At 45.3% G+C, this 57,671-nt stretch carries 52 protein-coding genes and 1 tRNA gene (1 of these 53 running past the window's edge); 21 read left to right on the top strand and 32 right to left on the bottom strand.

Translation table 11 applies throughout. The features are described from left to right. The 7 genes from NDI34_RS08575 to NDI34_RS08605 all read right to left on the bottom strand — a co-directional run. The coding region (locus tag NDI34_RS08575) for an IS630 transposase-related protein (RefSeq protein WP_348232470.1) at nt 1-135 on the bottom strand (135 nt) is incomplete at its 3' end. Between the two features lie 84 nt (nt 136-219). Continuing rightward, the gene (locus NDI34_RS08580; protein ID WP_348232421.1) at nt 220-1,203 is read right to left on the bottom strand and encodes an alpha/beta fold hydrolase; all 984 of its coding nucleotides are present in this window, start codon (nt 1,201-1,203) and stop codon (nt 220-222) included. Nucleotides 1,204-1,333: 130 nt separating this feature from the next. Continuing rightward, nucleotides 1,334-1,918, bottom strand: coding sequence for a low molecular weight protein arginine phosphatase (locus NDI34_RS08585; protein ID WP_348232422.1), 585 nt, complete (start codon nt 1,916-1,918; stop codon nt 1,334-1,336). A 591-nt stretch (nt 1,919-2,509) separates the two neighbouring features. Further along, a complete protein-coding gene (locus tag NDI34_RS08590) occupies nt 2,510-3,193 on the bottom strand; it encodes a response regulator transcription factor (RefSeq protein ID WP_190414852.1) in 684 nt (227 codons plus the stop codon). A 514-nt stretch (nt 3,194-3,707) separates the two neighbouring features. After that, nucleotides 3,708-4,412: a L,D-transpeptidase gene (locus NDI34_RS08595; protein ID WP_348232423.1), complete on the bottom strand. Its 705-nt coding sequence runs from the start codon at nt 4,410-4,412 to the stop codon at nt 3,708-3,710. Nucleotides 4,413-4,504: 92 nt separating this feature from the next. Further along, nucleotides 4,505-5,617, bottom strand: coding sequence for a phospho-N-acetylmuramoyl-pentapeptide-transferase (gene mraY, locus NDI34_RS08600; RefSeq protein WP_190415028.1), 1,113 nt, complete (start codon nt 5,615-5,617; stop codon nt 4,505-4,507). A gap of 90 nt (nt 5,618-5,707) precedes the next feature. After that, nucleotides 5,708-5,947 (bottom strand): DUF3134 domain-containing protein, encoded by a 240-nt coding sequence (locus NDI34_RS08605; protein WP_190414854.1) that lies wholly within the window; start codon nt 5,945-5,947, stop codon nt 5,708-5,710. A 207-nt stretch (nt 5,948-6,154) separates the two neighbouring features. On the opposite strand from NDI34_RS08605, the gene NDI34_RS08610 reads away from it, so the two are divergent. The 4 genes from NDI34_RS08610 to NDI34_RS08625 all read left to right on the top strand — a co-directional run bounded on the left by NDI34_RS08610 (nt 6,155) and on the right by NDI34_RS08625 (nt 11,231). After that, nucleotides 6,155-6,736, top strand: coding sequence for a PAP/fibrillin family protein (locus NDI34_RS08610; protein ID WP_190438285.1), 582 nt, complete (start codon nt 6,155-6,157; stop codon nt 6,734-6,736). Nucleotides 6,737-6,947: 211 nt separating this feature from the next. After that, nucleotides 6,948-7,772: a PD-(D/E)XK nuclease family protein gene (locus tag NDI34_RS08615; RefSeq protein WP_190414857.1), complete on the top strand. Its 825-nt coding sequence runs from the start codon at nt 6,948-6,950 to the stop codon at nt 7,770-7,772. 20 nt (nt 7,773-7,792) lie between these two features. Further along, nucleotides 7,793-8,467 carry a GNAT family N-acetyltransferase gene (locus NDI34_RS08620; RefSeq protein WP_190414858.1) on the top strand — a complete coding sequence of 225 codons (675 nt, stop codon included), beginning with the start codon at nt 7,793-7,795 and terminating at the stop codon, nt 8,465-8,467. Between the two features lie 211 nt (nt 8,468-8,678). Next, nucleotides 8,679-11,231, top strand: a complete 2,553-nt coding sequence (locus tag NDI34_RS08625; RefSeq protein ID WP_348232424.1) for a sigma 54-interacting transcriptional regulator — start codon at nt 8,679-8,681, stop codon at nt 11,229-11,231. 144 nt (nt 11,232-11,375) lie between these two features. On the opposite strand, the gene NDI34_RS08630 is transcribed toward NDI34_RS08625, so the two are convergent. The 16 genes from NDI34_RS08630 to NDI34_RS08705 all read right to left on the bottom strand — a co-directional run bounded on the left by NDI34_RS08630 (nt 11,376) and on the right by NDI34_RS08705 (nt 34,573). Continuing rightward, a complete protein-coding gene (locus tag NDI34_RS08630; protein ID WP_348232425.1) occupies nt 11,376-12,836 on the bottom strand; it encodes a serine/threonine-protein kinase in 1,461 nt (486 codons plus the stop codon). Between the two features lie 143 nt (nt 12,837-12,979). Then, entirely contained in the window at nt 12,980-13,489 is a 510-nt protein-coding gene (locus NDI34_RS08635; protein WP_348232426.1) for a hypothetical protein, read from the bottom strand. A 392-nt stretch (nt 13,490-13,881) separates the two neighbouring features. Then, nucleotides 13,882-14,112 carry a hypothetical protein gene (locus NDI34_RS08640; protein WP_190414862.1) on the bottom strand — a complete coding sequence of 77 codons (231 nt, stop codon included), beginning with the start codon at nt 14,110-14,112 and terminating at the stop codon, nt 13,882-13,884. A gap of 175 nt (nt 14,113-14,287) precedes the next feature. Beyond that, nucleotides 14,288-15,688: a serine/threonine-protein kinase gene (locus NDI34_RS08645; protein WP_348232427.1), complete on the bottom strand. Its 1,401-nt coding sequence runs from the start codon at nt 15,686-15,688 to the stop codon at nt 14,288-14,290. A gap of 119 nt (nt 15,689-15,807) precedes the next feature. Next, nucleotides 15,808-17,193, bottom strand: coding sequence for a serine/threonine-protein kinase (locus tag NDI34_RS08650; protein ID WP_348232428.1), 1,386 nt, complete (start codon nt 17,191-17,193; stop codon nt 15,808-15,810). Nucleotides 17,194-17,453: 260 nt separating this feature from the next. Next, a complete protein-coding gene (locus NDI34_RS08655) occupies nt 17,454-20,144 on the bottom strand; it encodes a tetratricopeptide repeat protein (protein WP_348232429.1) in 2,691 nt (896 codons plus the stop codon). Nucleotides 20,145-20,354: 210 nt separating this feature from the next. Then, the gene (locus tag NDI34_RS08660; RefSeq protein WP_348232430.1) at nt 20,355-22,544 is read right to left on the bottom strand and encodes a caspase family protein; all 2,190 of its coding nucleotides are present in this window, start codon (nt 22,542-22,544) and stop codon (nt 20,355-20,357) included. A 113-nt stretch (nt 22,545-22,657) separates the two neighbouring features. After that, on the bottom strand, nt 22,658-25,207 hold the full coding sequence (locus NDI34_RS08665; RefSeq protein WP_348232431.1) for a CHAT domain-containing tetratricopeptide repeat protein: 2,550 nt from the start codon (nt 25,205-25,207) through the stop codon (nt 22,658-22,660). Nucleotides 25,208-25,323: 116 nt separating this feature from the next. Next, complete coding sequence (locus NDI34_RS08670; protein ID WP_348232432.1) at nt 25,324-26,085, bottom strand: hypothetical protein; 762 nt, start codon at nt 26,083-26,085, stop codon at nt 25,324-25,326. Next, nucleotides 26,078-28,543 carry a CHASE2 domain-containing protein gene (locus NDI34_RS08675; protein ID WP_348232433.1) on the bottom strand — a complete coding sequence of 822 codons (2,466 nt, stop codon included), beginning with the start codon at nt 28,541-28,543 and terminating at the stop codon, nt 26,078-26,080. The genes NDI34_RS08670 and NDI34_RS08675 overlap by 8 nt, the downstream gene beginning before the upstream one ends. Nucleotides 28,544-28,607: 64 nt before the next feature. Beyond that, entirely contained in the window at nt 28,608-29,963 is a 1,356-nt protein-coding gene (locus NDI34_RS08680) for a DUF1822 family protein (protein WP_348232434.1), read from the bottom strand. Then, entirely contained in the window at nt 29,960-31,354 is a 1,395-nt protein-coding gene (locus tag NDI34_RS08685) for a hypothetical protein (RefSeq protein WP_348232435.1), read from the bottom strand. The genes NDI34_RS08680 and NDI34_RS08685 overlap by 4 nt, the downstream gene beginning before the upstream one ends. A gap of 184 nt (nt 31,355-31,538) precedes the next feature. Beyond that, complete coding sequence (locus tag NDI34_RS08690; protein WP_348232436.1) at nt 31,539-32,519, bottom strand: HetZ-related protein 2; 981 nt, start codon at nt 32,517-32,519, stop codon at nt 31,539-31,541. A gap of 401 nt (nt 32,520-32,920) precedes the next feature. Beyond that, a complete protein-coding gene (locus NDI34_RS08695; RefSeq protein ID WP_190414872.1) occupies nt 32,921-33,517 on the bottom strand; it encodes a DUF6658 family protein in 597 nt (198 codons plus the stop codon). Nucleotides 33,518-33,617: 100 nt separating this feature from the next. Then, on the bottom strand, nt 33,618-34,172 hold the full coding sequence (locus NDI34_RS08700; RefSeq protein ID WP_190414873.1) for a DUF6658 family protein: 555 nt from the start codon (nt 34,170-34,172) through the stop codon (nt 33,618-33,620). Nucleotides 34,173-34,396: 224 nt separating this feature from the next. After that, the gene (locus tag NDI34_RS08705; protein ID WP_348232437.1) at nt 34,397-34,573 is read right to left on the bottom strand and encodes a hypothetical protein; all 177 of its coding nucleotides are present in this window, start codon (nt 34,571-34,573) and stop codon (nt 34,397-34,399) included. Nucleotides 34,574-34,663: 90 nt separating this feature from the next. Here NDI34_RS08705 and NDI34_RS08710 point away from each other — a divergent pair, with 90 nt between their 5' ends. Further along, nucleotides 34,664-35,668, top strand: coding sequence for a lysylphosphatidylglycerol synthase domain-containing protein (locus tag NDI34_RS08710; RefSeq protein WP_348232438.1), 1,005 nt, complete (start codon nt 34,664-34,666; stop codon nt 35,666-35,668). 123 nt (nt 35,669-35,791) lie between these two features. Here the strand turns inward: NDI34_RS08710 and NDI34_RS08715 are convergent, their stop codons facing one another. From NDI34_RS08715 to NDI34_RS08725, 3 genes are all read right to left on the bottom strand, one after another. Next, nucleotides 35,792-37,078: a hypothetical protein gene (locus NDI34_RS08715; protein WP_348232439.1), complete on the bottom strand. Its 1,287-nt coding sequence runs from the start codon at nt 37,076-37,078 to the stop codon at nt 35,792-35,794. A gap of 227 nt (nt 37,079-37,305) precedes the next feature. Beyond that, nucleotides 37,306-38,280 (bottom strand): M48 family metallopeptidase, encoded by a 975-nt coding sequence (locus tag NDI34_RS08720; protein WP_190415030.1) that lies wholly within the window; start codon nt 38,278-38,280, stop codon nt 37,306-37,308. Nucleotides 38,281-38,474: 194 nt separating this feature from the next. After that, complete coding sequence (locus NDI34_RS08725; protein ID WP_242047523.1) at nt 38,475-38,810, bottom strand: (2Fe-2S) ferredoxin domain-containing protein; 336 nt, start codon at nt 38,808-38,810, stop codon at nt 38,475-38,477. A gap of 191 nt (nt 38,811-39,001) precedes the next feature. Between NDI34_RS08725 and arsM the strand changes: the two genes are divergently transcribed. The 9 genes from arsM to NDI34_RS08770 all read left to right on the top strand — a co-directional run bounded on the left by arsM (nt 39,002) and on the right by NDI34_RS08770 (nt 45,737). Then, entirely contained in the window at nt 39,002-39,970 is a 969-nt protein-coding gene (gene arsM, locus NDI34_RS08730; RefSeq protein ID WP_348232440.1) for an arsenosugar biosynthesis arsenite methyltransferase ArsM, read from the top strand. Nucleotides 39,971-40,029: 59 nt separating this feature from the next. Next, the gene (locus NDI34_RS08735) at nt 40,030-40,353 is read left to right on the top strand and encodes a metalloregulator ArsR/SmtB family transcription factor (RefSeq protein WP_190414878.1); all 324 of its coding nucleotides are present in this window, start codon (nt 40,030-40,032) and stop codon (nt 40,351-40,353) included. Between the two features lie 87 nt (nt 40,354-40,440). Then, a complete protein-coding gene (locus NDI34_RS08740; RefSeq protein ID WP_242031449.1) occupies nt 40,441-41,157 on the top strand; it encodes an MIP/aquaporin family protein in 717 nt (238 codons plus the stop codon). 13 nt (nt 41,158-41,170) lie between these two features. Further along, a complete protein-coding gene (arsC, locus tag NDI34_RS08745; RefSeq protein WP_190414880.1) occupies nt 41,171-41,584 on the top strand; it encodes an arsenate reductase, glutathione/glutaredoxin type in 414 nt (137 codons plus the stop codon). Between the two features lie 72 nt (nt 41,585-41,656). Further along, entirely contained in the window at nt 41,657-42,283 is a 627-nt protein-coding gene (arsH, locus tag NDI34_RS08750) for an arsenical resistance protein ArsH (RefSeq protein WP_190531959.1), read from the top strand. Nucleotides 42,284-43,042: 759 nt separating this feature from the next. Then, nucleotides 43,043-44,044: an arsenosugar biosynthesis radical SAM (seleno)protein ArsS gene (gene arsS, locus NDI34_RS08755; RefSeq protein WP_190986644.1), complete on the top strand. Its 1,002-nt coding sequence runs from the start codon at nt 43,043-43,045 to the stop codon at nt 44,042-44,044. A gap of 85 nt (nt 44,045-44,129) precedes the next feature. Continuing rightward, entirely contained in the window at nt 44,130-44,849 is a 720-nt protein-coding gene (locus tag NDI34_RS08760) for a TVP38/TMEM64 family protein (RefSeq protein WP_242047522.1), read from the top strand. Between the two features lie 20 nt (nt 44,850-44,869). After that, nucleotides 44,870-44,998, top strand: coding sequence for a hypothetical protein (locus NDI34_RS08765; RefSeq protein ID WP_277878437.1), 129 nt, complete (start codon nt 44,870-44,872; stop codon nt 44,996-44,998). A 121-nt stretch (nt 44,999-45,119) separates the two neighbouring features. Further along, nucleotides 45,120-45,737 (top strand): hypothetical protein, encoded by a 618-nt coding sequence (locus tag NDI34_RS08770; protein WP_190672270.1) that lies wholly within the window; start codon nt 45,120-45,122, stop codon nt 45,735-45,737. Nucleotides 45,738-45,865: 128 nt separating this feature from the next. On the opposite strand, the gene NDI34_RS08775 is transcribed toward NDI34_RS08770, so the two are convergent. Next, a complete protein-coding gene (locus tag NDI34_RS08775; RefSeq protein WP_190414885.1) occupies nt 45,866-46,228 on the bottom strand; it encodes a single-stranded DNA-binding protein in 363 nt (120 codons plus the stop codon). A gap of 297 nt (nt 46,229-46,525) precedes the next feature. Here NDI34_RS08775 and NDI34_RS08780 point away from each other — a divergent pair, with 297 nt between their 5' ends. The 3 genes from NDI34_RS08780 to mreD all read left to right on the top strand — a co-directional run bounded on the left by NDI34_RS08780 (nt 46,526) and on the right by mreD (nt 49,060). Then, the gene (locus NDI34_RS08780; protein WP_190414886.1) at nt 46,526-47,533 is read left to right on the top strand and encodes a rod shape-determining protein; all 1,008 of its coding nucleotides are present in this window, start codon (nt 46,526-46,528) and stop codon (nt 47,531-47,533) included. 129 nt (nt 47,534-47,662) lie between these two features. Beyond that, the gene (gene mreC / locus NDI34_RS08785; RefSeq protein ID WP_348232441.1) at nt 47,663-48,397 is read left to right on the top strand and encodes a rod shape-determining protein MreC; all 735 of its coding nucleotides are present in this window, start codon (nt 47,663-47,665) and stop codon (nt 48,395-48,397) included. Nucleotides 48,398-48,508: 111 nt separating this feature from the next. Further along, entirely contained in the window at nt 48,509-49,060 is a 552-nt protein-coding gene (gene mreD, locus NDI34_RS08790) for a rod shape-determining protein MreD (protein ID WP_190986646.1), read from the top strand. A 47-nt stretch (nt 49,061-49,107) separates the two neighbouring features. Here mreD and NDI34_RS08795 read toward each other — a convergent pair whose 3' ends face one another. After that, the gene (locus NDI34_RS08795; protein WP_190414889.1) at nt 49,108-49,920 is read right to left on the bottom strand and encodes an HAD family hydrolase; all 813 of its coding nucleotides are present in this window, start codon (nt 49,918-49,920) and stop codon (nt 49,108-49,110) included. A gap of 480 nt (nt 49,921-50,400) precedes the next feature. Here NDI34_RS08795 and ribD point away from each other — a divergent pair, with 480 nt between their 5' ends. Next, nucleotides 50,401-51,477 carry a bifunctional diaminohydroxyphosphoribosylaminopyrimidine deaminase/5-amino-6-(5-phosphoribosylamino)uracil reductase RibD gene (gene ribD, locus NDI34_RS08800; protein WP_348232471.1) on the top strand — a complete coding sequence of 359 codons (1,077 nt, stop codon included), beginning with the start codon at nt 50,401-50,403 and terminating at the stop codon, nt 51,475-51,477. Between the two features lie 46 nt (nt 51,478-51,523). Then, complete coding sequence (locus NDI34_RS08805; RefSeq protein WP_348232442.1) at nt 51,524-52,174, top strand: hypothetical protein; 651 nt, start codon at nt 51,524-51,526, stop codon at nt 52,172-52,174. A 64-nt stretch (nt 52,175-52,238) separates the two neighbouring features. On the opposite strand, the gene NDI34_RS08810 is transcribed toward NDI34_RS08805, so the two are convergent. Then, nucleotides 52,239-52,472: a hypothetical protein gene (locus NDI34_RS08810; protein WP_190415034.1), complete on the bottom strand. Its 234-nt coding sequence runs from the start codon at nt 52,470-52,472 to the stop codon at nt 52,239-52,241. Between the two features lie 637 nt (nt 52,473-53,109). Here NDI34_RS08810 and NDI34_RS08815 point away from each other — a divergent pair. After that, a complete protein-coding gene (locus NDI34_RS08815) occupies nt 53,110-53,664 on the top strand; it encodes a Uma2 family endonuclease (RefSeq protein WP_348232443.1) in 555 nt (184 codons plus the stop codon). 189 nt (nt 53,665-53,853) lie between these two features. On the opposite strand, the gene NDI34_RS08820 is transcribed toward NDI34_RS08815, so the two are convergent. The 3 genes from NDI34_RS08820 to NDI34_RS08830 form a co-directional block, all read right to left on the bottom strand. Continuing rightward, a tRNA-Ala gene (locus NDI34_RS08820) sits at nt 53,854-53,926 on the bottom strand. Between the two features lie 114 nt (nt 53,927-54,040). Continuing rightward, nucleotides 54,041-54,763, bottom strand: coding sequence for an HAD family phosphatase (locus tag NDI34_RS08825; RefSeq protein WP_348232444.1), 723 nt, complete (start codon nt 54,761-54,763; stop codon nt 54,041-54,043). Then, on the bottom strand, nt 54,760-55,665 hold the full coding sequence (locus NDI34_RS08830) for a class I SAM-dependent methyltransferase (RefSeq protein ID WP_348232445.1): 906 nt from the start codon (nt 55,663-55,665) through the stop codon (nt 54,760-54,762). Before NDI34_RS08830 ends, NDI34_RS08825 begins: the two co-directional genes overlap by 4 nt. 253 nt (nt 55,666-55,918) lie before the next feature. Here NDI34_RS08830 and NDI34_RS08835 point away from each other — a divergent pair, with 253 nt between their 5' ends. Beyond that, nucleotides 55,919-57,671: the 5' portion of an RtcB family protein gene (locus NDI34_RS08835; RefSeq protein ID WP_348232446.1), read on the top strand. The gene runs 392 nt beyond the window's last position; the window shows 1,753 of its 2,145 coding nt (coding positions 1-1,753); its start codon is at nt 55,919-55,921; its stop codon lies beyond the right edge, outside the window.

Below are 57,671 nucleotides of genomic sequence, written 5' to 3' on the forward strand. Positions count from 1 at the left end.
TCGCCGCTTCAGCCATAGGTCAATCGTATTGCGACTAATTTGGAACACCTGTGCGGCTTCACTTTTCTTCATGCCGTCTAACTCGATCGCTTGGATCACCTTCTGACGCAGGTCATAACTATAGGGGTTTGCCATGAGCAGCTTGAATAACTTCAGGACCACAGGTGATCTCTACTCTACGTCCTAACTATCTTGGCGGTTGCTATAACTGACTTTTATTTAATCCAGGGCTAGCAATGGCATGACGGTAGACAGATCGGGAGAAACCCGTTGACTCAGATGGAGTTGATTCACTACCCTGTGGAAGGAGTCACCCTGCTGCAAGCGATCGCGCATCTCCTCGACTTCACCCCAGGTTAAATCGCTCTCGACGTAGGCTTTAGCCACTGCGATTACTAAGTCTGCGTATTCATTTCCCTCTGCTTTGGTCATCATATTGTGCTGAATATTCAGAGTTTGGTCAAAGCGGTGATACCAGCACTTGGGTTGTTGCGGGAGTAAGGTTTTAAACAGAGCTTTATGTTCTTCGTCGCCGACTGCGCGATCGCTCTCACTCGACACAATCAACATGGGCGCAGCGTAACTCGTTTCTGCCCGCTCAAAGATATCTTTTCCCATGTCTAAAAACAGTCGCAAGGATGGCATCAGAAAGCCGTCATAGCCAAAATGTGCGACTCCTGGTGCAGTTTTCCACTCAAAGTAGATATTAAATACCCGCACAAACAAATCGACTACTTTATGGCTACCACTCAAATAAGGGGCAAACAGCAAAGCCCGATAAATTTGTACGGCGCGTTCTAAGGATAGCCAAGCTGCTAAAGTGCTACCACCAGAAAGCCCTCCCACCACCACTTTTCTTCCCAAAGCTTGAGCTTGTTGTAGCCAGTAAATCCCAAACTGTTGATAAACTTCTTGTTCTTCGGGAAGCGGAGGAGGGTTATCTCCATCCCAATTGCCTGCAATTCCATGCCCAGGGAGCAAAGGAATCAAGACGTTGTAGCCTGCCTTAAAGAAAGCTTCTCCTATCGGCACAAACTGTTCTGGAGTGGCAGTAAACCCATGAAAGAACAGACACACTTTGTCCGTAGGATTAGAGTAAAGAAAAAACCGAGAGCCGCGGGTTTCATCCATCAGCGGTAGCGCATCTTCACGGGCTTTCGTCTCTCGCACCAATGCTGCGGTAAAGGTGGAATAGTTAAACATTGTTATCTAAATCGTTTTTGCATGGGAAGCCCGAATTCAATGCGGCGCAGCACATCTATATTTATTTAGATTAACAGCCACCAGAACGCAGTGAATCCTTCATAAGGATATTCAAAAATGAAGTCATGTCTCAAGTGCGCGTTTTCTGAGTTAACCGAGTCAGTCCAATCAGCCACCTGAACAGGGGTAGGGTGCGGGGTAAGGGTTGAGGCGTGGGGAATGAAAAAGAACCAAAGCTGCTTTCCGATAAGATGTGGACTAGCTTCTGCTGTAAAAGATTGAGTGCCAAGTCGATTTCCTGGGCGCAGTGGCGATATCTGGATAAAGATTTGCCAACGGGATCGCGAATATCTAAGGAATTTTGTTCCCCGACAAATTCTTTGAGCGTGAAAGTCTTGTCGAGCGCCTCCGGATAGATCGCGATCGCAATATATTTATGAAACTTTGTCATCGTCAGCACTAAATCTGCCCATTCGACGAGTTCTGGCTTTAACCCTTGCGGTTCGCAGTCATATTGAATTCCGTACTCTGCCAATACCGTTAGAGTATGGGGCGAAACGGGTATCCCCTTAAATTTATAAAGTCCAGCTGAACGCACCTCAGTTTGGGCTAAGATTTCCTGCCTTTGCCTCAGTTCCCGAATCTTTTTCTGAAATAGCGCTTGTGCCATCGGGCTGCGACAGGTGTTGCCAGTACAAACAAATAGAACTCGCATACCAGAAGTGAGTGAAGCAATGATTTATTTTGCTACGCTACGACCGATGGTGAACCCTTTCACCTTTTAAAATCCATTCGGCTGATTTTTACAAACGAATGGGTGGCACCCGCAGCTACAACTTTTGATTTAACAAATACCTACGTATTTAATCACTTTCCGCTTCCATCTAAAGGAATATCATGTCACTTTTAGCCAAACAAAAGCCGCTCATTGCGGAGCGGCTTTTGTTTAGGTAAAATTAGCAAAAATTAGCTATTTTTAAAGTTAGATTCCACTTTGAATAACCATCAGGACGGTAACACTGACGCTCATCAATACTAAAAGAATTGCTAGAGAAACTGATTGACCCAGATGTGGCGCTTGTGAAACTTTCATGTGGTTTTCTTTTAATTTCTGAATTGTATTAAATGAAGAATACCAGCAACCTTAAGGGATCAATGAGAAAAGCACAAGTTTCTTTAATAAACGCAACAGTTCTTAAGAATCGCCAGTGCGATCGCTCTTAAAGACAAGCACAGATATAGATAAAAAAACACGTAAGGGAAAGGGCTAAGCCCGTTCCCCTAAACGTTTTGAGAGCGAGGACAGTTATCGAGTCAAACCGTGTTCAAGGGCATAGCGCACTAACTCGGTGCGGCTATTCGTCCCTGTCTTGCTAAACAAGCGGCTAACATACTTCTCAACGTTGCGGACACTGGTTTCCAAGCGTCGGGCAATTTCTTTATTCATCAATCCTTCCGCAACCAAGTCTAAAACACTCTGCTCTCGTGGCGTTAAGTCTATGCGGATATGGGAAGGCGACTGGGGGATTCGATTTGTATCTTCTAACATCCCCCGGATGGCAGCAATCTGTTGCTTGATGTCCTCAATATCGTTACCGCCGGTGGTGCTAGTTGGAGTGGTGCGACGTTCCAGTAAGTTTTTGACAATTGCCTCCAATTCCTCTGGATCAAAGGGCTTCGGGAGATACGCATCGCACCCCGCTTGATAGCCTTGGATGCGATCGCTTGTCATGCCTCTAGCCGTTAAAAATACTACAGGTAAATTTTTGAAGCGAGGATCTTCCCGCAGCTGCTTGAGAAATTGATACCCATCCACCTTGGGCATCATCACATCTGAAATCACTAAATCCGGCTGGTTCTTCTGCAACATCTGCCATGCGTCACCAGCATTACTGGCAACCTGAACGGTAAAACCACTGTCTTGCAGATATTCTTTGACTGCTTCGCGCAGTCCGGGTTCGTCGTCTACCAGTAACAATTTTCCTGTCATTTATCTTTCCTTGCCGCTACGTTTTTTTAATATAGGACTTACGCAGAGATCCCCCTTGTATCTCCCGATAAATTGGGGGACTTTTCCGGTTCCCCCAATTTATCGGGGGGTTATGTCGGTTCTAGGTTTCAAGCTTTCAGTGCGTAAGTCCTGTAACAGTATTTTCTTAACAGCTGTGTTCCTTTGCTGCTGTTTTTTTTAATGTAACGAACTTTTTGAACCTCTATTTGTTCGGACTTCTGGACTATCCAAATGCAACCATCAATAATATAATTGAACGCACTAAAATTGTCTATTTTTGTTTGACAGATGTGCTTTCCCTTACCTACTCGGTTAGCAGGAGAGAAAAGGATCGTCGCTGGATTTGCGAAGCCTAGAATTTCCAGATGCGTTAGCGATGGGGCTTTGATTTTCCTTCAGGTGGACGGATGGAGGGGGTGCGATCGCTACCAACTCAGTCGGTTCGGTAAAACAAGCGATCGCAGACCTTGATTAAAAATTAAAACTTGGGATTTTATTGAATAATTTCGACTTCCGTTCCTTTTTTCACAACTTGATATAACTCTTCCATATCTCGATTTTTTAAAGAAATACAGCCTAATGTCCAATTTGAGCGCTTTTCTATCAAAAAGTCTTGCTCATCAGGGACACCGTGAATTCCTACCTGTCCCCCGATTGAATCAAGCCAATTTATTTTTCCGTTTCCCTTGGCTTTGATATGTTTTCTCCAAGAATCTTTAGTTGGGTAATCCAGCCAGAGAAACTTTGACCACGTAGGATGGGTATAGAGGTCTTTTATCTTGAATATGCCTTCTGGCGTGCTGCCATCCCCTTCTTTTAGCTTATCATCCACTGAGTTGAAGCCCAAAACCACTGGATAAGACTTCAGGGGCTTTTTATCGTAATAAACTGTCAGCTTGTACCTGGATTTCTCAATGAGTATAGAGACTTTATTCTTGTCTATTTCTGGAGAATCTACTAGCTGTGTAAGCTGATGCGTATAGTTTAAAAGACCATTTCCTAGAACTTTAGGATGTAAATGATTTGAAAAAAGATTATCGGAACAATTATTCCAGCAAAAGACGTGCAGAAGATAGGGCAGCGGTACAGCATAACCCAGACGCATGAGTTGGATGTATAGGCAAAAAATTCCGGATAGGAGAACAGAAAAAATTAAAAACTGCCTTCTTCTATTCCCCTGTTTTTTGCTGCTGCCCATTGTGGATGTAGTTGGAGCGATTCAAACCTTTGGTGGACGCCCAGCTTGTGCGGTTTTAGACACCAAAGGATGATTGACAACGGCTATTTTAACTAACGGAGGACAAGACACAACAAAGCTAAAATGCCGTTAATCAGATAAAAGGCGGCAACCACTTGGGTTTCACTCCAGCCACTCAGTTCTAAATGGTGGTGAATCGGTGCCATTTTAAATAAACGCTTGCCGATCCCATCCGGGCCTTTGGTGGCTTTATAGTAGCCCACCTGCGCCATCACTGAGAGCGATTCCACGAAGAAAATACCGCTGAGGATAAACAGCGCCCAGAGATTGTTCGTCAGAAGTCCGACTGCTGTCAGTGCGCCTCCCAGCGCCATCGAACCCGTATCGCCCATAAAGACGCGGGCTTTGTTGCGGTTGTGAACCAAAAAGCCTAGGTAGCTGCCACTCATGCAGGCGCAAAAAATCATTAAACTTGGCGACACGGGAGCAACAATGGCACCGAGTCCCAAAAGAGCGATCGCGCCCGTTCCCGCTGCTAGTCCATCGACTCCATCCGTGAGGTTCGTCGCATTACTTTCCGCCACTAGCACAAATACTGCTAAAGGCCAGAACAGTAACCCCAAAGGAATCGCTAAACCAAAAGGCAAGGCAATCGTGGTGATACTTGCTGGTTGATGCCAGACTAGCCACAAAGAAAACAGAACACCCACCCCAATCTGCAAAATGAGTTTCATCCGGGGCGAGATGCCTTTATTTGACCGGCGTCTAATGACTTGCCAATCGTCAACCCAGCCAATTGCACCGTAGGCTAAAGTTACGATTGATACGGCAAGTACGGGAAAGAATCCTTGTATGCCTACAGCCAATCCAGACCACACCAAGGCGGCGATTACCCCGACAGGCACAAAAAACACCCCGCCCATTGTCGGAGTGCCTGCTTTTTGTAAATGCGCTTGGGGGCCATCCTCCCGAATAAATTGACCCGCTTTTAGGGCTTGCAGGAAGGGGACTGCCCAATATCCTAAAAGAGCTGTCACCAAGGCGCAAAGCCACAGGGGAAATGTCATCGAGATGCCTACCGATGGGAAGACACCTGCTTGCAGATCGAATAATATCGTCCCTAGGGAAAGCCCAACTGCCAGTAACGCTAGCAGGCTAGTTCCTGAGGGGTTGAACGACCGACCAGAAAATAATTTAGCGTCCACAAATTTTTCGTTCACTTCTCACACCAGAATTCAGAATTTCAGAATCCAGAATTTACTCTGACGCCTGAGTGCTGAATTCTTTTCGTCTGACTAATCTTCGTCTACATCGATGATTTCATCATCGTCTTCGAGATCATCGTAAACATCATCCGGTGCCATCAGATCGGAGATTTCTGCATCACCATCGCGGAAACTATCTTCAGCTTGAACATCCCGCGCCAACAAGCGTCCTGTAGATTCTAGCCAGTCGAGAATGGAAGGTTCTTGTTGTAACGGAATCAGACCAGCCAGCTGGTGACGAGGTTCTTCACGCAGAGACGGGTTGTACATATTTGACATATTTGAGGATTTCGGATTGGGAGCTAACTAGACATATTGAGTTTACCACTCCCAGAAACGCGATCGCTGGCGTGGAGATTATTGCGTGTCAAGGGAGTTGTTATCAAACTTATCAACTGGTCGCTGATGCCATCTGCGTATTGAACAAAAGTTAAGCTGGGGGTAGAGAAGTCACCCACAAGAGAGGTCTAGGAGGAAATGAGGAAAGCAGCACTGTTGGAAGCGATCGCTTCTCAAAATCGCGGACTGCTAGCAACCGAAACCGACAAAATAGCGATTCTCTCAGCGGTTGCCCGATTGGAAGACCTCAACCCTACTCCCCGTCCGGTTGAGGCAACTGACCTACTAGATGGCAATTGGCGACTACTTTACACCACCAGTCGCGGTTTATTAACCATTGACCAACTGCCATTCCTCAAACTCGGTCAAATCTATCAATGCATTCGAGCCAAAGACGCCAAAGTTTACAATATTGCTGAAGTTTATGGTTTACCCTATCTGGAAGGATTTGTTAGCGTTGCTGCTCGGTTTGAACCAGTTTCTGAACGTCGTGTCTTGGTAAAATTTGAGCGTTCTATTTCTGGTTTACAGCGTCTCATTAACTATCAGTCGCCTTCAGCATTTATTCGGCAAATTGAAAGCGGTCAGCGATTTCCAGCTTTGGATTTTGGTATCGACAGCAGCAACCAGCAAGGTTGGCTGGATACTACTTATCTAGATGAGGATTTGCGGATAGGTCGAGGCAATGAAGGCAGCGTGTTTGTCTTAACGAAAGCTTAGGTTAATGGCTAGTGGCTAATGGTTAATGACTATTAGCCATTAGGAAGATAAATTCCTGCAAAATAGGGCGGGGTTAGTCTTTTTTTTACGAACCACTAAGAACGCGAAGGATGCCAAGGAAGAAAAAGAGGATTTGACGAATTAATTGGGATTACTACACATAAATAATATCCAGTTATCTAAAAATCATTACCCGTTAGCAATTAATCAGATGGAATCTACGCAAGAAGTTTTGCTCCGCTTGTCCCAAGGACAACTGAATCTACTACAAACTTGTCCTCGAAAGTTTCAACAAATATACTTAGATAAACTGAGTTCACCCACCAATCCAGAACAACTAGAACGGCAAAATTGGGGCAGTCGCTTTCACTTATTGATGCAGCAGCGAGAACTGGGATTGCCGGTAGAATCTTTGGTGCAAGAGGACGCCCAATTACATCGTTGGGTGACGGCATTGGTGGATGCAGCACCAGAAATCTTGATATCTAACCCGAAAACCTTCCGCCAAAGCGAACATTGTCGCACGCTGAATTTTCAGGGATATTTATTGACAGTCATCTATGATTTGTTCATTGAAGACACGCAATCTGCTGAAATTTTGGATTGGAAAACTTATCCTCAACCAAAAAATCGGCGTTGGTTAGAAAAAGATTGGCAGACTCGCTTGTATCTTTATATTTTGGCAGAAACTAGCGATTATTTGCCAGAACAGATTTCTATGACTTACTGGTTTGTCCAGTCTCAGCCTCAACCAGAAAGCCTCAAATTTACTTATAATGCCGCTCAACACGAGCAAACGAAAAGGGATTTAACAGAACTGTTGACGCAGCTAACCGATTATTTGCAACGTTATCAGCAAGGAGAAGATTTCCCTCAAGTTCCAGAAAACGCTAATCGTTGCCCTGACTGTAATTTTGCGATTCGGTGTCAGCGCGATCGCAATTTTTCAAATACTTCGCATCTTACCAGTGAAGAAAATTTCTCTCATCAAGATTGGCTACCCAATTTAGCGAATATTCAGGAAGTTTCCCTGTAAAAAATAAAAAATCAAAATTTATGACAAATCCTGATAAAAACGAGCCTGCATCTAACTACTCTTCCATCTATATCCGCGACCTTGAAATTGACGATCTTGCCCCGGTTTACCACTTGGGAGAAGCTGTATTTACAAGCAATTTGTACCCTTATTTATATCGCACCTGGGATGAATGGGAGGTGATTGGACTTTACAATACCGATCCGGAATACTGTCTGGTTGCTGAAATCGACGAACAACTGGCAGGGTTCATTTTGGGAACCGTGATTAGCAAAGCATCCTGGACTTATGGATACATTATTTGGCTGGGTGTGAATCCGAATTTTCAGCGTCGAGGCGTCGGGGACAAGCTCGTTGATAAGCTGGTAGAACGGATGATTGAAGATGGGGTGCGGTTCATGCTGGTGGATACCGATCCCGCAAATGTCCCAGCCGTGAAGTTTTTTAGCCGCAAAGGTTTTGGCAATACTCGCCAGCACATTTTCTTGTCGATGAATTTGAGCAAGCACGAGTATTATGGCAGGCTGATTGCCTACGAGCGCGAAAAAGCTGAGAGGGCTGCTTATAAGCGATCGCGCCGCCGTCCTTCCACTCAAACCCAAGGAATTGCTAGCGAAGCAGCGACAAAAGTTATGGTGACTGACACTCCCTCAACCCCTGTCGAACCGCCGAATTTCTCCGATCCCGAAAGTTAACCTTTTCTTTTTGATAACAATTTTCCTTAGCTACTGCTGCGGCTAAAGAAAATCGCCGCTAAGACTATCAAACCCAATAAGGCTAGGGGAACCCACAGATTGACAAGCTCGCTCATCTCAGTTGTTTTAATCTTGGCAATCAACTTAATTAATTAATATTTTTTATAAAAAATGGCTAAAATGTAAAGCGAAATTTATTTTTAAGGCAACCATGACATCAAAAGACACGGTGACATGGCTACAAGAGAGAACAGCGCTGGGTGTACTATCGGCAGAAGTATTAGAAGCGATCGCGCAACTTCTGGAAGAAAAAGTCGTACCAGCGCAAACGACTTTAGTGGCGGAGGAAACGCCCCCCGAAGGACTCTATATTCTCAAACAAGGGCAACTAGAAGGCGATTCTCTTTCAGAGACGCTACGCGAACGCGCTAACCAAACAGGTTTAGCCTGGGTGATTAGTTTTCTTCCTGGAGCCACCATTCACTTACAAGAGCTACTGTTAGACCAGCAGGCTCAAAGAACTATCAAGACACTCAGCGAATGCACGCTGTGGTTTATTCCCGCAGAGCAATTTCGCAAAATAGTCGCCCAATATCCCGAAATTACCCAAGCGTTCTCCCAGCGGTTGGCTCAAGAACTCGCTCAACTATCGTCTCAACTGAACTACGAACAAGAGCGTCAAACCGCCTTGCGCCCTTATCTGGTAGCAAAGGCAAGACGCGGGGTGGTGGGAAAAAGCCGCTATGCAGTCCGGCTGCGCCAGCAAATCAAAGAGGCGGCTGAGTCAAGGCGTCCAGTCTTGATTTTCGGGGAACCGGGACTAGAAAAAGACAATACTGCTGCTTTGGTTCACTTTGGTTCTTCCTATCGGCGCGAACCGATCGTTAAAGTAGACTGTAGTACGCTGCAAGCAAGTGGTGCAGAACTATTTGGTCGTGCTAGTGGCAAACCAGGGCTAATTGAATCCCTGGGGACAGGCACTTTAGTCCTTAACAACATCCAAGAACTTCCCCCAGAGTTAACGCCGAAGCTGGCTCAATTATTAGAAACCAATACCTACACTCCCCTCAGCCGTTCGGAAGACTCCCCAGCCCCAAGCCGCTCGTGTCAAGCCCGCATTATGATGATTGCGGAAAAACACCTACCGACAATTGAGCGTCAAGTCGGTCATTTAATTAAAGTGCCGCCGCTGCGGGTGCGAAAAGCGGATATTGAAGACCAGGTAGAATACTACATTCGTCTGTTCTGTCGAGCCAAAGGCACTCGCAAACCCAAAGTCGCTCCAGAAGCTATACGCCGCTTACAAGCCTATGATTTCCCCGGCAACCTGAAAGAATTACAAAGTCTGGTAGAACGGGCACTCGTTCAATGTGCCGGTGCGAATCTGCTCACCGAAGAAGTATTCTGGTCAGTCGAAACCCATAAAAAGCGATTTCGCGTCAATCTTTTAAATGCTTATCCCGACTTGCGGCGATTTCTCCGCAGTTCCTGGTGGCCCGACCGGATTAACTACGGCTTTACTTTGGGTGCTTTTGCGCTTGTCGTCGCCCTATTATTTTTGGGTCCCCAGCATCGCTCCGAAAATGTAGCTCTAAACCTATTTTGGGCGTGGTGGTGGCCTTTGATATTGATCGGTTTTCCCTTTGTCGGACGCCTGTGGTGCGCTGTTTGTCCCTTCATGATTTATGGGGAAGTCACCCAAAAGCTTTCTCAGTGGCTTTTTCCAGGGCGATCGCTGAAGCGTTGGCCCCGACAATCTGCCGAGAAGTGGGGCGGATGGTTTTTGTTCGGGCTATTTGTCCTCATTTACCTGTGGGAAGAACTCTGGCATTTAGAAGATACTGCCTACCTATCCGCTTGTTTGCTGTTATTAATTACTGCTGGGGCGATGATTTTCTCCGCCATTTTTGAGCGGCGGTTTTGGTGTCGGTATCTATGTCCAATTGGCGGGATGAATGGGCTTTTTGCCAAGCTGTCAATGACTGAACTCAGAGCGCAACAGGGAACTTGTTCGGCAGAATGCACCACGTATCAATGCTACAAAGGTGGCCCTCAAAAAGGGGAAGGCTTAGAAACCGGCGGATGTCCGTTGTACTCTCACCCGGCTCAGTTGGAAGATAACAAAGACTGCGTTTTGTGTATGACCTGTCTTAAAGCTTGTCCCCACCGTTCGGTCGAGTTAAATTTGCGTCCGCCAGGAATTGAATTGTGGACAACTCATATCCCCCAAGGCTCTGAAGTGGCACTGTTAATGTTGCTATTAGGAGGCGTCTATCTCCATCGATTGCCGGAATTGCAATCAACTTTGGGATTGCATCTGGATTTAACCCAGTTTTGGCAACATTTCGGATTTTCCTTGGTAGCTTTAATCGTCCCTGCGACTGTGCCGTTTTTAGCTTATAGCGCTATTAAACTCTTTAAGGGTTCCGTAAAGCCTCGCTCGTTTATAGAGTTGGCTTATGGATATTTGCCGCTGGTGTTGGGGGCAAATTTAGCTCACTATTGGCGGCTGGGTTTAGGGGAAGCGGGACGCATTTTGCCGCTAACAATGGCAACTTTCGGTCTTAGCGGTGAAGGGTTGCCTGTGTTGGTCGCACACCCGGCTGTGATTGAATTTTTGCAAGGCACAACGCTAATTTTCTCACTCCTGTTGACGATGCTATTAACCCAAAAAATTGCTCGTCAATCTTTCCGAGCGCTGTTGCCTCAGCATCTGGGCGCGATCGCTCTATTTGTGAGTCTTTGGGCAATTATTGTCAGATAGTCGGCATAGTAAATCACTCTTATAATCAGATCCCCGACTTCTCTAATAAGTCGGGGATCTTACTTTGACGAATCATTTAGGATTGCTATATACAAAAGCTGCAACAAACTCTATAACTTGCAGTATTTTCAAAAACTTTTAACCCTATTGTCTGGTAATTGGTAACTCCAACCATTTACTTAATTCTTGTGCTAACCAATCAAGTTCTTGTGTTGTCAGATAGCCATAGAAGCGGGTTTCGCTGTCCGTACTCAGCGATTGCCCGATGCGATAGCTAGAGCTGGCGTCTGTGTAATTGACTCCATCTGTAGCCCAAATTTTTAGCTCTGGCGGTACCTCCATAATGCCCGCTTCAGTATCGCGACGATAGAGGCGCTTCAGGTAAGTCAATTTATAGAGGTTACTGCGACTTGCCTGAAAAACCAGCCGCCGTATTTTCCACGCTATTTGAGTTACCTTGATTGACTTGCGATCGATATAAATGTGCGTGTTTACCCTGCTGATGTAAAAAGCTTGCCACAGACTAGAAAGACCTACTCCTAAAAGAAATAAGCTGAACAAGATTAGTAGCCCATTACCACTAAACAAAGAGCCAATTAACGCCATCAACGACAAAATCGTATAACAGAAGATAAAGGAAATTGAACAACCCGCTCCTGCATTAGTAGTTTCTGGAGGTAGATATATCTCTAGAGCTTCTGCATTCTTGAGAAGTGAAATTTTACTGTCATGAGGTTTTTGCAGTATTAGAGGAGTTGATGTCGCTGATGCAACAGATGGGAGTTGCAGAAGAGAAGGCTGCTCTAATGTCGCGAGAGCTGCTTGAGCTGAACTAAATCGCTGCTTGCGGTTGGGATGGGTCATTTGCTTGAGCCATTGCACAAAGCTGGGAACTAGATGCGGCACGGGTTCAAACTGAAGAAGCAAATCTTCTTGTAACAAATCCGCGGGGTGTCTCCCTGTCACCAAGTAGATTAATGTTGCGCCTAAACTATAGAGATCGGAGGCTGGAAAAGCACGTCCGCTAAATTGTTCGGGTGGCATATAACCATAGGTTCCGACAATCGTCATCGTCCCGATTTCTCGGACAGCCGTTTGCACCGAACCAAAATCAACCAAGTAGATATCTCCAACTTGATGAGCAGAGCGATCGCTAGTTAATAAAATATTGCTTGGTTTAATATCCCGATGAATCACCGGAGGATTGCCAGAGTGCAAGTAGCTCAATACATTCAGTAATGCTTTCGCGATTTGTGTTACCTCTTCTTCGCTAAATGTCCGTCCGCGCTTAATCCATTCCTGCAAGGACGTTGCAGGAATATAAGTTTGCACGAGTACAAATCCCTGACGATCGGGTAAGTGCAATTCAAAGGAATCAAGATAGCAGGGAATTGCCGGATGCGATAGAGATTTGAGGGTTTCTGCTTCTCGTTCAAACAGTTTTAAATCCTCCCAACGGAAGTCACTGTTAAAAGTGAGAATCTTAAGCACAACAAGTTCCTGGGTTTGTAAATCCTGCGCTAATAAGGTACGCCGTCCAGAATTGTGTCCCAATTGGCATTGAATGTGATAGCGATCGCGCAATACTTGTTCTTCTGCAAGCATGGGAAATTATTGCTCCTATCTGGTGGTCTTTTGCAGTTTGCCTATATGAATGCCAGTTTATGAGGATTCAACAAGCATTCTACTTTTAACGTTTCTGTTATCTCTAAAGAGAATTACACCGAATTTTACGGCTGTTAACCAACTTATTTCTCCTCAAAATCACTGGCATCAATTTGCTTTGTTCGGGCGCTTCCGTGAGGCACAGGATGTAATGTGGCCCGATACTCCATCCACTCTACTCCAGCTTCTTTTTTGATTTCCTTAAAATTCAAAGGATTGCTGAATTCCGAGAACGAAGGGTTCTGCAAAAACTTTTGTTTTTTTTGTTCCCAATCTATTCCCATACTTAACTTTAAGCGACAGTTACAAGGGCTAATATTTGCAATGTTCGTTTCTCGATTAGCCTGAACGTACACAAAACGGCGCGTCTTTCCAGAGACGCTATCTACAAGTTTTACAGCCGCATCGCGGGTCGTTCCATTAATAATTTTTAGCTTCCCAAATCCCTGCAAATCTTGAGGTGGGATAATATCAGTGCCGTTTTGAAGAGAAACAGGAGGACGGTTTGGGCTTGGTTTCCGTGCAGACTTTAAGGAAACTGGTACGGTAGATAACTGTGTTCCTTGTTGCGTTCTAGGAAGATAAATCATCATCCCTAGCAAGCTGGCAATAGATACTGCTGCTAAAACAATGCGTCTGGTCAAAAAAATTGCTGAAAATCGGTTGTAATTCCTCAGAAGAGTAGAGCGACTGGGGATATTTTTTGAAGAAAAGGATGCTAATTTAAGTTGTTCTATCTGAGGAGTTCGACCGCATTTAGAACAAGTCATTTTGTTTCCTAAAGCTCGACCTTTACTGACATAAAGCATTCCGCAATTGCAGTGCAGAATTTGCAACTTATTTTTCTGCATCGTTGGCTCCTTGGTTCTACCTTTCAACACCCAATAAACGATGAGTTGATGCTTCTCCGTTGAACACACAGCAATGCGAGTTTTATATACAAGGCTGTGCGCTCGCAGAATATATATCTTTGGATCATCAGCACTTATGCAATAGATGAAGAACTCGCTGGAATAGCCAACACTGTTTGTCGTTCAGATTTCTTGCAGGCGTTTCCCTGGAAGTAGCGTGAAGCTGACTCCGAAGGCGTTCCCGTTCCCCGGAATGCTCGCGCAGAACCCCAAGGGTTGCGATCGCCTAATTGCGATCGCAAAATATCTATTCTTCTCCTAGCATGGGGAATTACTACTCCTATCTGGCGTAGCAGGTTATGCAACTAGTTAATTCAGAGGAATTACTGGCCTTTCTATTGTTCCGGTAGCTGCTGTTTTAATTTATATGGATTAATTTTATATATACCTTGTCCTATAGTAAATTAGAAAAGCTTTGCAGTATTTATTTAAGTTTAATAACCGTTGTATATTTGAAATTTCTTCAACCCGAAAACTCAGCTAATTTTGTGTAATTGGTACATTTAACCACTCACTTAATTCATGGGCTATCCATTCTTTTTCTACATTTGATTTGATACTGCTACTAATTTTTATTTTTTGGTTTTCACCCCAAATTTCTAAAGTATCTGGATATTGCTCTCTGTCTTTATTAATAAATTCGCCTGGATTATAAATTAATTTAGTAATATTTTTTATTGCGAGAAAAGACTCAAACTCAAATCCTAACAACTCATGGGTGAAGTAAATCAGCTCTGATTCTATACGCAATCGTCGTTTACCCAATAAAGAGTCGATAAGTGAATATGGGAAACATACCCAAAAAATTAATATCCATAAACTTAGAAACATTAATGGTAGCCAGAAGAAGAGTAGGAACAATATAGTTACCAAACCCAGAGAAAAAAACTGAAAAGTTAAAAACCAGGTTAAACCCCAAATAATTGGAGTAAGAAAAAACATACTAGCCCCAGCTTTGATTAAGTCAAAAAAGCCAGATGGAGGAATAAAAATTTCTATACTATGTATGTTTTTGGTTAATTTAATTTTACTTCCGAATGGCTTTTTAACACACTTACAAATGAGATTTAACCGTGGTTCATTAAGCGATTGTAGCGCCAGCTTTGCAGAATCCAGACGCTCTTCCAACCTTGGTTCCGTCATCTGCTGCAACCAGTTGGTAAAGCTTGGGGTAAGATTAGCTTTTTGCCTAAATTGAATGCGAAAATCCTTTTGTGGTAAATCTGCGGGATGGGTTCCGGTTACTAAATAAATTAAAGTAGCACCTAAACCATAAAGATCAGAACTAGCAACAGTGCGTCCGCCAAATTGCTCGGGTGGCATATAGCCATAGGTTCCTACTATAGTCATTGTTCCACCTTTGCTATCAGAAATAGTTTGCACAGAGCCAAAATCGACTAAATAAACGTTACCAACACTATTACCAGACCTATCGGTTAATAAAATATTACTTGGCTTGATATCGCGATGAATGACAGGTGGGTTTTGTTCGTGCAAGTAAATCAAAATTTCTAAAATAGATAGAGCTATTTCTTTTACTTCTTCTTCAGTGAAAGTTCGACCTGCTTGTAAATATTGCTCTAGAGTTTTTGCAGGAATATAGGTTTGTACTAGAGCAAATCCTTTTAGGTTTTGTAAATTTACATCGAAGTAATTTAAATAACGAGGAATCGAGGGATGGCTGAGTTTTTTTAAAGTTTCCGCTTCTCGCTCAAATAATTTAAGGTCATCCCATTCAAAATCACTACTTAATGATAGTAATTTAATAACTACTAATTCTGACGTATGCAAATCATGCGCTAGGAGGGTTTTTCGTCCGTTTTTTTTGCTTAACTCCTGCTGAATTTGATAGCGATCATCTAATATCTTATTCACTAGCATAAGCAATATTACTCCTTAAACTTTTCTAATTTCGATTGAAACAAACAGAATATTTACTTAGCGATAGTTCTAGGGATTATTTAATTGTATTGAATACCTGTTCGCCCTAATTTATTTTTTTAAACTTGCTTATCTGCATATAAAATCGGCAAATCCAACCAAGTGCTTAATTCTTTTGCCAGCCATTGCACTTCTTCTTTGGGTAAATTTATGCTAGCACCAGGAAATTTATACTTATAAATCCCAGCCCAAATTTCCAATTGTGCGCCCACAGTTACTGAATATCTATTACCGTGATAATTTTCACGTTGGTCAACGTATTCGGAGAAATAAACCAATTTGACAATTTCCTCTCGCGGTGATTCTGGAGCTAAATGAAATTTCAAAAATCCAAACACCTCTTTAGTAAAAATAACTTTTTCCTGGTTTATATAAAGTGTTTTACTAATAAAGTACGATGAAAGGAAATATAAGTACACTAATAAAAATATTATAGGCAGCAGATAAGTCATATTGAATTCATCAAACAAAGCGTACAAGAACAGGGTTCCAATTCCTATAGCAAATGAAATAAAAATAAACGTTCCCAAAACCTCAAAAAAATCTAAGTGTTCTGGCGGCATGAAAATTTCTAGAAATTTGCTACTTTTTCTAAGTTGAATTGTCCTGATAAGTGGTCGATTGATAGCTACAAGATTGGGATTTTGATTCAAAGCTTGTAGAGCTTGGTATGCCGAATCAAAACGCTTTTCTAAGTTTGGTTCGCACACCCGCCGCAACCAGTTACTAAAAGTCAGACTAAGATTTGCTTTTTGCTCGAATTGAATGCGAAAATCTTTCTGTGGTAAATCTGTCGGATGGACACCTGTTAATAAATAAATTAACGTCGCACCTAAACTGTATAAATCTGAAGCGGGAACTGTACGCCCACCAAATTGCTCTGGAGGCATATATCCATAAGTTCCCACTACTGTGCGAGTTGCGCCTTCTTGGGCGGCGACAGTTTGCACTGAGCCAAAATCTACCAGATAAACTTTGCCAACACTATTACCAGACTTATCACCCAATAAAATATTACTGGGTTTAATATCTCGGTGAATCAATGGCGGATTTTGATGGTGTAGGTAAATTAAAATTTTTAAGATAGCGTTAGCGATTTCTTTAACTTCTATCTCAGTCAAAATCCGACCTGCTTTGACATGGTGTGACAAAGATTGTGCAGGAATATAACTTTGAACGAGAGCGAATCCTTTTAGCTCGGAAGCGTTTATCTCAAAATAGTCTAAGTAACGAGGAATAGCTGGATGTGACAAGTTTTTTAAAGCTTCTGCTTCCCGCTCAAACAGTTTGAGGTCATCCCACTCAAAATCACTGTTAAAAGTTAGTAACTTGACAACCACTAATTCTCCAGTCGCTTGTTCGCTACACAAAAGTGTCCTTCGACCAGCTTTTTTTCCTAATTCCTGGTGGATTTGGTAGTGCGCTCCTAAGATTTGACTATCCATTTGCTTACCTAATATTTTATCTTTTGTTATTTGTTACGTATTTGACGTTGCTACTACCCTCATGCCCTTTGAGTCACGTTTATTGGACGAATGACAATTTATAGACAATGTTCCCTATACGTTAACGAACTGCTTGTATATATCCCAGCGAGGAGAAGTTATGCCAAAGAGGGCAGAGAGTTCCAGCCACTAGGTAATAATCAAGACTTTCTTAGTTTGGATGTTACACAGATTTGTCTAAAGTCGAATGTTTTGCAGTGTTACTCGGACTCTCCGATAAGGGTGAAAGCCGCCCATTGTTTAGGATTGGGATATTGTTTCATTGCTGTCAGCATTGCTTGACGTAGTGCAACAGCTTTGTCAGGATTTTGTTGTAAATTGCGATAGAATTCTGTCATCAAAAAGGCTGTAGAATTATCATTAACTGCCCACAGCGAGACCATGACGCTGGGAACTCCCGCAGAAATTAAAGAGCGAGATAAGCCAACCACACCATCACCTGTAATGTCTCCGCGTCCCGTATCGCAAGCGCTGAGAACCACTAAATCGGCGCTTAGTTTCATGTCGAAGATTTCGCCGGCGGTAAGTAAGCCATCAACTACGTCGTCAGGTGTACCAGAAGGAGCAAGCGCGATCGCTCCCGGTACAACACCGAAGCCTTTAAAATCATGAAGTAAGCCGTGGGTAGCCAGATGGATGATACGAGCTTTCTGCATTTTCTGCATTACCGCCGTTTTGGTGGCATTGCTACCTGTAAGTGCTTTGGTATTGAATAATTTAGCAATTTGAATTGCTTCTTTTTCTGCACCAGGCAGAGGCTCTAAGTTTGCCTCTAATTTCCCAATTTTAATTTTAGGCATGGTAGGATTGCCAACAATTAATACATCCTGTAGAGACGCGTTAGCGAAGCGGCACGAAGTGCAATTTCGCGTCTCCACAATTCGTTTTTGCTTGCGGGTTAAATCTAAGACTTGGATTGAAGGCGCAGTGAGAATGGTATGTTTTTCAATTAAGTATTTGCCTTGCTCGTCTTGTAGTGCGGCGAAGGGGACGAGAAACAACGATTTTTGCGGGATAAAGATGACACGCGCATTAGGGTCTTTTGGGAGCAAGTCTGCAATGGGTGCAATGAGTAGTTTATGAAGTTGTTGTAAATTTTTGGTCGAGTTTTCGCCTTGGGGATTAATAACAGTTACATCAAAGATGTTGCGACCTCTAACACCGATATCATCACGACTGTTGGTAACGAGAACTGATAAGGATTGATTCAGAGATTTAAGGTCTACTTTTTTAAAAGCAATTTTACCCGTAGGTTTAATTATCCAAATGTAGAGTTTTTGTTGCCATTCTCTATTATCTTTTATTTTGAAGGCTTCATCAACAATCGAATACTGAACGAGTGTTGCGTTTTGTTCAAAAGCAACTTGCTTAAGTTCTTGAATTGTTGGAGGTTTTATATCGGGTAGATTGCTAGGGTTTTCTGCTAATTTAGAATCTAATAACTCTACCAAAGCACGACCGCGACTGCGCTCGGCAATTAAGAGTGCTTTGTCAAATTTATTTTGAGCAACCAAGGCTTGTTGCAGAAAGCTATAGGAACCAGATTGTTGTTCAAAAAAAGAGATTTTTTGGTCATCTCTTAATTGTCGCGCTCGTAGAGATTCCAGAATCTTAATAGCTGCGAATAAAGTGGTTTCGGCTTGAGCATATTTACCTTGAGTATTGTACACTCCCCCAATATTGTTGAGCGTCGCACTTTCCCCAGCTTTATCACCAATTTCAGTGCGAATGGCTAAAGCTTGTTGAAAATACTTCAACGCTTGCGGGTACTGTCCCCGCTTGTCATAAGCTGCCCCAATATTGTGGAGTGCCATCCCTTTTGCTGCCTTGTCACTCATTTCTTGAGCAATTGCTAAAGCTTGTTGAAAATACTTCAATGCTTGTGGGTACTGTCCCTGGTTGTGGTTAACGACCCCCATATTGTTGAGCGTTGTCCCTTCTTGTGCCTGATTACCAATTTCAGTGCGAATGGCTAAAGCTTGTTGAAAATACTTCAACGCTTGCGGGTACTGTCCCTGGTGGCGGTAAACTTCTCCAATATTGTGGAGGGTTGTCCCTTCTCCCACCTTGTTACCAATTTCTTGGGCAATTGCTAAGCCTTGTTGATAAGACTCCAAGGCTTGAGAGTCCTGTCCTAGGCGACCATAAACCACTCCCATATTGTTGAGGATTATCCCTTGCGTTACTTTGTTACCAATTTCTTGGACAATCGCTAAGGCTTGTTGATAAGACTCCAATGCTTGTGGGTACTGGCTCAGGTTGTCATACACTACTACCTTGTTACCAATTTCTTGGATAATCGCTAAGGCTTGCTGATAAGACTCCAAGGCTTGTGGGTACTGTCCTAGGTTGTCATAAACTACCCCCATGTTGGTGAGCGTCATACCTTCTGTTGTCTTGTCACCAATTTTTTTAGTAATCGCTAAGGCTTTTTGATAAGACTCCAATGCTTGTGAATACTGTCCCAGGGAGTTGTAAACTTGCCCAATACCGTTGAGCGTCTTACCTTCTGTTACCTTGTCACTCATTTCTTGAGCAATTGCTAAAGCTTGTTGAAAATACGCCAACGCTTGTGGGTACTGTCCTAAGTTGGCGTAAGCGAACCCAATATTGTGGAGGATTGTCCCTTCTCCCTGGCGATGGCCAATTGCTTTAAAAGTGATTAAAATCTGCTCAAACGTCTCTAACGCCTCTCGAAACTGTCCTTTATTTAACTGCTGAATACCTAATTGATACAGCCGTAACGCCTCATCATCGCGTTGTTCTGTTGTCTGCGCCTGCGCCAAAACCGTATTGCTTCCCCAAGTAAGCCCTACCACTTGTAACGGACAACTCAACGAGATGAGCAAGGTTGCAGTAACAACGCTAAGGCGACGCAGATTATAATTCATAGCAGAATTCTCTAGCAGTGGGTTAGCGAACTGCTTATATATATCTCCCATCTTGGGAGGTTATGTAAAAATTCACTCAACTTCTTCCCAAAGATTCCGAAGAGTGCGCTGTTCGTAAATATTTTGACAATTTCCTTGCCTCAGTTGAGGATGAAATTGCTCAACAGCGGTTTCAGATGCTTTTTTCTTTCCTTCTAAATCCGTGAGTCTCTAATCGCTTACCTGAAAGGCGATTGATAAAGTAGCCATCTCTGAAGTGTTCATGGGTATGGCTTCTACAGCGATTCCACCACGCTCACCACTCAAATCATCAAGTAAATCCCCCATCACCTCAACTGGCTCTTTTAACTCCAACGCTCCTCTATCTTGATTTAGTTCAGCGGCTAGAGATGCTAATGTCTTGACAGCTCTTTCTAGGGGTGAACGGCTGACAATTACCAGCGCTTCTCCTGTTCCGGTTGCGATCGCTCTCAATTTCATCTGTTGCGGGTCGCCAATTAGTTGCGTTTGATTGGGTCGTAATTTCATCGTCTCATTTGACGCAGGCCACTGATAGGGAAACACCACCACTAATCCCCCAGTCGAGTCAATCAGTAGAGTTGTCAGATAGAGGTCGCTAGACTCGTGATTGGTAACTCGAAACTGAAATAGTTTATTCACTGGTAACTTATTAGCATAAGTTTGTTCCAACTCCTGACGAGTGTTTCTACCTCGACTGGAAGTTCTAGCAAGGGTTTGATTGGGTTGTTCTACCAAGTTCATCGAAACTTCTACAGAAAGCTGCGAAGAATCGGCATTCAAAGTCTTTTTAATAATCCGAACTGCTAACAGAGATTTGAGTTTAGCTGCCAGACGCTCCACCGCTGCCGTTACCGATTCCCCTGGTTCGCCAAAGGATTTCGGCACCAGTTCCAGTCCTTCGGTAAATAAACCAATACTGCCGACGGCTGGAAGATTTGCCCCTTGCTTTTGCAGTTTTTGCTGATAATCTGCCGTCATCCGACTGAAGATGTACTGCACCCCTCCCGGATAGGGGACATTTCCCGGTTGTGCAGGCACCGCTGCAATGCGATTAATCGCGGAGAGTTCCTGTTTAGCCGCGTTCGTCTCTCCTGCTAAAGACGGCTCGAGACCAATGCTTAACTTCAAATCTGCTGGCACAACCCGACTTGCTTCTTGCAGCAGCGTCCCTGGTTTTAGAGATGTATTAGTTGCTTTGTCTACCAGTTTCGCTTCTCCCCTTAAGCCGCTACGAGGAGAGATTAATTGCAATTTTCCCGATGTTTGCCCTTTGTCATCGACAATTGCGAATGTGGCACCGGGTTGGAAAGCTTCTAGACTTTCAGAGTCTACTCCTCCCAACCACAAAGTTGCCTTATCGCCTTCTACTTTGGTAATTACGGCATCAGTCGGAGGGAGTTGTTTGTTGATGAAATAAACTGGTTTTTTGGGGTCGCCATCTGCTAAAGGAACTTGACTAGAAAGCGAATTTATGCCAGTGGTAATTTGAGCGATCGCGCTTCCCACCGTATCGGTTTTTTGCCAGAGATACTGCGTCATCAGGTAGGTAAACGCACCAGCAGAAAAGCCATCGAACTCAGCATCTAAAGCTTCTTCTTCTCGTTGAGCAGAGGCAAAAACAACCCCTTTTGCAACACCTGCACAGCGCCGACGAGCCAGTTCGGATTCGGACAGTTGCAGCCGTTCCATCCAGCCTTTTTGATAAGCGATTTCTTCAGGACTGGGATTGAGTTTATCGCCGGGTACAGAACGCACTCGAAAGTTACCACGAGTACCGCCGCCAGAGTGACAACTATCTAGTACGACTGTGACATTTTCTGTGTTTAAAGCCGACATCAACAGAAACAAAGTGCGCCCCATGATGTCTGGTGCCAAATCTTTTTGCCCCTCATCGGCAACGACTAAAGTGCTATTAAATTCATCATTGAATGCCTGATTAGCACAACCTTGGATAGGATTTGGGTCGCGCAATCGAGAACCGTGACCGGAAAAATGGAAAACAACCACATCTCCCGGTTTAGCTTGTTTAATTAAGTGTTCTTCAAACGCTGTCAGAATATTGTTGCGCGTCGGCTGTTGAGCGGGAGCTTGATTGCTTGTCAACTTGACAATATCACTGGGATTAAAACCAAAACGATGAACCAAGAGTTCTTCTTGCAAAGCAACATCAGTAACACATCCTTCCAGATTTCTAAGAAAGCGCTCGTTTGCTGGATAATCATTAATTCCCACTAAAAGAGCAAGCTTGCGCGGGGTATTTTCCGCCAGAACTTGAGCGTAGCGATTTCCTTTGTTGATAATATCTAACTGGCTCAATCCCAAAGTAGTTATAGTTGAGCCAGCGAATTGTAAGAAATGACGGCGAGAAATACGGGACATTACTAATTCCTCCTAGTATCCTATTCGGGAATATTTAAGTAGGGGCGAAGTATACCCTTTGGGAAGAATATGCTTCTCCCTACACGTAAATTCTGATTACTCAACCGATGCTCCTACTCAGCTTCACCAATTAAGGTAAAAGCTGCCCAAGCTCTAGGATTATCGCGGTGTGTTTCCATCATCTTGAGCATTGCTTGGCGCAAGGATTGGGCTTTATCAAGTTTCTTTTGGTAAAGATTAGTATAAAACTCGGTCATTAATTCAGCCGTGGGAGCATCGGGGACAGCCCACAGGGAGACAACAACGCTGGGAGTACCGGCGATAAACAAAGAGCGGGATAGTCCAATTACCCCATCACCCGTGATGCGCCCGCGTCCGGTGTTGCAAGCACTCAGGACAACTAAATCTGCATTTAGTTTCAGATTAAGGATTTCTTCGGCAGTGAGTAGACCGCGATCGCTGCTAGTGGGTGCGAGTGCGATCGCGCTTTGCAATCCCTGGAAATCATTAAATAAGCCGTGGGTTGCCAGATGCACAATTCTAGCTTGAGATATTCGTGATAAAACAGCAGTTTTGGTGGCTGCATTGCCAGTAAGGGCGTTGGTGTTCAATAAAGGAGCAATCTCTTCGGCTTCTCGTTTTGCTCCTGGTAAGGAAGCTAGCTGTTGCGGCTTTTCTCCAATTTTAGGCGCTACGCTGGGCATGGTGGGATTTCCTATGATGATGGCATCTTTGGCGGATGCTTGCTTCACCTTTTCCCGTGAGGCGCGTGTTAGTTCTAGTACCTGAATTGAAGGTGCGGACAAAATTGTATGTTTTTCAATTAAGTATTTGCCATCTTTATCTTGCAGTGCGGCGAAGGGAACTACAAATAATTCACCTTGCGGGACAAAAATTACACGCTGATTTTGGTCGGTGGGCAGAAGGTCGGCGATGGGCGAAATTAATAGTTGATGAAGTTGCTGTAAGCTTTTGGCTGAGTTTTCTTGATTACCTGGATTTACAACTTCTGCTTTAAAAATACTGCGCTCGTCTACTCCGATTGAGTCACGGCTAGAGCTAACAAGGTCTTTTAAAGAGGTATTTTTTTGCTGCAATGGTTTTAGGTCAACTTTGCGGAAGGTTACTTCGCCTGTAGGTTTAATCACCCAAATGTAAAGGTCTGTTTGCTTGACTTGCGATTTATTTTGACTTTTAAAGTCATCATCAATAATTGAATATTGAACGAGAGTCGCATTTTGAGCTTTGGCAATTTGTGTAATTTGGGCAATATTTGGTGGTGGTGGGGAAGTAACGTTACCTCTAGTTTCTGAAGATAATCTCTTTACCAATAGCTCCACAAATGCTCTTGCACGCCCTCGTTCAGCAATTTCTAAAGCATCATTAATGTTATTTTGGGCAATAAAAACTTGTTGGAGTAGACGGTAGATACTAGCCTGGGTTTCAAAAATTGATACTTTATTGCTATCACTCAATCCTGACCGTAGAGACTCTAAAGCCTTAATTCCAGCAGTTAGGGTTTCTGTAGCTTCCGCTAGCTTCCCAGATTGATAGAGGTTACTACCCATATTTCTCAGAATTCGTCCTTCACCTGGATAATTCTCTATTTTCCTGGAAATAGTTAAAGCTTGTTGAAAAAGTTTCAGCGCTTGGGAATAATCACCTTGACTATCATAAGTTTTACCCATGTTGTTAATAGCTGTTTCTTCACCACCAAAGCTGCCAATTTTCCTATATATAACTAGAGATTGCTGATAAAAATCTAATGCTTGCGAATATTGACCTTGATATCTATAAAATTCGGCAATATTGTTGAGTAGCGCTGCTTCCAGACCAGTCACGCCAATTTTTCTAGCAATAATTAAAGCTTGCTGATACAAATTTAATGCTTTGGAATAGTCACCCTGGCTCATATAAACTGTTCCCATTGAATTCAGAACAAGAGCTTCTCCATTTTTGTTATTAATTTTTCTGCTTACATTCAAAGCTTGCTGATAAGTTTCCAGTGCTTGATTATATTGACCTAAATCATAATAGATAACTCCCAAGCTAAGGAGGGTTACTACTTCACCTTGAAAATCACCAACTTCTCTACGAATAACTAAGGCTTGCTCGTATAATTCCAATGCTTGAGAATATTGACCCAAACCATGATAAATCGTTCCAAGGTTACTAAGAGTTACCCCTTCGCCTTCGCGATCCTGAACTTTTCGACGAATAGATAAGGCTTGCTGAAAGAAATCTCGTGCTTGAGCATATTGATCTGAGCTTCTATAAACTGAGCCAATGTTGTTAAGTGCAGTTCCTTCGTTCCAGCGATCGCCGAGTTTTCTGAAAATCTCTAAACCTTGCCGATAAAATTTCAGGGCTTCTGGATATTGGCTGAGACTGCGATAAATTAACCCGATGTAGTTCACGGTTAATGCTTCGCCTTTGGTATCTTTTAGTTCCCGATAAATTAAGAGCGCTTCTTGAAAAGACTGTAATGCTTCCTGAAATTGGCTAGTCTTATACTGCTGATTACCTTGCTGATAAAGTTTATCTGCTTGCGCCTTCCTCTCCTCAACCGTCTGCGCCATCACCGCAGATCCACTAAATGTCACCGGAAAATTCAGCCAACAAGTCTGCAACCCAGTCAGTAGAACTGTGCTAGACGCAAGCAAGAAAAATCTTTTTAATTCCATAGCTGTAGGAGTGCGATCGCAGCGTTTAAGATATTGTCCGCTTACATATAATATCCTTGGGCAAGGGGTACTTATGTAAAAACCCAAGCCGTAGCCTATTGAGATGCAGAAACGTTTGGCTCATCTTCTGCACAGAAATCATGAGCTTGAAGAAGCGCGATCGCATTCCTTAATTCCTCTGAGGGATTTGGCACTGAATAGATTTCCCGCAGCGCATCTGACCAGAGTTCGCGTTCGGCAAAATAGTAGGCTTTCTCCATTGCCAAAGCCTCTGGTGATGGGTCTTTAAGCTGCTGTACGAGTGCTATTGAGATCAATTCGGCTGAAATGCGATCGCGTGTTTCCGGTTCCATCACTTGAAACATGACGCTGGTTTCAATTGGGTACGGCTCTGAAGCAGACAATTTCCATACATAAGACTGTCCAGGTTGCAATGGTTCCCCATCATAAACCGCCCTTGTCTCTCCTTTAATTGGTCGGTTCCAGAATGCCTCTTTATCCCCCTGACGAGATAGCTCAATTCGCGTTACCGTTCCACCTGGGATATTCCAGAGAAACAGAGGGCGATCGCTCCAAATCTCAAGGATTTCCCCTTGTTTTGAATGAAGCGAATCTGCGTCTACCAGTTTAGCGGGAGCGATCGCGCAAATCGCTCCTCCTCTCCCGCCCCCTCCTTTCCTTTTACGACGTAATTTCTTCCAGATATCACCCCACGATAAAGCTAGATATGTCTCATTGCTTTCTGTTAGGACGGGATGCGGTTGTTGTCTGATTGCCGCTTGTAGAGGCACTGAGGAAGAAGTTGTAATCAAGGCAGATATTAACAAAATGGATTGGAGTTTTTTTAAGTTAAACATGAGACTTTTCCCTGAATGCTAAACGAATATAATTCCAAAACAAAACTGTTGGTAAAAACCAAGGTAATAACATCGCCGCCGATATATAGATTTGCAAGGAGGCGATGATATAAATGGTTGTAGCCGTTCCTAACTTTATTACCCAGCGTTGCCGTTGATGAAGATTATCCTGCAACATCAGCGTTACGCTTTTCCCCAGCAATCCTGAAAGTAAAATCATCCATAAATCGGGGATAGGTATCACCAATCGCCGCGTTAATAAATGATGAAGCATATAAGCATGAGCTTCACCGCCAGGAAAATTTTCCTCCTCCCAACCGCGCCAGAAACCGACAGCTAAAGGAATCGCATAATTATCTTCATTTTCTCCTTCTAACCCGGCTCCTTTATATCCACCTGGAGTAATCAACACCACTTCATTCTTAAAGGTGTCTGGTACTTTTCCTTTTCCTAGGCAATCTCCTAGTAACTTACAGGCAGAAATGCGTTCGTAGGCAGATTCGGGGGGAATAGAAAAGTCAATAATTGGATGCAACCATGCTTGAATAAAATTTTGAGAAAAGCGGGTAAGTGAATGAAGGCGAATTTCTTGTAAAAAAGCTATTTTCTGGTTGGGTTGGCTTATTTGATTTAAATAGTTAATCGCTGAGGAATTAAAATCTGTCCGAGCCTGCAAATTGGGTTGCGGTAAATTCGGCGGTAATTCTTGATTCAACACATACGCTATCGCTAAGAGGTAAGCAAAAGGATACATCTGTGAACTTTTGGGTTCTGCTGGCAAAAGTTCAACATACCAAGGGAAGAACATGATATCCCCTTCCAAACTCCAATTGAGGTTGGCAATATCCTTGCTTACCCCTGACCTAGGAGTGGATTCTCCCTCTCCAGAACCAAATACCAACCAAGTATTTTTATTAACAATATTCTGTACAGATTGCTTAAGTTTTAAACTGTTATTCGGTTGCTTTTTATCATCTAAGATATAATCGATGCCAATAGTTTTAGCTTCTAATTCAGAAACCCGATTCAAAAGTAATGCTACATAACGATAATCGATAGGGTAAATTTGTTTAATTTTATCCGCATCAGCCTTTAGAGATTCGTCATCAATTTGGATAAGTCGCACGGGTGAACTTCCTTTGGCTGGCACTTGGAAGGTGACTTGGCGATAGAAGGCTTGAAGTAAAATGCGCGGTTCTAATAATAAGTTTTGTACGGGTGGCAATAAACTTAAAAACAGGATAGCGCCTAGCCACCAGGCTTCTTTTTTCGTTGGCAACCAGCGGTTTAGTGTGTCAAAAAAGCCAAAAGGTTTAATGCAAAACAGCTCGGCTTCTGGATGCCGAAATAGGGAGGGAACCAGGTAAGCAGAAGGGTAGGAAAGATGCTTTTCCTGTTGTTTAAGAAATAAACTTGCCTCCAGCAAAGCTGAATGAACATCCTTGTATTGAGTCAAACTGGCGAGAAACTGCACCAAAAATTCTTGTGCTACCTGATTGTGAATCGGTTCCCGCATTACTGCTACCTGGCTCAATCCCAAGTTAATCAAGGATTCGGCAATATTCATGCCACTACACGAGTTGAAAATTGCAAACTGAAGTCCCCGTTTTTTCGCCTGTTTCAGTGACTCTTCAATTTCCCAAATCGAGATTGAGGTGTGTGGTGCAATGCCTAATTCTCCACCCGTCAGGACAGTTTCATTACTGTGTCCGGCAAAAAATAAGATATCCCAACCTGGCTCCGATGCGATCGCTTTCTGGATCTCCATTTTGAGTGCATCAGCATCAAAAAATCGAGCCTCTATATTCTTAGGGATATTCAGTTCAGCTTTCCCCTGGTTCCGTTTCCAACCAATCAACTGGATATCTGCAACACGATCAAGCGATCGCAGTGCTTCTCGATCAGCTTCCAAATTCAAGCCAGTGTCATCCCCTAAAATCGCTAAAACCCTAGCTTTACGGCGAATCGGACGAACGGGTTCATTCAGAATATTGGCGGGAGTGCGAGCAATGCGTATTTGTTGAGTAGCACCCAAATCCGTCCCAATTTCCCAAATTTCCCACGGTAATCGCGCCAGTTCTAGAGGAGTGCAAGTCAGGAACACCTCAACCGTATGATGTTCCGGTTTATGAGCCGCCTTGACAATCTCGCGGCGAATACTAACTAATTCAGGAGTGAGCAACCAGTGTTGAAATTCTTCCCCTAGCTGAACCTCTGCATTCACCAGTTCGCGATGTCGATCAACTGGGAGAGTGCCTTTACCGCTGATGACCTTGTGCCCTCGCAGCCGCCTATAGTAGTTGAGATAGGCGCTTTGCCACTGTTCGTAACTCCTGGTCAGCGAGAGGGGATAATTCAGCTCTACAGAGAGTATTTTTCCTTTCCCCCAAGACAACTCAAAGTCGCAAACAGTGCCAACTTGCTTAACCCTAAGCTTAAAAACTATTCTATCCATCATTTAATTTTGGATTTTGGATTTTGCGGAGGTCGGAGTTGTCCTGCCTCTGATGATTTTCGAGGAGTTATAAAATAAATTCAAACGGCGGCAAAGTTTGGAATTCCCCAGTTTCCGAGGTAATGGTTGCGAGAAATTTATCTTGATAAGTCCCCGCCACTTGAGTAAAAATATAGTCCTCGTCCCCATCTAAGTGCAGTGTATCTTCTGCCAAAACTTCCACGCGATCGCTTACGCGCAACGTCATCTCATCGTGAGATTCATTTCCAGAAATCGCCTTTAATATCAGCAATAACGTCCAGCCATCATCATCCGGGAAAGACCAGGTAACAGCATACAGCCGCACCCGATTTACTAGGGTTAAGTCTCGGTAAGCACGACCCGTATTGGCTGGAATCTCTAACTGATTATTGCGACTAATTTCTATCAAAATTTCATCTAATTCTTGAGATGGGTTTTGTTCGTTTCTGCGGATGGAGAATGATGCTGGCAACTCTCTTAGTGGCTCAGTTCCGCGCAAAGGAGACGGTGCTGGCAAGGCTTCCCAGGACAATTCTTGCATTACTTCATCCACTTGGTTGCGTAACCAGTTCCTGACATTTACTGCTTGCTGAGTCAAGATTTGCAGCAACTCTGATAGATGGTTGGTAACGGTTGCTGTATTCTCAGTTAGCGGCTGGTAGAGCCAATTAAGTAAATCCGGCGTCGTTAGGACTGCTGTTCCCTGCTCCCACGTCAAGATTTGCCACAAAGGACGATTACGCAGTTGGGGTAATAATGTTAATAGGGTAGCCTGCATTCGAGCTAGGGTATTCTGACGATTTGTTGGGATTTCAGGTAAAGGAATTGCTGATGGAACTAAACATTGCAAATAAAGCAATAGTTCATTAGGTTCGCGATTAAACCAAGCAATCGGAATCTGATAATTCCAATCCGCTTCTGGTTGTAATTGCGGTTGATAATTAATCAGTTGGTCGTGACGCAAAAAACCTCTAATTGCTGCAATTCCTAAGTCTTCCTCAATGCCAATAACTATATAAAAATGAGCGGTAAATTCTGGTATATCTACTACCGCTCTGGGAGTAGTGACTTCTTTATCAGTTAAGGTGATAGTAGGAATTAAACAAACCTTGAATTCGCTAATTCTCAAATTAAAAACGGCGTCAATTGCATTAGCATACTGGGGTTGAAAAACTGAAGAGCGTTCTCTATATAGAAAAATTTCCGGTTCTCGTTTCCGCAGCCATTCTTCAAAACTAAATAAACTTAAAGCTTGAAGATAAATTTGCCATTTTCGGTCTTCATTCCCTACTTGGTTGCTCAATTCTACAGCTTGGTCAAGCTGCTCCGATTCTAAGGGAATTGTTTCTGGCAATTCTTCAAGTTCGACCCAATCATCTGCCAAATCTGTTAAGTAATTCATGCTCGTTCTTCTTTCTGGCTATTCAGATGGTTACAAATAGTTGCCGCTAGTTGACTGTTCATCACTCGGTTGTGTCCTATGTGAGATTCTTTTTTCGCCTTCTCAATCTCTGTAGAAATCTCTTTATCTAAAATGAATTGGACTTTTGACTCCAAATCTTGGAGCTGCACGGGATTAACGTAACATTGAGCTAACTTTAAAACGCAAGCTCTCAAGCACAATAAGGTTCGGCGTCCAATATCACTGCGTAAGTTTTTGAGTTCCAGCAGGCGGCTTACTTGAGGCTGGTCTTTTAAGCCGAGTTGGGGAGCAATTTCTTTCATGGGAACTCCCTGACAGTGAAATAAATGAAGTGCCTTGAGGAAGTTTTGCGCTTTCTGATTTTTTTTTGATTGCAAATAGATAAAGCGAGCTTGAATAACCTGCTTGACAGACTGAGATAAACAGGTATTAAATTGCTGGTGATAACCTGCTAAGAACTCTGATTGCTCATTAGAATTATCCTCACTGGATGTTCTATTTATTTCCGCGGAATTTCTTGAATTATCTAACGGTAAGCCTTTGCGAGTCCGGAGGCGTTCGGCTCTGAGTAACTGCGCGAGTTCTTGCAATTCTCTTAAGATTTGTTCGGGAAATATTGTCCGAGTGGTTGACAATTGTTCAGCCATTTGACGCAATTGCGAGGCGGTTGGGTCTGGATATCGGCTTTTCTCTCCAGCCTTGCGGTGCTGCAAAAGTTGGGTGCGATAAATCTGATGGTAGCTATCAAGTAGCTGAAGTGCTTGGTTGATTTCTGCTGGTGTCCGGTCAAACTTTAATAAAACTCGCTGTAATCGTCCGGGGTTCATGTAACTCAGAATCATCCAGTCAGTCACTTGCTCAATTCCGTGTTCGAGTAAGAATCGTTTGAGGAAGCGATCGCTTTTTACCATCCTGACCGTCCAAGTCGATAATTTACTCTTATCCGGGTCAAAGGTTTGCAAAATTCGAGCGGTTACAGATGGATAGTTTGTCCGGCTTTCATCCATTTCCTGACGCGGAGAACGCAAAGTGCTATCGAGTACCAACGGCAACAGCTCTATACTGGTGAAGTCATGGTTTTTGCCAAACTTCTGCTCTAGTTCTAAGCAAAATTCTTGAATTTGATGAGAGATAAAGCAGCGCAGACACACCTCAGCCATCTGACGGCGAGTGTCATCGTTCTGGAACCACTGCATGAGTTGGCGTTGAATTTCCCGGTCTGGCATATCCTCTCGGTCAGAGAGTTCGGGAAATTGAGTCAAGAAAAAGGCTTTTGCCGACTCAACTTCTTCAGTTCGACACTTGCCGAAACTATCAATTCTCATCAAAAGCCAGTATCTCGATGCCGTACCCATCGTTATTTCACTCAATTGTGCAAATGCAAAGCGACTCTGAAATTCCTCATCCTTGCCTCGCGTAAACCAGGATGCCGATCAAAGTCAATTGAGGCAAGTTCGGGGGAGCTGATTGAACGGCTAAAAACGATAAGGATAACTTTAAACAAAGCGAGTGACATCTTCAAGAAATTCCCGCTTTTCCCCAAACTTCACTCGGCTACTTTTCCATTCCTATCGCCACAACTTGCTCAGACGTTCTACCTGCTGCGGCGGGTTTTAGCCAGCTTGCGACTAGCTCCGGCTTTGTTTTTCGAGCAAAAATGCGAATTGCATGGTAACTGACTTTTTCCCGCAGACGATAGACTTCCCTAGTCCGCAAATTCAAGGCGCGAGCGATCGCTTGTTGAGAATTGCCAGCGAGGTAAAGTTCCAGCCAAACCGCTGCTTCTCGACTGACATTTTCGGCTAAATAGTTGTAAAACTCCTGCTTTACGGTTGTCCGCAGAAACATTTGTTCTTCAATTGCTTGATTCTCTTGATACTCGGCAACTGCGTGGATATCGAGGAAACTAACCGGATTGTTTGTCTCGTGGGACACCACTTCCTCAGAAATCAGTCGCACCAGTTCACCATCGGGGATATGAGTCATCCCTCCCCGCCGGGAACGACGTAGATAGTTAAAAAATCTATAAACTAAAAGTGGCTGGTTGCGAATTGGTCTGAGACAGTATTCTTCGATGCTGCTCATCAGTAGAGAGTTGCCTAAGCGAGCGTCTGAAGTACATTTGCTAATCCAGGCAATTTGCTGTTGAATGTAGCGATCGCGATGCAATAATTCCTGAATGACTTCTTGCAACACATCGACAACCGTTGCCGAGCGATCGCGCGATAGCGCCACCCAAGTCCGAATTTTATTCTTCAGCAATACTAAACTCCCCAGCCGAGTCGTCAAGTTGCAATAAGCACGCTCTGGTGCCACGCCTAAGTAGCGTTGCCGTAAAATGCGATAGCGATAATCCATCGCTTGCAAGGCAATTACCCTCTGAGTTGCGTTAAACGTTTCAAAACGCTCTCCTTCCTCTCCCACCAGCCACAGAGCAATACTTTCATGGGTTGCTGCGCTATAGCCAGGACAGTCAGATGCCAGCTGCTTCGCCACCTCAGTTGGAGACAGCACAACGGTTAGAAATTTTTTCATTTCAATCGCCGAGAGTGTGTGTTCTACTCGGCTATATCTTCAGTCAGGCTGAGGTTATGTATTTTTGATCCGGTTTCTCCGAAAGGATTCTCCCGGAGAAACCCTGACAGGGTACTATCACAATTCTCTATTCGATGCAGTACGGTTTAACCCCACCCTTGCCCCTCGACCTTCCCTTCACTTCAACTAGAGGGGTTCAATATTCTCCCCTCTCCGTTCACGGAGAGGGGCTGGGGGTGAGGTTCCGAGTGATATAGCACTCAAGTTAGAACCGCTATAGGGATACAAAAGCAAATAGGGGCAGGATTATCCCGCCCCTAGAATCAAAGCAAATAGGGGCAGGATTATCCCGCCCCTAGAATCATTGATTGAGTCTGGTGTTTATTTAATTCCAGACGCTGCTAATCAATCGCATCAGCAGCCTTGTCTGCTGCCCGCTTAGCACTCTCAATTACATTTCTGCCTGCATATTTACTATTTTCCTGGACATTGTCAGCTGCCTGCTGCGTTCCTTTACCCAGGTCTTTGGTTGCATCCTGAGTATTGCCCTTGAGATTTTCAATTCCCTGCTTTGTTCCCTTAGCGAAATCACTAGCCGATTTTTGCGCTTTGTCGCCAATTGCGTCGGTATTTTGCTTGACATTCTCACCGAACTGTTTAGCGTTTTCGCCCTTCTTATCCAGAATCCGCTTGGTGTTTGTACCTACGTCATCGGTCTCGTCAATTACGTGGCGCTCAGCATTGTCAATTAGGCCTTTTGCCTTAGCTGCTACGCCTGAGGTGTCTCTTCTGGGATCGGTATCGCTATAGTCGTTCATCCCACCTTTATACTCATTGGTTAAGGCACCTGTAGGAACGTCCTCCCTAATTTGGTCGGCGGTCTTCGCTTGTGCCCCACCATTACAAGCGGTGGTAACAAAAATGATCGTAGCGGACAAAAACACGGTCAGGATTTTGCCCAAGTTGATTTTTTTCAACCAATTAATTACGCTGTTCATCAAAAAAACTCCTTTTTCTGTACGAGTCAATGGTTGTTTTGGTTAGCATTGCAATCCGAGATTTTCGATTGACTGCCAATCGAAAATCTCAATTATTTGCTTATTTGTGCAAAGCAGGGTTGCTTTGCATTTCAGGTCTCTGACCGGCTTCATCTGATTTATCTTTGATGAAGCTGGAAGCCTCTTTGAACTCTTCACCGATACTTTCTAATATCTTGGCATTAGGATCGCTGCGATTGATTATAGGTTGACGACCTCCAGCTCCAGAGACTTCAAAATCCTCTGAAGTTTTTATGGGCAATTCTTTTTCCTTTGCGGCTCGACCTGCTGGTGTCTCAGCACCCGGGTAGAGGATTTCAGAATCGCTGGTAGCAATTAACTGATTGGACAGGATCTGTAAGTCAGCGCGATCGCGTGGATTCGCTGTTTTGCTGACGTTAGGATCGGTAGACATTTTGTAATTCGTGTAGCCATCTCCACCATTGCTGTGGGGATTGTTGTTCCCTCCCATTTGCACGGGGGGATTTTGTGGACGTGCCCCTAAAGAATCGCCATTGTTACAAGCGCTGGTAACAATTAGCAACGCGCCTGCCAAAAAAACGGTCAATATTTGACGTAACCGTAGTTTTTTAAAGAAAGCAGTTAAGTGTTTCACACACTACTCCCAAGATTTTTACGAACTGTCATAAACAATACAAAAGCTACAGTGTTCCTACCTCTAGCGCAGGTCACATTCTGGTTGCAACTAAAAGCAACCTCTCTCTAACCGTAGAGAGATTCCCAAAAAATAAGCAAAACTACGGTGATATTGGTTGGTTCACGACCATGCCAGCTAAAAACATCGCTCAGCCTAGAACTTGGCTGATTTTTCTCAATCTTTCAGCATCTGATGGGTCTGGGCATCGCTGCCTCAAACGCGATCGCTGACATCAAACTTGCCTCACCATCAGGTAGCGGATCGTTATCCGTATCCCAGATGTGCCAAGCTTGGCTGGGAAATTGTTCGCGAATGTCTGCAAAGTGTAGAAACAGAAGAGCGATCGCTCCCTCTGGCAAAAGTTACAGACTCGCTACCGTTCTCACTTTGGTATTCTCATACTCTAGGATGAGGTATTTGCCTCAACTCGCTACCCAGTGTGAAAGGTCATGAAAAAAATTTGGTCATCCCTGAAGCCGTACTTGCGCTGGGTGATTCTCGGCGGGACGCTATTTTTTTTGGCAAAAGCTCTCAAAGACAATTGGCGGGAAGTCGCAGCCATCCGAATGACTGGTGCGGGATGGACAAATCTAGCGATCGCCTTTTTGATTACTTTACTGGCTCATACTTGGTCTGGATTCGTCTGGAGTTGGATTTTGCAATCGTTCCGGCAACCCGTTCAGCCTCGATGGGCGCTCCAAGTTTACCTGAAAACCAACCTTGCCAAGTATTTACCAGGGAATGTCTGGCACTACTACGGGCGCATCGTGGCGGTGACATCCCACGGGGGTTCTTTCGGTGCCGCGACTCTCAGCGTGTTACTCGAACCCCTGCTGATGGCGGCTGCCGCTTTATTAGTTGCCTTAGCAGGTAGCCAGTTAAGTTGGGCCGGTGTCCCCCAGAATACCCAGACGAGAACCTTACAACTTCTTGGTTTGGGTGTAGTTTTGCTGGGCGTTCATCCCCGAATTTTGAACCGGCTGATGCAGTTGGCAAGTAAATTGAAGGGAAAGAAAGCAAGAGGTGCAGGGGCGCAGGGGCGCGGGGGAGAAGAAAATGCTATCTCTGCTTCAGCTTCTCAACCCCCCACAGAAGCCGCAGAAGCTTCTTTTCGACTTGAGCGCTATCCTCTATTTCCTTTGTTGGGAGAAATTGGCTTTTTGTTACTGCGTGGCGCGGGGTTTTTGTTTGCCATGCTAGCGCTGACACCAGTGAATCCCAATCAAATCCCAATGCTGCTGAGTGGGTTTAGTTTGTCATGGCTATTGGGTTTGATTGTTCCCGGCGCACCTGGGGGAATCGGGGTATTTGAAGCGACAGCGATCGCTCTATTCGGTCAACATTTTTCTGCCGCCATTCTCCTCAGCGTCGTCGCCCTATTCCGCTTGGTGAGTATTTTAGCGGAAGCCGCCGCTGCTGGATTGGCAACTTTGAGCGAGCTGAAGGATCGCTAAAAGGGCTATCAACTACAGCTATGACAACTTTATTCCCCCTCAATCCAGGTTCCCCTCACCGAAAACCGGGGAGGGATTAAGGGTGGGGTTCCCCTGTCCCGCTTTCAACGGGTAGCCAGAAACCTAATCCTCTGCAACTTGATCTGACATCGCCTCTGCGATCGCAGAAGTTGCAGCTTTTATATCGCTATCTAACTTCAGTTGAGAAAAAACTCGATACATCTGTGCCGTCCCGTTAGGCAGCTTCTTCGTGCCATTTCCGTTCATCTTGATCAAATTGTATTGAACGTTTTCACCATAGATAGCAAAGGTTATATGAAATATTTCAAAGAAATTCACGACCCACTTGCAATCCTCTTCCGGATAGTGCATATAGTATTTGATTAACTCAGCAATGCAAGTTTCTAAATGGGTGCGAACATTTTTACAAATTAATAAAATTTTCAGCAGTACGATTACTAAAGTCAAAGGATGCCCTTGCGACATCAATAAAATAAATAGAGGCGAAGGTTCCCGATGATTTTCAGTCGTTAAATATTCGATCACCCGATTACAGGTTCTTAATAACAGGGCATCATCTAGCGTTTCTTCATGATGATTTTCATATACAACATCTAGCTTTTCTTCTAATTTTGTTTTCAAGACCTCTACAAATTTTCTGTTTTCCACAGAAAAAATTAAATACTTTTGTAGACTATGCTTAAAATTTTTGTAGAGAAGTCCTTGAGTTTGTTGGAGAAAAATATTTGCCAGATTTGTATAGCTAAATGGCCCCCGTTTCGCAACAATCGTCTTGATCAGACGCAGTACCTCATCCCCTAAACCAGTCGGGTTTTTAGGCAAAATTTCTCTAGGCATCGCCGACTGCGATCGCGTGGTATACATTGCTAGCTCAAACTTAAAGCGATCTTTCAGTTCTTGCGACAATGCTCTGGCGGCTTCCCGCTGTTCGACGGGGTTTGAGAGATTCGCATATTGAGGAACTAACAGATAAGAAGTATAACGATGGCTCCAATGGGTTGCTTCATGTTCTTCGTATCTAGCAGCAAATATCTTTAAATCTTGATAGTCTTGGCTTTTAATAAAATTTACAAGCCAAAGTCTCAACTTACTTAAACTTGGAGACAAGGTTGACTTGCTAATATTTAAATCGCTAAATACTAAAACTAATTCTTTAATTGCTTTATAGCTTCGCGTCGTTTCCCAATTATTGATGAGGATATAACAAGAGCGCTTTAGGGTGTTTTTAAATTCTTCTTCATCATTCGCAAAGATAATGTCTGAAAGCGCTTTGACCGCGTCGGTATTAACAGCATTAGGACTGTAATAAATAAATAACTGCTTAAATTCTTGCAGAACGGCTTCTGGCGGCCATTGCTGAACAATGTCCACCAAAAAACGATAGATCATATCTCGATCTGGCTGGTTGGAAATGACACGAAACTCGGCCTGATATCCATCTGATAGAATGTCCCTGACCATTCCATTAATTAGGACTATTGAGTCCTTCCTTAGAGTGTGAAGAGAGAAAGTAGATGGCACCCAGCGTCAATGCTAATTGCAGTGTATAGTACTTGACTTGACTGCCCATAGCAATCCTTGAAAATACATACGCTTGGGGAACTTGCTCTCAACCGCTAAGGATCTTCGGATTCAGACCGGAGACGGTTAATTTGTTCTTGCAATTCCTCAATTTGACGCTGTAGCGCATCCACCTCATTAACAGCGGTTTCTGATGGGACATTCACCGCGCCCTGTACAGGGGAACGTTGGTAATTGCCCCGGCGAATCTGACGATATTCCTCTGAGTTTGCCCACTCCTGCAAATGGTGAAGGCGATCGACCGTAAAGGGATGGGTCGTAAACCAACCTTGAGTAAAGTTATTGTAAAGTAAGAACTTGTAGACTTGATTCAACCCGTCTTCGTCCAATTCCTGATATTTTTGCGATTGACGAATAAATTCATCTAAATTTACTTCATTGGCATAACGGGCGCTGCCACCAGCAAATTTCATCATTAAGTGCATCACCGGATTCAGGTCATCTGTCACCAGGAAAGCGGCTCGATCTGCTGATAATTCGGCTTTACGGCTCCATTCAATAAATGCCAAAACCAAGCCGGTACTGACCAAAGTGCTGAAGCCAAAGGTCGCGTTCCCGATAAAATTGACAGCTTGCAAAGCCCAAACCGCCATCTGACGTAGGGTCGTGTGACCGCATTTAATATGTCCTAATTCATGTGCAATGACTGCCCGAAGTTCCGCTTCGTTGAGCAGGTCTAAAAGTCCAGAGTTCAGGATCACATAAGGGCGTTCTTGTCCGAGGGCGCTGGCATTAACCCAAGGCGCTTGGGAAACGAAAAGCGTTGGTTCTGGGTAAACGTCCAGATCGCGCAAGCATTCCCGGAAAATGCCATAGATGCTAGCATACTGACGCGGCCCGACCTGAATGCTATTGCCCATGTGGTAGACAAACTGGGGACGCTCAGAGGCAAATTCCACAAATTTACGGGCAACCATATCAAATCCAGGCACGCTGCGTAAGGCTTGCTCGGCTTGTCGGTCGAGGGGATGTCTAAAAGCTTCACTGGAAATTCCGGTATAAGTAGGCATATTGATGAGCCTTATACAGCGTTCTACTGAACTATTAAAGCCTAGAAATACAACGAGCGGCTTTTGATCTACATCACAGGGATGCGCGATCGCCGTGTCGTTAAACTGCCACAAAAACTGCTTGATTTAAGCAAGTAACCAACCTACATCTGAGAAAACTTGACACGGCGGCAGTTATCGGAGTGAAAATCACTTCAAAAACTAATTTTCATGTGAATTCTGGGATTCAGCTTTGCTTCTATTGGTTCCCCTTTTTGTAAATGTTGTTCAACGATCGTCTGGACATCGCTGGGTTGAACTCGGCAGTACCAAGTTTCTTCCGGGACAATTCGCACTGTAGGACCACAGCTGCACTGTCCCTGGCAACCGCTCCCCGTCACCATGACTCCGGGAATATCAGCACTCTCAAAAGCGGCAAGTACCTCTGCGCTTCCATTTACCAAACAGGAACGGTACTGGCAAACGATGACGCAACGCCGATCTTGCTCCAAACACTTTTCTTGCGAACCAGTTTCCACTTTTGAGTCCAGCACAGTATAAATTCCTATGGCTCTATGTTAACTTCGCCTTAGCAGACCAGGGGAAAAGTTGGTAGCGCTGGGGAGAGTCCTTTTTCAGGCAATGCTCATTTATTAGGGATTTGATAGCCTTATAGATTGGAATCAGAGTATTTTTAGCAATTTGCTAAAAAGTCGCAACGCCAATCTAGGAGAATATTTGAGTGAGCTATCTCGAAACTGCTGCTGAGTTTTATAGTGAAGTAGCGCAGACGCCACAAGTCGGACTTTGTTGTGTCCAAAGCAGTCCCCTGCAACTGCCAGGACTAAAAATTTCGCCTCAGATGCAGGAGATGAACTACGGTTGCGGTACTACCGTCCATGCCGCTGAACTCGCTAATGACCCGACGGTGCTATATGTCGGCGTTGGCGGTGGTTTGGAAGCGCTGCAATTTGCTTATTTTTCTCGCCGTCCGGGTGGGGTGATTGCCGTCGATCCAGTGGCGGCGATGCGCGAGGCAGCGACTCGGAACTTAGCGATCGCTGCCCAAGAAAATTCCTGGTTTGACCCCAGTTTTGTGGAGATTCGGGAAGGCGATGCCTTCTTCCTCCCAGTGCCAGACGCCTCTGTAGATGTGGTGGCGCAGAATTGTCTATTTAATATCTTTGAACCTGCGGACCTGCATCGGGCGCTTCAAGAAGCCTTCCGGGTGTTAAAACCAGGGGGCCGCCTACTGATGAGCGACCCGATCGCCACTCGTCCCATCCCACCTCATCTGCGGCAGGATGAACGGTTACGGGCAATGTGTCTGTCGGGTGCTTTAACTTACGAGCAATATACTCAGCATCTTATTGATGCTGGATTTGGGCAGATAGAAATTCGAGCGCGGCGTCCTTACCGACTGCTGGATTGTGCTAGCTACGGGTTGCAGGAACCATTGCTATTAGAAAGTTTGGATTCTGTTTCTTTTAAAGTGGCAATTCCTGAAGATGGTGCCTGTATTTTTACGGGAAAAACGGCGATTTACACCGGCACCGAAGAGTTTTTTGATGACTCAAACGGGCATATCCTCCCACGGGGTTTACCCGCAGCGGTGTGCGATAAGACAGCAGGGAAGCTAGGTGCATTGATGCCAAAAGACATCCTGATTACTGATTCAACCTGGTACTATACGGGCGGCGGTTGCTGTTAAGTGACGAATTTGCTGGGTGCTTGGATAGGATAGCTGAAGAGATTCTTCAATAAAACTTGATGGCTAAACTACCCGCGATCGCACCTCCTTCCGTTTCTTCTGGCTTTCATGCCCTGTCTGACCCCCTACGGATTCAAGTGTTAGAGCTGCTCCGCGAACAAGAGCGCTGCGTCTGCGAACTCTGCGAACAGTTGGGGGTCACTCAGTCTAAACTTTCCTTTCACCTAAAAACTCTCAAAGAAGCCGCTTTAGTTTGCTCCCGACAAGAAGGACGCTGGATTTACTACAGCCTCAATCTGCCTCAATTTGTTGTTTTGGAGCAGTATTTGGCAGAGTACAGTCGCTTCAGCCCGCTCTTATCAGCGCTTCCCTGTAAAGACTAGGCTTGACACATCAATTTTTTTTGAAATATGCTTAATGCATCAATTTTTTTTGAAATATAAGTTGCAGAAAATTCTTTGGTGCTGGGGATGGTCGTGAAATCAGTGTCGCGGATGGCGCGTTGTAACTCAGTTTTCCAATCGTGCAAGCAACAAGCGATCGCTGAGGGAGTGGGTACATTCATCCTGGTGTTTGCCGGTACGGGTGCCGTGATGGTAAACCAAATTAGCGATGGCGCGGTGACTCATCTCGGCATCAGCTTTGTGTTTGGCGCAGTTGTTGCCGCTTTAATTTACGCCTTGGGACACATTAGCGGCGCTCACTTTAACCCGGCGGTAACGCTGGCTTTCTGGACAAGCGGCTTTTTCCCGAAACGCCAAGTATTACCCTACATCTTGGCGCAGTCTTTAGGAGCAATTGCCGCCTCAGCTTTACTCTGGATGGCTTTAGGGCGCGTTGGCAATCTGGGTGCGACGGTGCCGCTAGAAGGGAATTGGCTGCAATCCCTGGTGCTGGAAACGGTTCTCACCTTTATTTTAATGTTTGTGATTTTTGGTTCCGGTCTCGATCGCCGCGCCCCGATTGGCTTTGCGGGGTTAGCGATTGGCTTGACGGTGGGGCTAGAGGCGGCGTTTATGGGGCCAATTACCGGAGCGAGTATGAATCCAGTGCGATCGCTCGGCCCCGCTTTAGTGGGCGGCATTTGGCAGCACCACTGGGTTTATTGGGTTGCACCCATCTTAGGGGCGCAATTAGCCGTGTTGATTTACAGCCAACTTTCCAACGGATTTCGGGACATTAAGTAAGGGAGAAAACCTGATGAAACGAGTGATGTTTGTTTGCAAGAAAAATTCTGCCCGTTCCCAAATGGCAGAAGGCTTTGCAAAAACACTGGGTAAGGGAGAAATTGAAGTGATTAGCTCTGGATTAGAAGCCTCTCAGGTTAGACCGGAAGCGATCGCTACCATGAAAGAAATCGGCATTGACATTACCAATCAACACTCGAAACCCCTTAGCGACTTCAAGGCTGAAGACTTTGATGTGGTAATTTCCCTGTGCGGTTGTGGAGTTAATCTGCCGACAGATTGGGTACTTCGGGAAGTCTTTGAGGATTGGCAGCTTGACGATCCGGCTGAACAGCCTGAAATTTTCCCCAGAGTGCGCGATCAGATAAAAGAACGGGTGACTAAACTCATCGAATCGCTAAAGGAAGAAGCGACACCTGTTGGATAAGGTTTCAATGACAAACCAAACACCGATAGAGCAACCAATTCAGCAGGTTCTTGAGCAAAAGTTATCCTTCTCATGACAACTTTCGAGCATCCACCCAGAATTTTATTCTTGTATGGCTCTTTAAGAGAGCGTTCTTACAGCCGTTTATTAGCAGAAGAAGCCGCCAGAATCATCGAAGGTTTTGGTGCAGAAACCAAATTCTTTGACCCGCGTGAATTGCCGATTCACGGTAGCGTAGAGGCTGACCATCCGAAGGTTCAAGAATTGCGGAATTTAAGCTTGTGGTCTGAGGGTCAAGTTTGGTCTAGTCCAGAGATGCACGGGAATATTACCGGCATTTTGAAAAACCAAATCGACTGGATTCCTCTAACTTTAGGGGCAGTAAGACCGACTCAAGGTAGAACTTTGGCAGTCATGCAGGTCAGCGGTGGTTCTCAGTCGTTTAACGCCGTCAATACTATGCGAATCTTGGGACGCTGGATGCGGATGTTTACCATCCCCAATCAGTCTTCCGTTGCCAAAGCGTACAACGAGTTTAACGAAGACGGAACGATGAAGGATTCCGCTTATCGCGATCGCGTTATCGACGTAATGGAAGAACTTTACAAATTTACGCTACTACTGCGAGATAAAGTAGACTACCTGACGGATCGCTACAGCGAACGCAAGGAAAAAGCAGCGACTCAGCCGAGGTTATAACGACCTCTCGCTTTTTAAAAACCTACCCTTGAAAGACCCTAGCCCCGCCCCGCGAACGGGGCGGGGTTCAATATTCCCCTTCCGTGGAGGTCGAGGGGTCGGGGGTGGGTTACGAGTGTGTATATGGCACTAAGCGTCAGAACCGCTATATACCACTTCTAAGATTGTTCTCAACTGATACTCAGCTTGCCAAGATTTAATAATATCTAAGCTTAATCCCTGACCCCTGTAATTTTAGTCACACGAGAGTATGCAGGTTACATCCCTCTATCTTTTGGGCAAGTTCGGCAACAGCCGACGCATCTTGCCGAGGGTCAATGTACTGAGCTACAGCCAATGATTAGGATAGGACGATGAGTTATCAGAGTATCGCTGTATTTCAGAAAAAATCAGAACAAAAAAATCCTGGCACTTATGCTAGCATCTACTGCGACAGCAGCAGTGCTTAAAGTTGTACTTAAAAATTTATTAACATAAAACAGTGTTTTTGTTACTTCCTTTTAGGAGATTAGCGGCAATTAGGCTTGCTCAATCCAACATTGAGTTGTCTGCGTACTAATTTATTAGAAGGTTCTCCATAAAATGTCTGCTGGCGTTCCGGCAACTAATTTTCTGCGTGCCGCTTATGCCTTCTCCGGGTTCTACAAGATATTCATCAAGATGAGGCAAACAATCGTTTAGGCAGGGAATTTTTACTGCTGACATTGTTATGACCAACCTGACCTTCGATAACCATGTTTCCCTGTTTAGGACTACCCCATGATTAATCTTGAATCAACTCGTTCAACCGTAACACCTTTTAAAGAAAAAATTGGTGCCCCTTTAACCAAAAGTAAAATTAGCGTTTTACAAATCAATTTGGGGAAGCGCTGCAACCTTGCCTGTACTCACTGTCATGTAGAAGCAGGGCCAAAACGAACTGAAGAACTAACCCCAGAAGTTTGTAATCAGCTGATTGAACTAATCTATAGATTTCCCCAAATCAAGATTGTTGACTTGACAGGGGGTGCCCCGGAAATGAACTATGGTTTTAAACCCCTGGTAGAGGCGGCACGGGATGCAGGTAAACAAGTGATTGTGCGGTCTAACCTCACCATTTATTTTGAAAAAGGGTTTGAGACTCTTCCAGAATACTGTGCCAAACACCAAACGAGAATTGTTGCTTCCTTGCCATGCTATCTGGAAGACAATGTTGATAAAATGCGCGGTTCTGGGGTCTATAACGACTCAATTCAGGCACTGCAATGTTTGAACCAGAAAGGTTATGGTCTTGACCCTAACTTAATCCTCGATCTGGTATACAACCCTCCAGTTCCAGCTACAGAAAATTTTTCTTTAACCCCCAATCAGGTAAATCTGGAACAAGATTACAAGGCTTATCTAAAAGAGCATTTCAACATTGTTTTTAACAGCTTGTTCACGATTACAAATTTACCAATTGGGCGAACAAAGTTTCATTTAGAGTACAGAAAATTAATCAGGCCTTATTTACACTTCCTAGAGTCAAATTTCAATGGCAGCACCCTTGAACATTTAATGTGTCGGGATGAACTTTCAATTGACTATCTGGGAAATGTCTATGATTGCGACTTTAACCAGATGGAGAATTTACCGGCGAAAACCCGCAATGGTGAAAAACTGACAGTTGCCAAGATATTGGAAGCTGGCAGCTTAGACATTATTGAAGAAATACAAACTGCATCTTACTGCTATGGTTGCACGGCTGGATGTGGTTCTAGCTGTGGGGGTGCCCTGATTTGAAACTAGCAAAAGAAGTGGGATTCTCCTTCTTCTCAGTCAAGGCAAAGTTTGTTCGCAAAATAAAGTTTTGCCTGGATTTTATCGAATGAGAAATAAGACCAACCAAAGTGCTTCCCTGATGCCGAAATTTTACAGCCAGTGGGTCAGAACGCTCAAAAGTCCCCCCTTGTGGATAGCGATCGCACTCTCGATCGGCATCATGCTCTGTATCTTTAGCCCATTGAAACTTTTGTTGGATAAATCTTTCCTGGTTAGTCAGTTGGAAAGATTCGGTAGCTGGGCAGTCTGCCTGTTTATCCTGGTTTTTGCCCTGTCCAGCGCCATCGGCATCCCTGGAATTATGTTTCCTGTTGCGGCTGGTGCGGTTTTCGGTTTCGTCTGGGGAAGCCTTTGGTCGGTCATCGGCGCAACGCTGGGGGCAATTGGGGCATTTTTGGCGTCTCGCTACCTGCTGCGCGACTGGGCGGAACGCCGATTTGGTCAACATCAAGCGTTGATGCGGTTCAATCAAGCCGTGACCCGTCAGCCTCTGGCTTTTGTGCTGGCGATCCGCTTTGCGCCAATCTCCCCCTTCACGGTGGTTAATTTCTTGTTGGGACTCACGCCTATCAGCTGGGTACCTTATTCAGTTGGCACGTTTATCGGCATTATTCCAGGGACGCTGGCTTACGCTTGGGTGGGAGTTACGGGTGAGCAAGCTTTGCAGGGAGGCGATCGCTTGCCCTTGCTACTAGCGCTCAGTTTTTTAACTCTCCTGTGTGTATTGCCTATTTTGGCTCGTAAAAAGACGCAACCCATTAACTGACGAATAAATTCAACCAATTTTTGGTTTTATTTCCCTTAATTTTTGTTTTCACCGGCTGTGCCGGATACTCGCAGTCCGCTGATGCCAAGAACGAAGCGATCGCAGCGCCACTGCTGCCGGACGCTGCACGGCAACTGATTCCGTTATGAGATCAACTGATAACTTCTTGCACAACTTGGGAAAATTCCTTAGCTGGGAACCTAATTAGCTCCAATCAGTTCTAAAGAGTTAACAAGATTACGTAAATAGCAATAGGGAAGAGACAAACCGATGAAACGGGCAATTTCTGGCGCTTTATTAACTATTTTGAGCTTTAGCCTTCCAGCAATGGCTGCCACCACAGAGAAATTCCAGGTCAAAGGGCAAAACGCTTCCGCTTCTTTTTACCAATCTGACGACTGTAGCTCAAGCGGTGTCAGTGTTTGGGCTGCCGATAACGTCAGCCGTAGCGCACCAGGAGCACCGACTTCGGAGAAGGGAGCCAACGTCTCTTATTGGAACTCGAATTGGTGTACTGGCAAGTATTCCTATGGTTACGGTTACGCTCCAAATGTCACCTTCACCGCCAATAACCAGCTCAGCTCAGCTAGTTTGAAAGGCACCTTCAAAGTTGACGAATATTCATCAGAGAATCCCGACTCAACGACTGCCAAAACTGTTGACGTAGCGCTAAATTGGACGGGAACAGGCGAGACATTCCGGGGTCACAGCAGTTCTCACTATCAGTGGATGGGCGGTATGTCGCACTCTCGCTATGTTGGCTCTTATCGGACTGCGGAAGTATCGGGTAGCGTCACGATGGACGGCAAAAACCTGATTACGAATATCCCTGGCTTTGGCGATCTGAACTCGTCTAGCAGCGGCTCGGTGCAAATCACCAAGAGGTAGACTGTCGTTAAAGATTTGGACGTTAAAGATTTGGGGATTCTTCGTCTTTCCCGCCCAAATAAAATAATTAGCCATCAGTTCTCTGGGGACTGATGGCTTGTCGTTAACAGCTAAAAATTAGCAACGAATTAAAATTCGGTGTCGTTATAGCCATTTACCGCACTGGGGTCTGTATCCTGTTTAGAACCGAGTAAATCTAGGCGATCCACCTTAATAACAGGTTTAGATCGGTTGGATGCCTTATTATCGCTCCAAGTCTCTATTTTCAAGGAGCCTTGTACCCCTATCAAACTACCCTTTCTCACGTAGTTCGCAGCGACTTCCGCTGTTTTCCCCCACAGTTCCAGGTTAAACCAGTCAGGCTGGTCGCTATTGCGAGTTCGACGATCTACTGCCAGCGTCAGATTGCACTTAATTTTACCTGACTCGAAATACTTGACATCAGGCTCTGTACCCACACGACCTACCAAGTTCACAACATTCAGGCTCATAAAATTTATTAGTACAAATGTACTGAGTTACAGTGAATATACTTTAACGAATTTAGATAGTAGGCTCAAGTCAACTTTATCCTGATTTGCTCTTCAACTACCAGAATGATGCTTGGAAATGGCCTTGAGGCGTTTTCACTGGATAAATTCGTCTACCTGACTAGACTCTGGATAGAAAACGTAATAGAATCCACCTCGGTTCCATTTCCGTTAGAATTCCATCTCACACAACAGCATTTCATTTTGGGGGCGTAGAAACGAGTGGGTCTTTTCAGTCGCTTTTCCTTATCCCGGGACATGGGTATCGACCTGGGCACTGCTAACACCCTGGTTTATGTGTCCGGCAAAGGTATTGTTCTCCAAGAACCCTCTGTGGTTGCTATGGATATGGACACAAAAACCCCGCTAGCCGTGGGCGAAGATGCCAAAAAAATGTTGGGAAGAACTCCCGGCAATGTGGTGGCCCTGCGCCCCCTGCGCGATGGTGTCATTGCAGATTTCGATGTCGCTGAGCTAATGCTTAAGCATTTTATTCAGCGAGTACATGAGGGAAGAGCCTTAGTTTCACCTCGTGTTGTCATTGGCATTCCTTCGGGGGTCACTGGCGTAGAACGACGAGCCGTTATGGAAGCAGCATCTCAGGCAGGTGCCAGGGATGTGTACTTGATAGATGAGCCGGTCGCTGCTGCCATTGGCGCTGGACTACCAGTGGCTGAGCCTACGGGCAACATGATCATTGATATTGGTGGCGGCACCACAGAAGTTGCCGTGCTTTCTTTACAAGGAACGGTTTTAAGTGAATCGGTGCGCGTGGCTGGGGATGAGCTTTCGGAAGCCATCATGCAGTACATGAAAAAAGTCCATAACTTGGTGATTGGGGAACGCACGTCTGAAGAAATCAAGATTCAGATTGGTTCTGCCTACCCCACCAGTTTTGATGAAGAAGCCATCATGGAAGTGCGAGGCTTGCACCTGCTCTCTGGCTTGCCGCGCACTGTCACCATCAAGGGACCGGAAATTCGGGAAAGTATGTCTGAACCGCTTTCAGTAATTGTGGATGCGGTGAAGCGAACCTTAGAGCGCACGCCTCCCGAACTCGCAGCCGATATTATCGACCGGGGCATCATGCTGGCTGGCGGCGGTGCTTTGTTAAAGGGGCTGGACACGCTCATCAGCCACGAAACTGGCATTGTCACCCACGTAGCGGCAGATCCGCTCTCGTGCGTGGTGCTAGGAACCGGGCGGGTGTTGGAGAATTTCAAACAGCTAGAGCGGGTGTTCAGCGGGCGATCGCGCCAGATGTAGCAGTCATTAGTCGTTAGTCATTAGTCATTAGTCATCGGCAGTAGACGATGAGCTAAAGGCTAAGGCTAGAGACTAGGGACAAGGACTAAAAACTAAAGGACTCAAGACGGACGAATCGCTGATACCTAAATGTTTACACTGCGTCGCTGGTGGGTTCGGCACGGAATACAAGTTATATTGGCTGGGCTAACGATTGGAAGTGCCTGGGCGATCCGGGAGACTCAGGGAGCTGCTCTTTATGAGACTTACCAGTTGCTCACCCGTCCTTTTCAAGTGGAACCCACGTCACAAGAGCGCATCGAGAATGCCCGCGTTCTGGAATTACAGGAGCGGTTAGTTGAACTCGAAAGCCAAAATCAGAAGTTACAAGAGCTGTTGGGTTATGTTAAACAGAAAAAACAGCCAGGGATAGTCGCTCCGATTGTGGGACGTAGCGCCGATCATTGGTGGCAACAGATAACCCTCGGTCGAGGAAGTCAAGACGGTATCAAAGCAGATTTCATCGTGATGGGTACGGGTGGCTTGGTCGGTCGCGTAACCAACGTGACTCCCCATAGCAGCCGGGTCTTACTGGTCAGCGATCCCAGCAGCCGGGTAGGGGTTGCGATTAGCCGCAGCCGTTATATGGGCTATCTTCGAGGACAAGGTTCTAACCGAGCAGTGATGCAGTTTTTTGATAAAGTTCCTGATGTCCGTCGGGGCGATGTCGTGGCAACATCATCTGTCAGTAAACTTTTTCCGTCAGGGTTGCCGATAGGGCGAATAGAATCTGTAAATTTGGACAAAACTCCAGCTCCTGAAGCTGTGATTGAGTTGACAGCACCGATGAGTTCCTTGGAATGGGTGGTTGTGTACCCGAAATGAGGAATGAGCGGTTAGCTGTCATTAGGAAATAGCAATAGTAAATAGTGATTAGTCATTAACCACAGACGATGGACTAAGGACTAATCACGGATGACCCATGACCCATGACCCATGATCAATGTATCTGACTTGTCACCTTGGCCTCGTCAAATGCTTAACTGGGCAGTAACCATTGGTTCTGTCCTGTTGTGCTTATTGGTCTTGCCACTGCGCCTACCGGGAATGGAATTGTTGGGAATTGGCCCCAACTGGTTGTTAATTTGGGTGGTTGCCTGGAGTTTGAAGCGATCGGTGTTGCAGGGTGCGATCGCCGGGTTGGTGTTGGGACTGATCCAAGATGGGATGACATCTCCCGATCCCAGTCATGCCCTTAGCTTAGCATTGGTAGGAATGTTGACCTCTCGGATTCAAAAGCAGCGGTATATTGAGGAAGATTTTATTTCGGTGGCGTTAATTGTTTTTGGGATGGCGGTTGTGGGGGAGACGGTGAGTGCCCTTCAGTTCACGCTCCAGGGCGATCGCGATCTGGGAGCAATTTGGACATATCACCAGCGCATTGCCCTCTCCAGTGCCATCCTGAGCAGCCTTTGGGCACCCGTTGTTTACTATCCTCTAAATCGCTGGTGGCAGCAGATAAACCTGTTAGGGCAGTCTTCTAAGTAGTTTCTAGCCAATCGTCAATACTCAGTCTTCTGAGTATTGAGTGAGGACTATTGACGATTGACCAATGAGTGATGACTCACTCCCAGCAGGTAATGAGCAACAGAAAGTAAATCGCTATGAATGCGGGTTGGTTGGAACTGTCGCAACCTTTGGGGGCTACGAATGCCACAAGTCAGCGCGATGGTGGGAATCGAAAGCGCTTGTCCTGCTAAAATGTCTGCTTCCGTATCCCCGACCATCCAACAATCATCGGCAGTTTGCCAAGGCGAACAATGTTCTGCGATCGCTGTGGTGAGAAGTTGCGTTTTCACTTCAGCGTAGTTTTGATAGGCGGCATGGCTGTCTTGAGTCCCGTAAATGCCACTAAACAAACGAGCCAAACCGTGATTCTGCAAGATTTGCAGAGCTTGGGATTGACATCGTAATGTCACTAACACCAGCTTGATGCCCTGAGAATGTAGCAATGCAAGCGCCCAGTTCACTCCTGGCTGCATTTTGTCTTTCTGTAACAGCGCTGGTTGATTGACGATGCTGACGACACGCTGCAAAAATACATTAATTTGCTCACCCTGTAAGCCCGATCGCATCGCAATTTCCACATCTGGGACACGATCTTGCTTCATCTGCCAGAACTGCTCTTTAGTCAATACCTGAAGATGCAGGATTTCTCCTTGCTCCTGATATATCTCCTGAGTATCAGCGAGTCCTAGCTGATAGGTACTGTAATAGCGGTGGGAAACGTCCACAAGTGGGCCGTCAAAGTCGCAAAACACGGTCAGTTTTTGTAAATGAGGGGCAGCGGCTTGACCCCGGTAGGGCTGAGGTGGTTGCAAATCTGAGGCGGCGGGGCAGCAGTTCATAGGACGTTACGAATCCGAACTTTTTGATACGTTTATTTACATTAACAGGTGCAACATAAGTTGTCATGGGATTTAGCCATCAAAATATATTAGACCTATTTATAGGGATATGTAGCGATCACCTAACTATAGGGGTGAAAATCGGGGTGAAGATCAATATAACTTTTGAAGGCGGGTAATCGCAAACTTAGTGATTGGTTCCCCGACGGATGAATTCCTCAAAGTGAAGCACCATGAAACGGTGCTAATCGGCTCATACGATCTCCTAATATTCCGCTCTTCACAGGTAAACACGCGATCCTCTTTTTTTGCAGGGATAATCCACCTAGCATCCCTCCCTAAGCCTGCTGCTGCTAAAGTAGGCTGGCTATTACACTCAGGTGTAGCCAGGACAGCAGCAAACTCATGGACAACTTTTCCGCAAACACCCAATCGGATGCACCCCAACAGGAGTCCCCTTTTACCTCCTTCGACCGCGCGATGATGCAGCGGTGTATAGAACTAGCCCGTCGCGCCTTAGGACAAACCGCGCCCAATCCCCTAGTGGGTTCTGTCATTGTCCAGGATGGGCAGATTGTGGGGGAAGGGTTTCATCCCGGTGCCGGTCATCCCCATGCAGAAGTCTTTGCGCTGCGAGACGCCGGTGAACGAGCCAAAGGAGCCACAATTTATGTCAATCTGGAACCTTGTAACCACTACGGACGGACGCCTCCCTGTTCGGAAGCGTTGGTAGCCGCAGGGGTGAGCAAGGTGGTGGTGGGCATGGTAGACCCCGATCCGCGCGTGTCGGGAGGCGGGATTGAGCGGTTACGAGCGGCGGGGATAGAAGTTGTGGTGGGCGTGGAGGAAGACGCCTGTCGGCAGCTGAATGAGGCTTTTATCCATCGGATTCTCTACCGGCGTCCGTTCGGCATTTTAAAATACGCCATGACTTTGGATGGCAAAATTGCCACAACCACCGGACACAGCGCCTGGATCACCAGCCCTGATGCCCGCAATGAGGTACATCGAATGCGGGTGGCGTGTGATGCGGTGATCGTGGGCGGCAATACGGTGCGTCTGGATAATCCCCACTTGACCAGCCATCAGACAGAGGCACACAATCCCTTGCGCGTCGTTATGAGTCGCATGCTGGATTTGCCCGTAGAGGCTCATGTGTGGGAGACAGCGGAGGCTCCCACTTTAGTGTTAACAGAGGTGGGAGCTAATCCGGATTTTCAGCAGATGCTGCTGAAAAAGGGTGTGATGGTAGTGGAGCTGACTCCACTGACACCGACGAAGGCAATGGCGTACTTATATGAGCGTGGATTATCGGGCGTGCTGTGGGAATGTGGCGGCACGTTAGCAGCAAGTGCGATCGCAGAAGGGACAGTGCATAAAATTCTGGCCTTCATTGCTCCCAAAATTGTCGGCGGCAGGTTGGCTCCTTCTCCTGTTGGGGATTTGGGGTTTGCAAGCATGACAGATGCACTCACTCTAGCGCGCGTCCGTTGGCGAGCTGTCGGCTCAGATTGCCTGGTTGAAGGTTATTTACCCTTAGCAGTCAGTAGTCAGTAGTCAGTGGTTATTGGTCATTCGTGAATGGCGAATAGCTAATTGTCAATTGCCATTCGCCATTCACAAAACTGATAGCTATCAAAATATGGTCGAAGTGATTGTATGGAGCCTGTTGGTTGGAAGTTTTGGTCTGGAGGCAGTCATGGTAAGCGGATGGATGCGCTGGCAGCAGGTGAGTGCAGGTCAGCAATATGAGGAAGAGGAAGAAACTTTGACTCGTTATGAATCTAAACAAGACCTGGCACCCACAGAGCTGCCTTCTAATGGTTCCTCTGCCCAAACGTTCAAAGATCCGCGACTGATGGGCTGGGAATTTAAAATTGTGCGAGCTAAAGGCGATTTATTTCGCAATCCAACGGTTTTTCAAAAGCTGTGTGAAGAAGAGGCACAATCCGGCTGGATTTTATTAGAAAAAATGGATGACCGGCGGGTGCGGTTCAAGCGACCGACTGCCATGAGGGACATGATTCCATCAGAATCTCTCGCTTATGACCCCTATCGCAGCCATTACGGGCCTGTCTTGACGCGGCGTACCTGGGCGGCAGCGATCGCTGCTGTGATGGCGATAAGTTTACCGGCTTATTTGGGCTATGCCCTGGTGTCGGCAACGCTTGCGAATTCTTCACAGATTAATACACCTGCGGCACCCCCACCGGAGCCGCAGTCTTTCCCAAAGCGTCCCTTGGCACCCAGGTAGCTTTTGGCTTCTAACAATTGGCACTTTAGCAAGTAGAGACGCGATGTACATCGCGTCTCTACTGTTAATGGGTTTCTTGCCAGACAGACTGACGCTCTTGAGCGAGATCCCGGATCAGGGATAGCTTTGAGTGCAGATAGTCAGTCATAATATTTGTTTCGTCGGAATTGAGCGATCGCTGTTGTTTCAGTTGCTTCAGCAGCCACTGTACTAGGCTGGCATCGTCTAGCTTCAATAACATATTGGCCTGAGTAGTTTCAATTAAAGCCCAAAGCTGACGCAGCATTGTGGGAGTCATAAAACCTCCTATAAGCGGATAGCTGTTCTGAGTGCCGAATTGGCTGGGAACGAGTGTTATGTGGGTGGTGGGAGCAGATGGGTACGGCACACGGCCTCTTATTTAATTATTCCTTTAGTTTTCCACGATAACTTATCTGGTAATACCAAAATCGCGATCGCACAAGTTGCAACAAGAGTTACCAAATACTTAACAAAGCGAACAATAACTTGACAGGGACTAAGGCGGAAAGTTAAAACTGGTTCCGGATTAACGATGGAAGGGAGCCGCTCAAGGCTTGTAGAGACCTCTGAAACCCCATCCCAACCCTCGTGAAAAAATTTAGGCTCAATAGGCGTTTCAGGAAAATTGAGCCAAGAAAGAGGCTAAAAGACTCAGGCTGCAAGTGTTGTAAGCGGAAATCAATCAATTGAGTCGTTAGTTTTGGGTGACAAAGGCGCAAGTAAAGAGCGAGTCGTTACCGTCAGATTGAGAAAGATAAGCCGTTTTATGAGTCGCCATAGGTGACGATCGATGCAAAGGTTACTGAAGTTAGAACAGGTCATGGCGGAGGAAGTGCGAGAATTCAAGAAACTATTACAGGCACGATCCCTCCTAACCCGCTGAGAAGCGGAATGGCGATCTACTGAGTGAGAAGATGAGTATAGTCACGCAGCCCTTAACTCTCGATGAGTTCTTAAAACTCCCAGAAACTAAACCCGCATCTGAGTTTATTGACGGAGAGGTTATTCAAAAACCCATGCCTCAAGGTGAGCATAGCCGATTGCAGTTTAAATTTTGCGCGGTTGTTAACCAAGTCGCCGAACCGCAGAAAATTGCGCTTGCATTCCCAGAACTACGCTGTACGTTTGGGGGAGACTCGATTGTTCCAGATGTTGTGGTGTTTCGGTGGGAAAGAATTCCGCTTCGTCCTTCTGGAAGGATTGCCAATCGCTTCGAGATTTATCCCGATTGGTCAATTGAAATCTTATCCCCCGATCAGAGTCAAACGAAAGTATTAGGGAAATTGCTCCACTGCTCCCAGCATGGTACAGAGTTAGGGTGGTTAATCGATCCAGAAGAGGAGAGTATTTTAGTTGTGTTTCCGGAGCAGCGAGTACAATTGCTAAGGGGAACGGCTGAGTTACCTATTCTTAGTGGGATTGGGTTAAAACTGACGGTTGAGCAGGTTTTTAGTTGGTTAACGCTCTAAGACGGATAAGGATTTGCCTGTAAGCGATCGCAGATACTAAGGTGACAGGCGATGTGCAATTTATCAATCTGCAATTAAACCATCGAACTGTAGAGCTTCCTACAGCTAAGAAGACCAAAATCTCCATATAGCTACTCATTCTTAGTAGAGTTTTAGTAGACTTTAGATTAATTACCTTGCTGATGTTAATGGAGAATAGGGAACTCGAATCCCTGACCTCTGCGGTGCGATCGCAGCGCTCTACCAACTGAGCTAATTCCCCAAGCTGTGAGCTAATAGCCATAAGCTATGAGCTATTGAACTTCAATATTCTAAAATATTCTAGCATCCAGCCAGAAACAACTAACTATCGCGTTATCCGTACAGAGTCAGTGGTTTATCCGATCGTTGCCTGGGGTGTACTTCGAGAATAGACTTGTTCCACCCGCTCTAATTCTAAGTCGGAAAACTCATCGACAGCCCAGTTTGCCCAGCGTTGCAGCATATGAAACGGGTAAGTATGCGCTACTCCCACTACTGGCACACCAGCAATCTTTGCAGCTTGAATTCCGGCTGGGGTATCTTCAATCGCCAGACACTCCGATGGCAGTAGGTTGAGATGAGGATATTGCTGATTGAGGCGTTCCACTGCCAGAAGATATCCATCGGGTTCTGGCGAACTCGCGCTGATGTCGTCACCAGCAACAATGACGCTAAAGAACTCAGCCACTCCGGTGCGAGTTAATACCAGTTCTACCTCAGAATGGATGGAGCCACTGACTACACCCAGTTTCAATTCTCGCATCCGCAATCGGTTAATGAAGTCTTCCAAGCCTGGATAAATAGGTAGCTTTTCCAGCGCCTCTAAGCGTTGCTGGTAGGCTTGCGCCTTGCAGTTCACCAATTCGGTTAAATAGTTTTCGGTGACAAACCTACCGCGATTTTTAAGCAGCTGATTCAGGCAGGAGCGATCGCTCCTGCCTAAACAAAATTGCCGGTAATCTGATGGTTTCGACCGCAGATTCTCTGAAATTAGAACTTCATCAATTAGTTCGCGGTGAATTGCCTCATCGTTAATAATGACACCGTTAAAATCAAACAGAACTGCCTTCAAAGTCATGCTGTTGTGCCAAAAGCTGGGGCACCAAAGCCCTCCAAATCCTCATTATCTGCCGTGCTACTGGTCGCTGTACGGGATGTTGATACCGAGCCAGGGTTTTGAACTGGGATGGGTTTGATGCCTCTAGTAACTTGGTGTATCCACAACACATCCTGAGTTTGCACTGCTTCAAATCCGGCTGTTCCCATCCAGGCATCTACGCTATCACCAGCGTAAGCTCTGATGTACGGCTCCTCAAAAATATCACTTAGCCAATCTACTTGGCGAATCGTTTTCTGATTGCCATCGAGAATCAACACCTCTCCTCCAGCCTTTAACAGGCGGAAGCTTTCCCGCAAGATGGCGCGAGATACGGCGGGTGGTGTCTCGTGGAACAACAAAGAAGCCGTTACCAGGTCAAAGGATGCATCAGGAAAGCCAGTTTCTTCGGCCTTCCCGTGCAAAAATTGGATGTTTAGCGGTACTTTTTTGGCTTTGTAGTCAGCCATCACCAGCATATAAGGCGACAAGTCTAGACCAATGACTTCCGCTTGCGGGAAAGCTTGCTTTAACATCAGCGTTGTTGAGCCGGTACCGCAGCCTAAGTCTAAAATCCGTCGCGGTTGCCCTCCAATCGCATCAATCAAGCTTTGGCGTACCCAAGTTTCGTTGGGAGGCAAGGCGTACTGGGTAATCGGGTCGTAGGAAACTGCCGCACCGGAGTTAAGATAACCGCGCTCAATGCCGTGGAAGTTTTGGCTACTGTAGTAGGAGGGATAGGAAAGATTGGGTTTCCGGAAGCGATCGCCCTCTTGCTCCCAATCCACACTCTCATAGAAACTCCGCAGCTTCTCTTCATCAATCAACAGCCGAACCACAGGTGCTAAGAAGCGCTCATAGATTGAGTTCTTGCCAACCGCCATAGGATTTTATCTGCGTTGTTGTAGATTACCTGAGGAGCGTTCTCCTCTTTACAAATCTTAATGCTATTTATAACGCAGAAACTCTTCCTGCGGATGTCTTTGGGAGATGACAAACCCGCACTCCTTTATGTATTATACAAGTAATACATAAAGTATTATTGCCAGAGCTACCTCAGCGCAGATTGCGATCGCGACCGATAGTAGGCTTGCAGCGTCACGGATCTTTAATATCAAATATCAGCGGCAAACGTTTATGCCATACGAAAAGCTAGAAATTTCAACCCCAGTGCCAGTGCTATCTTGGGCAAATCATGCCCTTGGTTCCGATGAAACCAAGATGGCAAAGAATGTTGCCTCCCTGCCATTTGTATTCAAACACGTAGCGCTGATGCCAGACGTTCACCTTGGCAAAGGTGCCTTGGTAGGTTCTGTTGTGGCGACTAAAGAAGCAATTATGCCAGCTGCTGTCGGTGTGGATATTGGTTGCTTTACTGGTGACACTCTGGTTCCTTTAGCTGATGGTAAATCCTACCCAATCGGAGAACTAGCCAAAGCTCAGCAAGAGTTTGTTGTCTATTCCTGCACCGAGACTCAAAGAATTGTAGCCGCGAAGGCTACGGCTAAGCTAACTCGTCGTAATGCAGAACTCTTAAAGGTAGTTCTCGACAACGGAGAGGAAATCAAATGTACCCCTGACCATCAACTCATGCTCAGAAACGGCACTTATCAGGAAGCTGGCGACCTCAAAGCTGGTGCTTCGTTGATGCCTTTTTATTCCCAAGTAGATAAAGATGGATATATTTTAATCCAGCAGCCCTATTCAGGTAGATGGCAAAAAGCACACTGGGTTATTGCTCGGTCTGGATTATTAGGGAAAGTTCCTTCATTTAACGGTCAGAGAACTGTTATTCACCACAAGAACTTTGAGCAAGCTGACAATCGTCCAGAAAATCTAGAGTTCATGGGTGATAAAGATCATTCTGCCTATCACCGCTCATTAGTAGATAGGAATACCCATTGGCAATCGTTAGAGTTTGAGGAAAAAAGAAAGCAAGCGATCGCGGCTAAAGCCACTACTCCGGATGGATACAGATATTATTCTGAAAGAGGGACGAAACATATTCTTCATATGCAGGAACGTCCAGAACATTTCAGGGCATCCGTATCGGGAAATGGGGCCAGAGGAAAGCAGTTTTTAATTCAATACAACACCAGCGAAAAGGGAAGATACAAGAGCAAGGAAATTGCTAATCGGATTTACATCTGTGAAACTTGTGGAGATGAAGTCAAAAGTCCAATCGGGCTTCATAATCACAGAAAGAATCAACACGGCTACAACCATAAAGTAGTCGAAATTATTCCCTTGGCAGAAAGAGAAGATGTTTACTGCTTGACAGTGCCAGAATATGGTAACTTTGCCCTAAGTGCTGGCGTTTTTGTCCACAACTGCGGGATGATGGCAATTAAAACACCCTTTACTGCCGACCAATTGGAGGGCAAGCTAAAGCAAATTCGTCTGGATTTAGAAGCAGCGATTCCGGTTGGTTTCAATGAAAACAAAGATGTTGAAAAAGCAGTCCTTAACTGGCAAGGTTGGCGAGATTTCAAGGAATTACATTCAGGAGTCAAGCGCCTAGAAAGTAAAGCCATGAAGCAGATGGGTTCTCTCGGTGGTGGGAATCATTTTATTGAAGTTTGCTTAGATACGGAGAACTCTGTCTGGTTAATGCTGCACTCTGGTTCGCGCAACATCGGCAATATGCTGGCACAAAACCATATTGGCACGGCTAAAGAACTCGCGAAACTAGCAGGCGATCGCTTACCCGATCCAGACTTAGCTTACTTTGTCGCTGGTACGCCTGAATTTGCCACCTACTGGCACGATTTACAGTGGGCGCAAGACTACGCCCGTTTCAACCGTGACGTGATGATGGCGCGTTTCAAGCGGATTGTAGAAAAGCATCTCGCTGGGGGTAAACAAACAAAGCCGCTGCTGTCAGTGAACT

Source organism: Trichocoleus sp. DQ-U1, assembly GCF_039961925.1.
Lineage (GTDB): Bacteria > Cyanobacteriota > Cyanobacteriia > Cyanobacteriales > FACHB-T130 > FACHB-T130.

Bases quoted from the DNA above. Each gene is read 5' to 3' on its own strand.
- NDI34_RS08580 (WP_348232421.1), bottom strand. From the start codon at position 1,203: ATGTTTAACTATTCCACCTTTACCGCAGCATTGGTGCGAGAGACGAAA.
- NDI34_RS08585 (WP_348232422.1), bottom strand. From the start codon at position 1,918: ATGCGAGTTCTATTTGTTTGTACTGGCAACACCTGTCGCAGCCCGATG.
- NDI34_RS08590 (WP_190414852.1), bottom strand. From the start codon at position 3,193: ATGACAGGAAAATTGTTACTGGTAGACGACGAACCCGGACTGCGCGAA.
- NDI34_RS08595 (WP_348232423.1), bottom strand. From the start codon at position 4,412: ATGGGCAGCAGCAAAAAACAGGGGAATAGAAGAAGGCAGTTTTTAATT.
- NDI34_RS08605 (WP_190414854.1), bottom strand. From the start codon at position 5,947: ATGTACAACCCGTCTCTGCGTGAAGAACCTCGTCACCAGCTGGCTGGT.
- NDI34_RS08610 (WP_190438285.1), top strand. From the start codon at position 6,155: ATGAGGAAAGCAGCACTGTTGGAAGCGATCGCTTCTCAAAATCGCGGA.
- NDI34_RS08615 (WP_190414857.1), top strand. From the start codon at position 6,948: ATGGAATCTACGCAAGAAGTTTTGCTCCGCTTGTCCCAAGGACAACTG.
- NDI34_RS08620 (WP_190414858.1), top strand. From the start codon at position 7,793: ATGACAAATCCTGATAAAAACGAGCCTGCATCTAACTACTCTTCCATC.
- NDI34_RS08625 (WP_348232424.1), top strand. From the start codon at position 8,679: ATGACATCAAAAGACACGGTGACATGGCTACAAGAGAGAACAGCGCTG.
- NDI34_RS08630 (WP_348232425.1), bottom strand. From the start codon at position 12,836: ATGCTTGCAGAAGAACAAGTATTGCGCGATCGCTATCACATTCAATGC.
- NDI34_RS08635 (WP_348232426.1), bottom strand. From the start codon at position 13,489: ATGATGATTTATCTTCCTAGAACGCAACAAGGAACACAGTTATCTACC.
- NDI34_RS08645 (WP_348232427.1), bottom strand. From the start codon at position 15,688: ATGCTAGTGAATAAGATATTAGATGATCGCTATCAAATTCAGCAGGAG.
- NDI34_RS08650 (WP_348232428.1), bottom strand. From the start codon at position 17,193: ATGGATAGTCAAATCTTAGGAGCGCACTACCAAATCCACCAGGAATTA.
- NDI34_RS08655 (WP_348232429.1), bottom strand. From the start codon at position 20,144: ATGAATTATAATCTGCGTCGCCTTAGCGTTGTTACTGCAACCTTGCTC.
- NDI34_RS08660 (WP_348232430.1), bottom strand. From the start codon at position 22,544: ATGTCCCGTATTTCTCGCCGTCATTTCTTACAATTCGCTGGCTCAACT.
- NDI34_RS08670 (WP_348232432.1), bottom strand. From the start codon at position 26,085: ATGTTTAACTTAAAAAAACTCCAATCCATTTTGTTAATATCTGCCTTG.
- NDI34_RS08675 (WP_348232433.1), bottom strand. From the start codon at position 28,543: ATGATGGATAGAATAGTTTTTAAGCTTAGGGTTAAGCAAGTTGGCACT.
- NDI34_RS08680 (WP_348232434.1), bottom strand. From the start codon at position 29,963: ATGAATTACTTAACAGATTTGGCAGATGATTGGGTCGAACTTGAAGAA.
- NDI34_RS08690 (WP_348232436.1), bottom strand. From the start codon at position 32,519: ATGAAAAAATTTCTAACCGTTGTGCTGTCTCCAACTGAGGTGGCGAAG.
- NDI34_RS08695 (WP_190414872.1), bottom strand. From the start codon at position 33,517: ATGAACAGCGTAATTAATTGGTTGAAAAAAATCAACTTGGGCAAAATC.
- NDI34_RS08710 (WP_348232438.1), top strand. From the start codon at position 34,664: ATGAAAAAAATTTGGTCATCCCTGAAGCCGTACTTGCGCTGGGTGATT.
- NDI34_RS08715 (WP_348232439.1), bottom strand. From the start codon at position 37,078: ATGATCTATCGTTTTTTGGTGGACATTGTTCAGCAATGGCCGCCAGAA.
- NDI34_RS08720 (WP_190415030.1), bottom strand. From the start codon at position 38,280: ATGCCTACTTATACCGGAATTTCCAGTGAAGCTTTTAGACATCCCCTC.
- NDI34_RS08735 (WP_190414878.1), top strand. From the start codon at position 40,030: ATGGCTAAACTACCCGCGATCGCACCTCCTTCCGTTTCTTCTGGCTTT.
- NDI34_RS08740 (WP_242031449.1), top strand. From the start codon at position 40,441: ATGGTCGTGAAATCAGTGTCGCGGATGGCGCGTTGTAACTCAGTTTTC.
- arsC (WP_190414880.1), top strand. From the start codon at position 41,171: ATGAAACGAGTGATGTTTGTTTGCAAGAAAAATTCTGCCCGTTCCCAA.
- arsH (WP_190531959.1), top strand. From the start codon at position 41,657: ATGACAACTTTCGAGCATCCACCCAGAATTTTATTCTTGTATGGCTCT.
- arsS (WP_190986644.1), top strand. From the start codon at position 43,043: ATGATTAATCTTGAATCAACTCGTTCAACCGTAACACCTTTTAAAGAA.
- NDI34_RS08760 (WP_242047522.1), top strand. From the start codon at position 44,130: ATGAGAAATAAGACCAACCAAAGTGCTTCCCTGATGCCGAAATTTTAC.
- NDI34_RS08770 (WP_190672270.1), top strand. From the start codon at position 45,120: ATGAAACGGGCAATTTCTGGCGCTTTATTAACTATTTTGAGCTTTAGC.
- NDI34_RS08775 (WP_190414885.1), bottom strand. From the start codon at position 46,228: ATGAGCCTGAATGTTGTGAACTTGGTAGGTCGTGTGGGTACAGAGCCT.
- NDI34_RS08780 (WP_190414886.1), top strand. From the start codon at position 46,526: ATGGGTATCGACCTGGGCACTGCTAACACCCTGGTTTATGTGTCCGGC.
- mreC (WP_348232441.1), top strand. From the start codon at position 47,663: ATGTTTACACTGCGTCGCTGGTGGGTTCGGCACGGAATACAAGTTATA.
- mreD (WP_190986646.1), top strand. From the start codon at position 48,509: ATGATCAATGTATCTGACTTGTCACCTTGGCCTCGTCAAATGCTTAAC.
- NDI34_RS08795 (WP_190414889.1), bottom strand. From the start codon at position 49,920: ATGAACTGCTGCCCCGCCGCCTCAGATTTGCAACCACCTCAGCCCTAC.
- ribD (WP_348232471.1), top strand. From the start codon at position 50,401: ATGATGCAGCGGTGTATAGAACTAGCCCGTCGCGCCTTAGGACAAACC.
- NDI34_RS08810 (WP_190415034.1), bottom strand. From the start codon at position 52,472: ATGACTCCCACAATGCTGCGTCAGCTTTGGGCTTTAATTGAAACTACT.
- NDI34_RS08815 (WP_348232443.1), top strand. From the start codon at position 53,110: ATGAGTATAGTCACGCAGCCCTTAACTCTCGATGAGTTCTTAAAACTC.
- NDI34_RS08825 (WP_348232444.1), bottom strand. From the start codon at position 54,763: ATGACTTTGAAGGCAGTTCTGTTTGATTTTAACGGTGTCATTATTAAC.
- NDI34_RS08830 (WP_348232445.1), bottom strand. From the start codon at position 55,665: ATGGCGGTTGGCAAGAACTCAATCTATGAGCGCTTCTTAGCACCTGTG.